This window comes from Leptolyngbya iicbica LK, assembly GCF_004212215.1.
GTDB classification, from domain to species: Bacteria; Cyanobacteriota; Cyanobacteriia; order Phormidesmidales; family Phormidesmidaceae; genus Halomicronema; species Halomicronema iicbica.
In genome coordinates, this window is record NZ_QVFV01000001.1 from 713474 (window position 1) to 768608 (window position 55135).

Annotated in this window: 57 protein-coding genes, 1 tRNA gene and 1 pseudogene (2 of these 59 cut by a window edge); 40 read left to right on the forward strand and 19 right to left on the reverse strand. The window is 54.8% G+C overall.

Annotation, left to right across the window (positions count from 1 at the left end; genetic code table 11):
• From DYY88_RS03045 to DYY88_RS03055, 3 genes are all read left to right on the forward strand, one after another.
• On the forward strand, nucleotides 1-1546 hold the 3' portion of the coding sequence (locus tag DYY88_RS03045; RefSeq protein ID WP_084606949.1) for an FAD-dependent oxidoreductase. 530 nt of this gene lie to the left of the window's left edge; only the last 1546 of its 2076 coding nucleotides appear in the window; its start codon lies off the left edge, out of view; the stop codon is at nucleotides 1544-1546.
• A 20-nt stretch (nucleotides 1547-1566) separates the two neighbouring features.
• The gene (locus DYY88_RS03050; RefSeq protein WP_052288218.1) at nucleotides 1567-2208 is read left to right on the forward strand and encodes an HAD hydrolase-like protein; all 642 of its coding nucleotides are present in this window, start codon (nucleotides 1567-1569) and stop codon (nucleotides 2206-2208) included.
• Between the two features lie 327 nt (nucleotides 2209-2535).
• On the forward strand, nucleotides 2536-3867 hold the full coding sequence (locus tag DYY88_RS03055) for a DEAD/DEAH box helicase (protein WP_044150923.1): 1332 nt from the start codon (nucleotides 2536-2538) through the stop codon (nucleotides 3865-3867).
• Nucleotides 3868-3977: 110 nt separating this feature from the next.
• Here the strand turns inward: DYY88_RS03055 and DYY88_RS03060 are convergent, their stop codons facing one another.
• The gene (locus tag DYY88_RS03060) at nucleotides 3978-4865 is read right to left on the reverse strand and encodes a DUF6159 family protein (protein ID WP_130199309.1); all 888 of its coding nucleotides are present in this window, start codon (nucleotides 4863-4865) and stop codon (nucleotides 3978-3980) included.
• Between the two features lie 294 nt (nucleotides 4866-5159).
• On the opposite strand from DYY88_RS03060, the gene DYY88_RS03065 reads away from it, so the two are divergent.
• From DYY88_RS03065 to DYY88_RS03075, 3 genes are all read left to right on the forward strand, one after another.
• On the forward strand, nucleotides 5160-5375 hold the full coding sequence (locus tag DYY88_RS03065) for a hypothetical protein (protein ID WP_039725349.1): 216 nt from the start codon (nucleotides 5160-5162) through the stop codon (nucleotides 5373-5375).
• Nucleotides 5344-6546 carry a homocysteine biosynthesis protein gene (locus DYY88_RS03070; protein ID WP_039725350.1) on the forward strand — a complete coding sequence of 401 codons (1203 nt, stop codon included), beginning with the start codon at nucleotides 5344-5346 and terminating at the stop codon, nucleotides 6544-6546. Before DYY88_RS03065 ends, DYY88_RS03070 begins: the two co-directional genes overlap by 32 nt.
• Before the next feature lie 98 nt (nucleotides 6547-6644).
• Nucleotides 6645-6908: a hypothetical protein gene (locus DYY88_RS03075; RefSeq protein ID WP_039725351.1), complete on the forward strand. Its 264-nt coding sequence runs from the start codon at nucleotides 6645-6647 to the stop codon at nucleotides 6906-6908.
• Nucleotides 6909-6927: 19 nt separating this feature from the next.
• Here the strand turns inward: DYY88_RS03075 and DYY88_RS03080 are convergent, their stop codons facing one another.
• Nucleotides 6928-7623 (reverse strand): SDR family oxidoreductase, encoded by a 696-nt coding sequence (locus DYY88_RS03080; RefSeq protein WP_039725352.1) that lies wholly within the window; start codon nucleotides 7621-7623, stop codon nucleotides 6928-6930.
• Between the two features lie 904 nt (nucleotides 7624-8527).
• On the opposite strand from DYY88_RS03080, the gene ispG reads away from it, so the two are divergent.
• Nucleotides 8528-9748, forward strand: a complete 1221-nt coding sequence (ispG, locus tag DYY88_RS03085; RefSeq protein ID WP_039725353.1) for a (E)-4-hydroxy-3-methylbut-2-enyl-diphosphate synthase — start codon at nucleotides 8528-8530, stop codon at nucleotides 9746-9748.
• A 210-nt stretch (nucleotides 9749-9958) separates the two neighbouring features.
• Complete coding sequence (ctpC, locus tag DYY88_RS03090) at nucleotides 9959-11245, forward strand: carboxyl-terminal processing protease CtpC (protein ID WP_039725354.1); 1287 nt, start codon at nucleotides 9959-9961, stop codon at nucleotides 11243-11245.
• A gap of 57 nt (nucleotides 11246-11302) precedes the next feature.
• Here the strand turns inward: ctpC and DYY88_RS03095 are convergent, their stop codons facing one another.
• Nucleotides 11303-11482 carry a hypothetical protein gene (locus DYY88_RS03095; protein WP_072041288.1) on the reverse strand — a complete coding sequence of 60 codons (180 nt, stop codon included), beginning with the start codon at nucleotides 11480-11482 and terminating at the stop codon, nucleotides 11303-11305.
• A gap of 432 nt (nucleotides 11483-11914) precedes the next feature.
• Here DYY88_RS03095 and DYY88_RS03100 point away from each other — a divergent pair, with 432 nt between their 5' ends.
• Both DYY88_RS03100 and DYY88_RS03105 read left to right on the forward strand, forming a co-directional pair.
• Nucleotides 11915-12547 (forward strand): type IV pilin-like G/H family protein, encoded by a 633-nt coding sequence (locus DYY88_RS03100; protein WP_052288219.1) that lies wholly within the window; start codon nucleotides 11915-11917, stop codon nucleotides 12545-12547.
• Nucleotides 12548-12714: 167 nt separating this feature from the next.
• Complete coding sequence (locus tag DYY88_RS03105; protein ID WP_039725355.1) at nucleotides 12715-13539, forward strand: hypothetical protein; 825 nt, start codon at nucleotides 12715-12717, stop codon at nucleotides 13537-13539.
• Between the two features lie 85 nt (nucleotides 13540-13624).
• On the opposite strand, the gene purH is transcribed toward DYY88_RS03105, so the two are convergent.
• Nucleotides 13625-15187 carry a bifunctional phosphoribosylaminoimidazolecarboxamide formyltransferase/IMP cyclohydrolase gene (purH, locus tag DYY88_RS03110; protein WP_039729289.1) on the reverse strand — a complete coding sequence of 521 codons (1563 nt, stop codon included), beginning with the start codon at nucleotides 15185-15187 and terminating at the stop codon, nucleotides 13625-13627.
• A gap of 182 nt (nucleotides 15188-15369) precedes the next feature.
• On the opposite strand from purH, the gene DYY88_RS03115 reads away from it, so the two are divergent.
• The 7 genes from DYY88_RS03115 (at nucleotide 15370) to DYY88_RS03145 (ending at nucleotide 20941) form a co-directional block, all read left to right on the forward strand.
• The gene (locus tag DYY88_RS03115) at nucleotides 15370-16005 is read left to right on the forward strand and encodes an alpha/beta hydrolase (RefSeq protein WP_039725356.1); all 636 of its coding nucleotides are present in this window, start codon (nucleotides 15370-15372) and stop codon (nucleotides 16003-16005) included.
• A 197-nt stretch (nucleotides 16006-16202) separates the two neighbouring features.
• A complete protein-coding gene (locus DYY88_RS03120) occupies nucleotides 16203-18881 on the forward strand; it encodes a CHAT domain-containing protein (protein WP_039725357.1) in 2679 nt (892 codons plus the stop codon).
• A 47-nt stretch (nucleotides 18882-18928) separates the two neighbouring features.
• Nucleotides 18929-19423 carry an ureidoglycolate lyase gene (locus DYY88_RS03125; RefSeq protein ID WP_039725358.1) on the forward strand — a complete coding sequence of 165 codons (495 nt, stop codon included), beginning with the start codon at nucleotides 18929-18931 and terminating at the stop codon, nucleotides 19421-19423.
• Nucleotides 19424-19439: 16 nt separating this feature from the next.
• A complete protein-coding gene (locus DYY88_RS03130; protein ID WP_039725359.1) occupies nucleotides 19440-19709 on the forward strand; it encodes a YciI family protein in 270 nt (89 codons plus the stop codon).
• Nucleotides 19710-19767: 58 nt separating this feature from the next.
• On the forward strand, nucleotides 19768-20106 hold the full coding sequence (locus DYY88_RS03135; protein ID WP_039725360.1) for a tRNA-binding protein: 339 nt from the start codon (nucleotides 19768-19770) through the stop codon (nucleotides 20104-20106).
• Between the two features lie 111 nt (nucleotides 20107-20217).
• Nucleotides 20218-20787, forward strand: coding sequence for a YacP-like NYN domain-containing protein (locus tag DYY88_RS03140; RefSeq protein ID WP_039725361.1), 570 nt, complete (start codon nucleotides 20218-20220; stop codon nucleotides 20785-20787).
• Between the two features lie 82 nt (nucleotides 20788-20869).
• Nucleotides 20870-20941 (forward strand) — tRNA-Asn (locus DYY88_RS03145).
• 5 nt (nucleotides 20942-20946) lie between these two features.
• Here the strand turns inward: DYY88_RS03145 and DYY88_RS03150 are convergent.
• Both DYY88_RS03150 and DYY88_RS03155 read right to left on the reverse strand, forming a co-directional pair.
• On the reverse strand, nucleotides 20947-22044 hold the full coding sequence (locus tag DYY88_RS03150) for a tocopherol cyclase family protein (RefSeq protein WP_039725362.1): 1098 nt from the start codon (nucleotides 22042-22044) through the stop codon (nucleotides 20947-20949).
• Complete coding sequence (locus tag DYY88_RS03155) at nucleotides 22037-22801, reverse strand: M48 family metallopeptidase (protein WP_039729290.1); 765 nt, start codon at nucleotides 22799-22801, stop codon at nucleotides 22037-22039. Before DYY88_RS03155 ends, DYY88_RS03150 begins: the two co-directional genes overlap by 8 nt.
• A 426-nt stretch (nucleotides 22802-23227) precedes the next feature.
• On the opposite strand from DYY88_RS03155, the gene DYY88_RS03160 reads away from it, so the two are divergent.
• Complete coding sequence (locus DYY88_RS03160) at nucleotides 23228-23620, forward strand: hypothetical protein (protein WP_039725363.1); 393 nt, start codon at nucleotides 23228-23230, stop codon at nucleotides 23618-23620.
• 540 nt (nucleotides 23621-24160) lie between these two features.
• A complete protein-coding gene (locus tag DYY88_RS23945; RefSeq protein WP_160299499.1) occupies nucleotides 24161-24319 on the forward strand; it encodes a hypothetical protein in 159 nt (52 codons plus the stop codon).
• Nucleotides 24320-24511: 192 nt separating this feature from the next.
• Here the strand turns inward: DYY88_RS23945 and DYY88_RS03165 are convergent, their stop codons facing one another.
• A complete protein-coding gene (locus tag DYY88_RS03165) occupies nucleotides 24512-24925 on the reverse strand; it encodes a hypothetical protein (RefSeq protein ID WP_039725364.1) in 414 nt (137 codons plus the stop codon).
• 185 nt (nucleotides 24926-25110) lie between these two features.
• On the opposite strand from DYY88_RS03165, the gene stpA reads away from it, so the two are divergent.
• A complete protein-coding gene (gene stpA, locus DYY88_RS03170) occupies nucleotides 25111-26394 on the forward strand; it encodes a glucosylglycerol 3-phosphatase (RefSeq protein ID WP_039725365.1) in 1284 nt (427 codons plus the stop codon).
• A gap of 139 nt (nucleotides 26395-26533) precedes the next feature.
• Here stpA and DYY88_RS03175 read toward each other — a convergent pair whose 3' ends face one another.
• A complete protein-coding gene (locus DYY88_RS03175) occupies nucleotides 26534-27271 on the reverse strand; it encodes a DUF928 domain-containing protein (RefSeq protein WP_084606951.1) in 738 nt (245 codons plus the stop codon).
• Between the two features lie 415 nt (nucleotides 27272-27686).
• Between DYY88_RS03175 and DYY88_RS03180 the strand changes: the two genes are divergently transcribed.
• Complete coding sequence (locus tag DYY88_RS03180; protein WP_052288220.1) at nucleotides 27687-29312, forward strand: CHASE2 domain-containing protein; 1626 nt, start codon at nucleotides 27687-27689, stop codon at nucleotides 29310-29312.
• 101 nt (nucleotides 29313-29413) lie between these two features.
• Here DYY88_RS03180 and DYY88_RS03185 read toward each other — a convergent pair whose 3' ends face one another.
• Nucleotides 29414-30868: a cobyrinic acid a,c-diamide synthase CobB gene (locus DYY88_RS03185; RefSeq protein WP_039725367.1), complete on the reverse strand. Its 1455-nt coding sequence runs from the start codon at nucleotides 30866-30868 to the stop codon at nucleotides 29414-29416.
• A 148-nt stretch (nucleotides 30869-31016) separates the two neighbouring features.
• Nucleotides 31017-31550 (reverse strand): hypoxanthine phosphoribosyltransferase, encoded by a 534-nt coding sequence (gene hpt, locus DYY88_RS03190; protein WP_039725368.1) that lies wholly within the window; start codon nucleotides 31548-31550, stop codon nucleotides 31017-31019.
• 219 nt (nucleotides 31551-31769) lie between these two features.
• On the opposite strand from hpt, the gene DYY88_RS03195 reads away from it, so the two are divergent.
• From DYY88_RS03195 to DYY88_RS03225, 7 genes are read left to right on the forward strand one after another with little or no spacing between them, the layout of a single operon-like run.
• Nucleotides 31770-32192, forward strand: coding sequence for a cation:proton antiporter subunit C (locus DYY88_RS03195; protein ID WP_367889255.1), 423 nt, complete (start codon nucleotides 31770-31772; stop codon nucleotides 32190-32192).
• Complete coding sequence (locus DYY88_RS03200; protein ID WP_437438573.1) at nucleotides 32189-33628, forward strand: cation:proton antiporter; 1440 nt, start codon at nucleotides 32189-32191, stop codon at nucleotides 33626-33628. Before DYY88_RS03195 ends, DYY88_RS03200 begins: the two co-directional genes overlap by 4 nt.
• A complete protein-coding gene (locus DYY88_RS03205; RefSeq protein WP_039725370.1) occupies nucleotides 33625-34026 on the forward strand; it encodes a Na+/H+ antiporter subunit E in 402 nt (133 codons plus the stop codon). Before DYY88_RS03200 ends, DYY88_RS03205 begins: the two co-directional genes overlap by 4 nt.
• Before the next feature lies 1 nt (nucleotide 34027).
• The gene (locus DYY88_RS03210) at nucleotides 34028-34279 is read left to right on the forward strand and encodes a hypothetical protein (RefSeq protein WP_039725371.1); all 252 of its coding nucleotides are present in this window, start codon (nucleotides 34028-34030) and stop codon (nucleotides 34277-34279) included.
• A complete protein-coding gene (locus DYY88_RS03215; RefSeq protein WP_039725372.1) occupies nucleotides 34276-34554 on the forward strand; it encodes a monovalent cation/H(+) antiporter subunit G in 279 nt (92 codons plus the stop codon). The genes DYY88_RS03210 and DYY88_RS03215 overlap by 4 nt, the downstream gene beginning before the upstream one ends.
• Nucleotides 34547-35185: a DUF4040 domain-containing protein gene (locus DYY88_RS03220; RefSeq protein ID WP_063776154.1), complete on the forward strand. Its 639-nt coding sequence runs from the start codon at nucleotides 34547-34549 to the stop codon at nucleotides 35183-35185. The genes DYY88_RS03215 and DYY88_RS03220 overlap by 8 nt, the downstream gene beginning before the upstream one ends.
• Nucleotides 35182-35844, forward strand: coding sequence for a Na(+)/H(+) antiporter subunit B (locus DYY88_RS03225; RefSeq protein WP_039725373.1), 663 nt, complete (start codon nucleotides 35182-35184; stop codon nucleotides 35842-35844). The genes DYY88_RS03220 and DYY88_RS03225 overlap by 4 nt, the downstream gene beginning before the upstream one ends.
• Here the strand turns inward: DYY88_RS03225 and DYY88_RS03230 are convergent.
• Complete coding sequence (locus tag DYY88_RS03230; RefSeq protein ID WP_130199310.1) at nucleotides 35819-36016, reverse strand: hypothetical protein; 198 nt, start codon at nucleotides 36014-36016, stop codon at nucleotides 35819-35821. The genes DYY88_RS03225 and DYY88_RS03230 overlap by 26 nt on opposite strands.
• Before the next feature lie 138 nt (nucleotides 36017-36154).
• On the opposite strand from DYY88_RS03230, the gene DYY88_RS03235 reads away from it, so the two are divergent.
• The 3 genes from DYY88_RS03235 to DYY88_RS03245 all read left to right on the forward strand — a co-directional run bounded on the left by DYY88_RS03235 (nucleotide 36155) and on the right by DYY88_RS03245 (nucleotide 42010).
• On the forward strand, nucleotides 36155-36841 hold the full coding sequence (locus DYY88_RS03235; RefSeq protein WP_163685906.1) for a DUF928 domain-containing protein: 687 nt from the start codon (nucleotides 36155-36157) through the stop codon (nucleotides 36839-36841).
• Nucleotides 36842-36860: 19 nt separating this feature from the next.
• Nucleotides 36861-39398 (forward strand): putative bifunctional diguanylate cyclase/phosphodiesterase, encoded by a 2538-nt coding sequence (locus tag DYY88_RS03240; protein ID WP_052288221.1) that lies wholly within the window; start codon nucleotides 36861-36863, stop codon nucleotides 39396-39398.
• Nucleotides 39399-39472: 74 nt separating this feature from the next.
• Nucleotides 39473-42010 carry a U32 family peptidase gene (locus tag DYY88_RS03245; RefSeq protein ID WP_039725375.1) on the forward strand — a complete coding sequence of 846 codons (2538 nt, stop codon included), beginning with the start codon at nucleotides 39473-39475 and terminating at the stop codon, nucleotides 42008-42010.
• A gap of 26 nt (nucleotides 42011-42036) precedes the next feature.
• Here DYY88_RS03245 and DYY88_RS03250 read toward each other — a convergent pair whose 3' ends face one another.
• Nucleotides 42037-42579, reverse strand: a complete 543-nt coding sequence (locus DYY88_RS03250; RefSeq protein WP_039725376.1) for a Uma2 family endonuclease — start codon at nucleotides 42577-42579, stop codon at nucleotides 42037-42039.
• Between the two features lie 175 nt (nucleotides 42580-42754).
• Here DYY88_RS03250 and DYY88_RS03255 point away from each other — a divergent pair, with 175 nt between their 5' ends.
• From DYY88_RS03255 to DYY88_RS03275, 5 genes and pseudogenes are all read left to right on the forward strand, one after another.
• Nucleotides 42755-43339, forward strand: a complete 585-nt coding sequence (locus DYY88_RS03255) for a Uma2 family endonuclease (protein WP_044150930.1) — start codon at nucleotides 42755-42757, stop codon at nucleotides 43337-43339.
• A 447-nt stretch (nucleotides 43340-43786) separates the two neighbouring features.
• Nucleotides 43787-44242: an NfeD family protein gene (locus tag DYY88_RS03260; RefSeq protein WP_052288222.1), complete on the forward strand. Its 456-nt coding sequence runs from the start codon at nucleotides 43787-43789 to the stop codon at nucleotides 44240-44242.
• Between the two features lie 51 nt (nucleotides 44243-44293).
• Nucleotides 44294-45163, forward strand: a complete 870-nt coding sequence (locus DYY88_RS03265) for an SPFH domain-containing protein (RefSeq protein ID WP_039725377.1) — start codon at nucleotides 44294-44296, stop codon at nucleotides 45161-45163.
• Nucleotides 45164-45463: 300 nt separating this feature from the next.
• Nucleotides 45464-45877 (forward strand): annotated as a pseudogene (locus DYY88_RS03270) (deaminase); the annotation flags it as partial.
• A 335-nt stretch (nucleotides 45878-46212) separates the two neighbouring features.
• Nucleotides 46213-46551 (forward strand): ArsR/SmtB family transcription factor, encoded by a 339-nt coding sequence (locus DYY88_RS03275; protein ID WP_039725378.1) that lies wholly within the window; start codon nucleotides 46213-46215, stop codon nucleotides 46549-46551.
• 47 nt (nucleotides 46552-46598) lie between these two features.
• Here DYY88_RS03275 and DYY88_RS03280 read toward each other — a convergent pair whose 3' ends face one another.
• Nucleotides 46599-47513 carry an alpha/beta fold hydrolase gene (locus DYY88_RS03280; protein ID WP_044151441.1) on the reverse strand — a complete coding sequence of 305 codons (915 nt, stop codon included), beginning with the start codon at nucleotides 47511-47513 and terminating at the stop codon, nucleotides 46599-46601.
• A 149-nt stretch (nucleotides 47514-47662) separates the two neighbouring features.
• On the opposite strand from DYY88_RS03280, the gene DYY88_RS03285 reads away from it, so the two are divergent.
• Together DYY88_RS03285 and DYY88_RS03290 are read left to right on the forward strand one after the other, a co-directional pair.
• The gene (locus DYY88_RS03285) at nucleotides 47663-48310 is read left to right on the forward strand and encodes a hypothetical protein (RefSeq protein WP_242517567.1); all 648 of its coding nucleotides are present in this window, start codon (nucleotides 47663-47665) and stop codon (nucleotides 48308-48310) included.
• On the forward strand, nucleotides 48307-48729 hold the full coding sequence (locus tag DYY88_RS03290) for a C6orf136 family protein (protein WP_044150932.1): 423 nt from the start codon (nucleotides 48307-48309) through the stop codon (nucleotides 48727-48729). The genes DYY88_RS03285 and DYY88_RS03290 overlap by 4 nt, the downstream gene beginning before the upstream one ends.
• Before the next feature lie 20 nt (nucleotides 48730-48749).
• On the opposite strand, the gene DYY88_RS03295 is transcribed toward DYY88_RS03290, so the two are convergent.
• The 5 genes from DYY88_RS03295 to DYY88_RS24835 all read right to left on the reverse strand — a co-directional run bounded on the left by DYY88_RS03295 (nucleotide 48750) and on the right by DYY88_RS24835 (nucleotide 51783).
• Nucleotides 48750-49094, reverse strand: a complete 345-nt coding sequence (locus DYY88_RS03295) for a hypothetical protein (RefSeq protein ID WP_039725380.1) — start codon at nucleotides 49092-49094, stop codon at nucleotides 48750-48752.
• Between the two features lie 52 nt (nucleotides 49095-49146).
• Nucleotides 49147-49740 (reverse strand): hypothetical protein, encoded by a 594-nt coding sequence (locus tag DYY88_RS03300; RefSeq protein WP_044150934.1) that lies wholly within the window; start codon nucleotides 49738-49740, stop codon nucleotides 49147-49149.
• 447 nt (nucleotides 49741-50187) lie between these two features.
• Nucleotides 50188-50754, reverse strand: a complete 567-nt coding sequence (locus tag DYY88_RS03310) for a thylakoid membrane photosystem I accumulation factor (protein WP_039729302.1) — start codon at nucleotides 50752-50754, stop codon at nucleotides 50188-50190.
• A 68-nt stretch (nucleotides 50755-50822) separates the two neighbouring features.
• Nucleotides 50823-51479 (reverse strand): PsbP-related protein, encoded by a 657-nt coding sequence (locus DYY88_RS03315; RefSeq protein WP_039725381.1) that lies wholly within the window; start codon nucleotides 51477-51479, stop codon nucleotides 50823-50825.
• Between the two features lie 172 nt (nucleotides 51480-51651).
• On the reverse strand, nucleotides 51652-51783 hold the full coding sequence (locus DYY88_RS24835; RefSeq protein WP_302849223.1) for a hypothetical protein: 132 nt from the start codon (nucleotides 51781-51783) through the stop codon (nucleotides 51652-51654).
• A 564-nt stretch (nucleotides 51784-52347) separates the two neighbouring features.
• Between DYY88_RS24835 and DYY88_RS03320 the strand changes: the two genes are divergently transcribed.
• On the forward strand, nucleotides 52348-53523 hold the full coding sequence (locus DYY88_RS03320; protein ID WP_039725382.1) for a transaldolase: 1176 nt from the start codon (nucleotides 52348-52350) through the stop codon (nucleotides 53521-53523).
• A gap of 77 nt (nucleotides 53524-53600) precedes the next feature.
• Here the strand turns inward: DYY88_RS03320 and DYY88_RS03325 are convergent, their stop codons facing one another.
• Complete coding sequence (locus tag DYY88_RS03325; RefSeq protein ID WP_039729303.1) at nucleotides 53601-54020, reverse strand: DUF4332 domain-containing protein; 420 nt, start codon at nucleotides 54018-54020, stop codon at nucleotides 53601-53603.
• A 564-nt stretch (nucleotides 54021-54584) separates the two neighbouring features.
• Between DYY88_RS03325 and DYY88_RS03330 the strand changes: the two genes are divergently transcribed.
• Nucleotides 54585-55135: the 5' portion of a lipase family protein gene (locus tag DYY88_RS03330; protein WP_039725383.1), read on the forward strand. Its footprint extends 205 nt past the window's final position; 551 of the gene's 756 nt are visible here — the first part of the coding sequence; it begins with the start codon at nucleotides 54585-54587; its stop codon lies off the right edge, out of view.

Consider the following 55135-nt stretch of genomic DNA (forward strand, 5'->3'; position numbering starts at 1 on the left):
ATTCAGCGCCGACGGCACTCAAATCGTCAGTATGGTGGGCATTCAACACCGTCCTCAACCGGGGACACCGCCCCTGAATACGGAACCCCTATCGGCGGTGATTGAAGACTTTTACACCTACGAAGATTCGGCCCGCTTTGCCAAAAGTGCGATTCAATTTGTGCCGCCCGGAAATCCTCCTGAAGGCCCAGCCGACTGGTACGTCATCGAAGCGACGGAAACCGGCGAACTGATTGCCATGGCTGATGTGCCCTATCGATTGGGGCTTGATCCCAAGTCTCACCTCAATCCCTCGTCGCCAGTGACCGAACAAGATCCCTATTGCACCCAGGGCTTTACCTACACCTTTGCAATGGAAAAGACCGAGGAACCGACGATCCCAGCCGTTCCCGAGTACTATCCTCAGTACGAGCCCTACTTTAGTTGGGAGCAAGTGCGCGATTTTGACGCCCAAGACTATTACGATTTTGTCTTTACTTATCGCCGCATTTGGGCCGCTGAACCCGAGCGCACGGAGACGATCGCGGGGGTTCCTCGTCCCCGTCCGGGCGATATCTCGATGCAAAACTGGACGTGGGGCAACGACTATCGTCCCGGCAACGCCGTAGATAACCTGATTTATTCCCATGATCAGCTAGCGGAGTTGGGACAGCTAGAACCGGGAGGCTGGCTTGGGGGGCTGCGACAAGAAACCCTGCGGCGCGGCGAAGAGAATGCCATCAGCTACTACTACTGGATGGTGATTGGCGAAGGCGACTCTCAATTGGATGACAGCCTTAAAGAACCCGTACTGAACAGTCGCTATGTGTCTGGCTATGACTCACCGATGGGCACTGCTCACGGACTGTCGAAATTCCCGTATATCCGGGAGGCGCGGCGAATTGTGGGTCGGCCCTCTTTTGGCTACGACGACGGATTTGAAATTAACGAGGTCGATTTCACTTGGATTGATTTCAATGACCCGTTTTATGAAGAAAACCTGGATCCCGCTACCTATGAACGGCTGCGGGTAGAGGTCGCTGGGCAAGGCGCGATCGATGCCCTGGTCAATGAAACCCCACCCGGCGAAATTCCCCAACGGCAGCGGGCCAGAATTTATCCCGACTCCATTGGCATTGCCCAGTATGCGATCGACTTTCATCCCTGCATGTTAGAGAGTCCTCCGGAAAAACCGGGCAATATTGAACGCCCCGGGGTGCGGCAGGCTCACGGTCAGGCGTATCCGACACAGATCCCGCTGCGGGCGTTGATTCCCCAACGAGTCGATAACTTGCTGGTGACGGGCAAAGGGTTGGCGATGAGCACGATCGCCGCCGCCGCTTACCGGGTTCATTCTTACGAGTGGTCGGTGGGAGTCGGGGCCGCGGCCACCGCTGACTTTGCCTTACGCAACAACGTCTTGCCCTACCAGCTAGTTGATGAGACTCCCATGCTCGACCCACTAATGTATGAACTGAGACGCGAGCTCGAACTCAGCGGCAACCCCACCCAGTTTCCAGGCACGTCCATTTTCAACGAAGATTGGGAAGATTGGCGGCCTTGGTAGTCACCCTTCTCCCCTAACGTTTGGATACCGCTTTGAGCAATTTTCTCTTTGATTTTGATGGCACCTTGGCGGATAGCTTATCCGCGATCGTGCTCATCACGAATCGGTTAGCCCCTGAGTTTGGCTTTCGCCCCACCCCTCTGGCAGAGGTCGAAGCGCTCAAAGGGCTGACCGCCCGCCAATTAATTCGCTATTCCGGCATTCCGCTGCTCAAAATTCCGGCGCTGTTACGGCGCGTCCGGGCTGAGTTGAGTCAACAGGGGGGCCACATTACCCCCTGCCCGGGCGTCATTGAGGTGATTCGCACCCTATATGCGCAGCACCATACGCTGGCGGTGGTCACTTCTAATTCGCCTGCCACAGTGGAAGCCTTTTTAGCAGCCCATGACTTAACGCACTGTTTTCTCAGTGTCGATGGCGGCGGCACCCTCTTTCGCAAGGGCAAGTTGATTATGCGCTGTCTGGAAAAACATCAGCTCGTCCCTCGTGAAACCGTATATGTGGGCGACGAAATTCGCGACATTGACGCCGCGCAGTTTGCTGGGGTGAGGCCAGTTTCCGTAACGTGGGGCTTTAATAGTCGTCCGCTGTTGATGAAGATGTCCCCGGACTGGCTGATTGATGATCCCGAGCTGCTGCTGGCGATCGCCGACCAGCTGTAACATCCTCAGCGGTCACAACTGAACGACAAATCATCCACCGTTTCGACCACAAGGTGCTATAGTTAGAAGCCAACTCAAATGGCTACGGACGTTAGGAGAGTCAGCCGTTTTGTCGCGGTCAGCGTCACGTTTAAGTACAAAGGTTTTGTGAAAATAAAACTTTGCCATTTGTTACATAACGTTAATTAAGCTACTATTAGATTCTCCAAGGTGCATTCTGGTCTGCACCTACAGTCTTCTCTGTTTGAGGAGGCGCATAGCAATACACCGCCTAGACTAGGCCCAACTTGACCTTTGGGGTAGGCGCTTACCGGAATTACACACTGTATGTCTTTTGAATCTCTTGGCTTGTCTGGCAAGCTACTGCGGGCGATCGCGGATGAAGGTTATGAAACGCCAACTCCGATTCAGGCGGAGGCGATTCCTGCGGTTTTGGCAGGCCATGATTTACTCGCCAGTGCGCAAACGGGCACGGGTAAAACTGCCAGTTTCACGCTGCCGATCTTGGAACGTTTGAACCAAACCAAGCCGGCTCGTAACCGTCGCATTCGGGCCCTTGTGCTCACACCCACACGCGAACTGGCGGCACAGGTAGAAGCCAGCATCAAAACCTACGGCAAATATATGCCGCTACGCATTGCCTCAATTTACGGGGGCACTCGCATGGGACCGCAAATTGCCCGCCTGCGCAAAGGCGTGGATGTGTTGGTTGCGACTCCCGGACGCTTGCTCGACCATTTAGGTCAAGGCACTGCCGATCTTGCAGCGGTGGAAACCCTGGTACTGGATGAAGCCGATCGCATGTTGGATATGGGCTTTATCCACGACATTCGCAAAATCATTGAGCATACGAGAAGCGATCGCCAAACGCTGTTGTTTTCCGCCACCTTCTCGCGCCAAATTCGTAAACTGGCCGACGATCTCTTGGATAATCCCAAGGTGATTGAGGTGGCGCGTACCAACACCGTCGCGGAGAATGTGACTCAGGTAGTGCATCCGGTAGATCGGCACCGTAAGCGCGAACTGCTGTCACACATGATCGGCTCGAAAAATTGGGGGCGAGTGCTCGTTTTCACTCGCACCAAGCATGGCGCGAATCGGTTGGCTGAGCAGCTGCAAAGCGATGGTCTGACTTCCGACACCATTCACGGCAACAAGAGCCAAAGTGCTCGCGCTCGCGCACTAGATTCGTTTAAGCGCGGCAAGGTCCGGGTCTTGGTGGCAACGGATGTGGCAGCCCGAGGGTTGGACATTGACGAACTGCCCCACGTGGTGAATTTCGATTTGCCCAACGTGGCCGAAGACTATGTGCACCGCATTGGCCGGACGGGCCGGGCCGGGAATGAGGGCGACGCCGTTTCCCTCGTCTGTGTCGATGAGCATTATCTGCTGCGCAATATCGAACGGTTGCTCAAGCGCGATATTCCCTCAACTATCGTGCCGGGGTATGAGCCGGATCCTTCCATTGAGCCGCAGCCTATTCCCGGTGCCAAGCGGCCTTCCAGTCGAAATGGCCATAGCAAAAGCTACTCCCGTAATGGCCAAAATCGTCGTTATGGCAGCCGCAATAAGGGGCGGTCATCGAGTCCCAATGCTCGTCGCAACGGCAAGTCGCTGCCTGCGCCCGTGCTGAATAAAGGGAAGCATAAGCAGGCGTAATTGCGCACTATCTGATTAGAGTTTTGCAGCAGGGGATGGTCACAGTTGTGGCCATCCCCTTTTTGCGTCGGCTGCAGCAGCGGACAGGGGTGCTGCCGTTTAGTGCAACATCAGGTCGGGAAAGCATTACGGGCCAAATCGTTGTCGATAAAGCGTCCTGCATCACCGGTCTGCGCATAGTGGTATAGCGAAGCTTGAAAGACTCCGTTGATCGCTCCAGTAATCAGGGCTAAAGCCCCAAACGCCACAACGCCAAACAAAACAGTCAACACAATGAGGGGGATAAAACCGGTGGATATGGCCACCACCAATAAACCCACAAATACTGCCAATAGGACGAACTGTACTAAGAAGCCAACGCCCCCAATCACAGCGCGCCCCGTAAAGCCTTCGCCCCAGGTTTGCTTAAAGATGTCCCAACTGCGGCTGATGGCTTGGACGGGACCGACATTTTCCACCACATAGACTGGAATCGCGAAAAAGACCACCACACTCCACACTCCTTGAATCAGTCCGCCAATCAAGGACGTAATAATAGCGACAACGATGTTCTCGGAGTCTCGTCCGGCGTCCCGAAGCATGTGGGCCACGGTGCCAATAGTGGCCGATATTAGGGCAAAACCAATAATCTGCCCCCAGCGGCTGATGGCGATCTCGAGACCATCCCCCACGTCAGCCGATTCACCCTTAAGCAGTTTGAGCGCCACCCCGACCAACGCCGTATTGGAAAAGATGATGACGGTGTAGCACACGAAATAATACAGAAACAGCATGACAATGCCAAACACCCATTGCACGCTAGATTCATCACCGTTGGTGGCAACTTGACCATCTCCTAATAACAGCGCCCCACCGACCGTGGGAATCAAGAAGATAATCCCAACGATCACCAGAGTAATGCCGGAGATTAAAGGAAAAATCATTAACTGCGGATTATGCTTGAGGGCTTGCCAGCATTGTTGAGTTAGCTGGACTCCATTAGCGATTTTGCGTGCCACAATACTCTCCGTTTGCTAGATGACTGGATGCTGCTCGCCACATACCGAGAAAGCGTAGGGTGAGCCAACTTCCCTGGTTATGGCATAGCTACTCAGACTGAGCAAATTTTTTGGGCGTTCTTGAAATCTGCGATCGCCTGCAAGTAGCTCATCCCTCTGAACTAAGAGGGAAAACGTCAGCCGCAACGACGGCACGCCAAAAGCACCTCGCCAAAACTGTCAAGTTTTCAGTTACTGCAAGGGCTGACGACTGGTTATGATGCAAAGACGCAGCCGCTCTGAATGCAGATATTTATGCTCGATCAAATTGGATTTGTCGCGAAGGTGTTGGGGGTGTCGCTCGCGCTCGCGATCGCCTTCAAAACCATTGCGCCCCGGCTACCCATTCCCGCGACCTCAGCAGTGAGTCTAGCGATCGTGCTCTTGCCCTCAGCGATTGTCGGGGCTATTCTGACCTGGCAACTGTGGAAGATGAATGATGCCGACGCCGCGCACCCTCGCCGAGATTAACGCCAAGATCCGCGCCCAAACCGTGGTAGTGGAAACGGCCGAAACCTTCAAACAGCGAGCGGCTGAGTCCAGCATTGCGGCAGCGTTCGCCGCCGTGGATGTGGTGACGACGGGCACCTTTGAACCGATGGAATCTTCCGGAGCGGTACTCAACATTGGGCACACCGATCCGCCCATCAAAATCCGCGACTGTCGGTTGGATGGGGTGCCCGCCTATGCGGGAATCGGGGCGGTGGATTTGTATTTGGGGGCGAGCCAACCGGCTGACTCTGGCCCCCCTGGCGACAACACTCCCACCAAAGACCGGGGTGGCGGCCACGTCATTGCTGATTTGGTGGCGGGCAAGGCGGTGCAATTGCAAGCGACCGGGCACGTCACAGACTGCTATCCCCGCAGCAGCTTGGATACCACCATTTCCCGCGAGACAATCAATCAGTTTTATCTGTTTAACCCGCGCAACCTCTATCAAAATTTCATCGTGGGGGTGAATGGCGGCGATCGCCCCCTCGCGACATACTTGGGGCCACTCCAACCGAATCTGGGCAATGCCGTGTACGCCAACTCCGGCGCGCTGTCGCCGCTCATGAATGATCCCAACTTGAACGTGGTGGGCATTGGCAGCCGCATTTTCCTCGGCGGCGGCGTGGGATACGTCGCTTGGGAAGGGACCCAGCATTTCCCGCTGCAAAAGCGCCTGCCCAATGACACCCCCATTGGCCCCGCCGCCACCGTGGCTTTAATCGGCGATGCGAAACAGATGCAGCCGCAGTGGGTGCGCGGCTGCTATTTCAAAGGCTATGGCCCCTCGCTAATGCTGGGCATTGGTCTGGCCATTCCCTTATTGAATGAGGCCATCGCCTGCCACTGCGCGGTGCAAGACCAAGATCTGGTGGCGCCCGTGATGGATTTTTCGATTCCCCGACGGGTGCGCCCCACCTTTGGCTTGGTGAGCTATGCCCAACTCAAGTCAGGGCGCATCACCCTGAATGGCCAAAAAGTCCGCACTGCCCCCCTTGCCAGCATTTATCTGTCGCGCCAAGTCGCCGCCGAGCTGAGGGACTGGATTGCCCAAGGTCAGTTTGAGCTGACGGCACCCGTGGCTCCCCTGGCCCGCGATCGCGCCTTCCTCGCCCAAGATACGTGGAATCCCCAGAGTGGACTCAGAGAGTGAGACGGATATCCCCCGATCAGCCGGATGAATCGCTCAGGAATCCTCGTTAGTATGTCAATAGACATTTACAAACGTTTACGAGGAGACAGTTCGGCTTGATGATTGACTTACTGCAAGCGACCCGCGACTATTGGCGCAAGCTTGACGAAGTAGAAGCGGCTTACCAACGGGGAGAACTCTCTGTGCCCGAAGTCAATGCGCGGGTGCATGAGCTGATGACGGAACTGGGCGAGGCTCGTCGCCAAACTTTCAAAGATTTGTGGGCCAGCCTACAAGTGACCGTGTCGCAACAGCGAGAAGCGATCGCGGGCACTGTCGCGGTTGGACTCTTGGCCTATCTTTGGCTGGCAACTCTAGCTTGATGCGTCTCTTCTCACCGCTTCAAAGTGCGAGGATGGCGGCTTCGATGGGCTGCTCACTGCGGAGACGATCGCGATCAACAGCTGAGAGCACCTGATTGACTGCATCGGGCGATCGCAGACAACGAATCACGAGGTCGGCCACGTCGGCGCGAGTGATACTGCCCGCCACTCGTTCATCAGTAACCACAATGCCGTTGCCGGTCGCGGGTTCAGACAGTAGACCGCCTGGTCGCACAATGGTGAAGGGCAAACCGCTGGCCATCAAATGTTCTTCGGCCTTGGCCTTGGCGAGCAGCGCCGGACGCAACGTTTCTAGCACCTGTTCGGGCAGCGCCACTGCACTCTCCCGCACGCCAATGGAAGAGACCAGAATGAACCGTTCACAGGGCAAGGCTTTGACCGCATCTATCAAGTTGCGATTGCCCAAATAGTCGGCCCGAGGCTCGTCACGGGTAAACCCCTTGCCCCCGAGGGTCGTCACCACAACAAACGACTCATCCCCAAAGCACTGCACCGCCGCTTTCATCACGTCGGGGTCGAGGGCGTCGCCAATGTAAACGTCTGCCCCCAAAGCCGCGAGTTGCGATCGGGCATCATCTGTCCGCAGCAGTGCCATAACCCGACAGCCTTGTTGCCGCAAGCCCTTCACCACTTCAAAGCCGACGCCGCGACTCGCGCCTGCGACAAAACAATTACGAAAGTTCGCGACGGTCATGGTTACCTATTTGCATCGATCAAGTCACAGTGTGTCATATCGGTCACGATAAATCGCAATGAACGAGCTTTGCCTGTCGAGATGAAGGGCCTGAATATCGGGAAGATTTCCCTGCCTAAATCAACTTCTGTGTCGCAACGCCGCTGGCCAACCGATCGCGACCCAGACAATCTTAGTGAACATCAGTTCGATAGTCTGATTTGGCCCTCTCTCCCAGAGCTCCTGTGTATACACATCTCGGCCCTCACCCCCTCAGTCCCCCTCTCCCAAAAATGGGCGAGGGGGAGGCCAGACAAAGCTTTCCGGCTCCCCTTCTCCCAGAGCGGGAGAAGGGGTTGGGGGATGAGGGTAAAGCCATGACGGCAAGGGTTTCAAGACTTATGTGTACACGGTAGCTCCCAGAGGGAGAAAGACTTCAAACCCTGGTGGACTCGTGAGGAATTTTCAGGGGCAACCGCATCACCCAGAATTTTCACTGTTTCATCGAACTCACGTTAGTGAGGCACAAGTTGCTGCCTATCTCTACGGCCAAAGACATGCAATGTTCCTCCACTAATCCATCACCCACACAACGGCATTTTCTATCCCAACCATTGAAGTCAATTAGCAAGTGGGCGATGAGGCCGCCAACCGCTATTCACAGGACTGATTTACCAGAGCGAGATGTTGTGAAAGCGGCGATCGCGCTCGAGCCGCCAAGGTTTTCAAAAGTTGATTGTGAGACACATTGCCCTGGCTAGATCAACGTCCTAGCCCCGCTGGCAGAGGCGAATTTGGGCCGAGGAAGCGATCGCACCACTGTCAGAAACCTGGTCAATACACCCGATTCTCTACGCCGAATCACCCCGTTCTGTGGCACTCTGAAAACAGACAAAACCACAAATCTTTATTCAGATTCAGGGCCATGCAAACCCTTCCTTCACCTCCCGCCTCCACGCCCGTCGATACCGCCTTCGACACGACGATTCATCGCCGCCAAACCCGTCCCGTCCCCGTCGGCAACGTCACCATTGGCGGCGGGGCACCGGTGGTTGTCCAATCGATGATCAATGAAGACACCCTCGATATCGAGGGATCGGTCAGTGGAATTCGGCGTTTGCACGAAATCGGCTGTGAAATTGTGCGGGTCACCGTCCCCAGCATGGCCCATGCCAAAGCCCTCGCCACCATTCGCGAGAAGTTAGAGACCACTTATCAGCCTGTGCCCCTCGTGGCTGACGTCCATCACAACGGCATGAAAATTGCGCTGGAAGTCGCCAAGCATGTCGACAAAGTCCGTATCAATCCCGGTCTGTATGTCTTCGAAAAGCCCCAAGCCGGACGCACCGAATACTCTCCTGCCGAGTTTCAAGAAATCGGCGAAAAAATTCGCGAAACTCTAGAGCCCTTGGTCGTTTCCCTGCGAGACCAGGGAAAGTCTATGCGCATCGGTGTCAACCACGGCTCCCTGGCCGAGCGCATGCTCTTTACCTATGGCGATACCCCTGAAGGCATGGTGGAATCTGCCCTCGAATTCATCCACATTTGCGAATCTTTAGATTTCCGCAATTTGGTGATCTCCCTCAAAGCCTCCCGAGTGCCCGTGATGCTGGCCGCTTATCGGCTCATGGTCAAGCGTATGAACGAACTGGGCATGGACTATCCATTGCATTTGGGCGTCACCGAAGCCGGTGATGGCGAATATGGTCGCATTAAATCGACTGCGGGCATTGGTACCCTGCTGGCCGAAGGCATCGGCGATACCATTCGCGTCTCCCTGACCGAAGCGCCAGAGAAAGAGATCCCGGTCTGCTACAGCATTCTCCAAGCCCTGGGTCTGCGCAAAACCATGGTGGAATATGTAGCTTGCCCCTCCTGTGGCCGCACCTTGTTCAACCTTGAGGAAGTGCTGCACGAAGTCCGCGAAGCCACCAAGCACCTGACCGGGTTGGATATTGCCGTCATGGGCTGTATCGTCAACGGTCCCGGCGAAATGGCCGATGCCGACTACGGCTATGTGGGCAAAACCCCTGGCTACATTTCGCTATATCGCGGCCGCGAAGAAATCAAAAAAGTTCCTGAAGATCAGGGGGTAGCCGAGTTAATCAACCTCATCAAGTCAGATGGCCGTTGGGTTGATCCTTAAACGTTGGCTGGGCTGATTTTTGTCAATTTATATCGATATTGACGGTTGCCCGATCGCCTGCACCTGCGATCGGATACTCTTTCTGGCACACTCACTCAGAAAGCTCTCAGGTGAGCTCGTTATCATGGCTGTAACTGGATGAGGGAACCACCCCAACACCCAGGATTGCTTGTGTTAGATTGAGCATAATTGCCAACGGAAATTAGATATATGGCGATCGCAAAGCGAGGATTGGTTTTAGGCGCAACAGCCGTAGCTGCTGCTGGAGTCATCGTTACGGGTGCTGGTCTGCACTTGTCTCAAAGCAAAGCTTTTTTTGAGGAAAGCCCCAAAGAAGTTATTGATGAAGTTTGGCAGCTAATTGACAACACCTACGTCGATGCGACGTTTAACCAAACTGACTGGGAAGCGGTGCGGACTGACTATCTCAGCCGCGACTATAGCTCGCCAGAGGCAGCCTATGATGCTGTGCGCGAGATGCTGGAACTGTTGGAAGATCCCTACACCCGCTTCATGGATCCCGACGAGTTCCGCAATATGCAGATCGACACCTCTGGTGAACTCACCGGGGTCGGCATTCAAATCACCCAGGAAGAAGAAACAGACGAGATTGTCGTCGTTGCCCCTATCGAAGATACCCCTGCATTTGAAGCCGGACTCCGTTCTAAAGATGTCATCGTCGAGATTGACGGGCAATCGACAGAAGGCATGGAGCTCAATGATGCCGTGAGCTTGATCCGTGGGCCGGTCGGGTCAGGGGTCACTCTGACGGTGCGGCGTGATGCAGAAATCATTGATTTCGATCTGACGCGAGCCCGCATTGAAATCCACCCCGTACGCTACTCCGTCAATGATGCTCCGGAAGGGCCGATTGGCTACATTCGCCTGACTCAGTTCAGCAGCAATGCCGCCAGTGAGATGAAGGAAGCCATTGACGATTTAGAATCGCAAAACGTTGTGGGCTACGTTCTCGACCTGCGCTCTAATCCTGGTGGATTGCTGTATTCCAGCATTGAGATTGCCCGCATGTGGATTGACGAAGGCGGCATTGTATCGACCGTCAATCGCCAAGGGGTCGCTGATGAAGAAATTGCAAATAACCGTGCCCTGACCGATCGCCCATTAGTGGTGTTAGTCGATGGCGGTTCTGCGAGTGCCAGCGAGATTTTATCCGGCGCTTTGCAAGATAATGGGCGAGCACAGCTCGTGGGCACTCAAACCTTTGGGAAAGGACTTGTACAGTCTGTACGCAGTTTGCCAGATGGGTCGGGTGTGGCGATTACTATTGCCAAGTATTTGACCCCTAGCGGGCGCGACATCAACCAACAGGGGATTGAACCTGACATCGTGGTTGAGCTATCGGAAGAAGAGCAGGAAGAGCTCTCAGATAATCGCGATCGCATCGGCACGCTGGAAGATCCGCAATATCGCCAAGCTCAAGAGTTGGTGCTGCAAATCGTCAGAGCCAACCAAAATACCGCGATTGAGCCGCAGTAAGCGGTTCCCAAGAGAATCTTGCGGCTGATCAGTGTGTATCCGCGCCTGCGGAACTGACTAAGCGGGCTGACACTTGCCCGCTCGAATCAGTCCTACCCGTTTGGCGATCGCTTCGCCCTCAGTAGCGTACGGCCCCCAGCTCTCAGAGTTGGGGGCCGATTTTAATTCGGCGTCAGTCAAGATTTGACACGTTCCCGCACTCGCCTTTACCACGTACCAGTTTGTGGTCTGTGACATCGCTTTCCCTCGGCAATACGGGTTTTATCCTACAACGATGAGAACTACAGTTGTGCGGCCAGGGGACGGGTCCCTGCCGGAAAAACCGACACTCTCAGGCATGAGACAAGGGACCCGTCCCCTAATCTCCAACGATCGCTGACCCAAATGTTGAGGCGACAAGCACTTCCTACGGGGGGTGCGTAACCGATTTGTTACAGGCCAGACAATTTGTCATATTTGACGGCTTGAATTGTCAGCAATTTCACCAGCATCCTGACAGGCGGGGCTGAGTAGATATAGGTGCCGTACCAGAGACTACTGAACATCGCCATTTTTTTCAAAAAAGATTGATCAGGGTGATATGAAACGAAAATGCCGGGGGTAGTCTAACGACATGGAGCTAGACACAACACATTTCGCCTAACGGCTTCTCAAGGAGAAAATCTAACCATGAAAATGAACTTTGCCTACAACCTGCTCAAGAGCCTACGCAGCAAGAAAGATGAAGGTGGTTTCACCCTGATTGAACTGCTGGTGGTTATCATCATCATCGGTATCTTGGCCGCCATCGCTCTGCCTTCCTTCCTCAACCAAGCCAACCGCGCCCGTGAAACTGAAGCCACCAACGCAGTCGGCTCGCTAAACCGAGGACAACAAGCCTATTACCTAGAGAGAGTCAACTTTGCGACTGAGTTTGCTCAGCTAGACGTCGGCGTTGCCATCAACTCAGAAAACTATGCCTACGGCACATCTGCCGACGCGCAAACTCCCGAACAAGATGTGGGTGATGGCCAATTTATCGTAGACGATGCAGATGATCCTCAAGTTGCAGCAGTAGTTGCTTCGCCCAGAGATGGTTTACGGGGCTTTGTGGGCTTTTCGTACATCGACGTCCAGCAAATCGACGACGGAGCCGGTGGCACGATTGATAAAAATGTTTCGGTAGCGGCTCTCTGCCGTGAAGTTGCTGGTGATGTAGCAGATGGCGGCGTGGCAAATGCCCCAGATGCTGTTGACGAGCCTGCTGCTGGCACCACCGCTGAAACTCTTTGTGAAGACACCGGGATGGAAGCTGTGAACTAGGCTTTCCGTCTGTCAACATCAGCTTTAGTTCATCTGATGGCTCTGCTATTGTTAGCAGAGCCATTTTGGTTTTCTAGAAAGTGGTCAGGCTGGGGTCGGCTGCTTCAAGTGCTCCCAGCTTTGCTACCTTTTGATTTGAGATAGTCACAGTCACCAAGCAGTCACGTATGAATCCTCATCGTCAAAATTGGCCCCTGCAGGTGGGCGCGGTTATTTCTCTACTCATTTTGAGTATCGCGCTCCTTGGTCTGCAAAAACAGCGATTACAGGCGATTCAAACGCCTAATCCAGAGAGTCTAGCGATTGATGCTGCCAATGAAGAACAGCAGCGAGAGCTACAGCTAACGTTGCTCCAGTCACTGCCAGATTTCGGCTTTCAGAATCTCTGGGCTGACTGGACTTTTCTAAATTTTTTGCAGTATTTTGGCAATTTTGAATATCGTCAGGAGACCAGCTATCGTCTCAGTGGCGATTACTTTGAGATCATTCTCGATCGCGACCCTTATGCTTATTTACCCTACGAATATCTTTCGAGCAGTGTTTCGCTGTTTGCGGGCGAACCCGAACGAGCGGTGGCCATGCAAGAAGCGGGGTTAGCGTTACTTGCGCCAGATTTGCCACCGAAAAGCTATTTTATTTGGCGGCATAAGGGCATTGATGAAATCTTATTTCTGGACGACTATGACGCATCAGCCAAATCTCATGCAATGGCGGCTGCCTGGGCTGCACAATCCTCTTTCCCAGGTGCCAAAGAAGACCAACATTCTCTAAAAGACACAGCTGATTTTTTGGCTAAAGGTGACTTTGATCCGCGGGCGGTGCAAATCACTGCTTGGGCGCAGCTGATTCGTACGGCTCCGGATGCTCAGACTCAAGACAAAGCCATCGAACGGTTGAGAAGCTTGTTCGACATCGAAGTCGTTTGGCAGGAGGATGGCACCTTCTTGCTCCAACAAATTGCCCCCTCTGAGGTAGAGGATGCAGAGACCTAGCCACACTCTCGCCTAAGGATTAATACCATCCCTGTGCGATCGAGAAATCCAAATGGCTCTCTTTCAGCATCAGTACAAGGCTGTATTAGTGCAAGAAGTGGCGGATGCCGGTCATCGCCATAACGAGACCGAGTTCGTTGGCCGCTTGGATGGAGTCGGCATCGCGTTTGCTGCCGCCGGGCTGCACGATCGCCCGAATCCCCGCTGCCGCTGCCGTCCGTACGGAGTCGTCAAAGGGGAAGAAGCCATCGCTGGCGAGCACCGCGCCTTGGGATCTTTCTCCGGCTTGGTCGAGGGCGATTTTGGCAGCCCCGACCCGATTCATTTGTCCGGCCCCGACGCCGAGGGTAGTGCGGTGATTGGTCACCAAAATGGCGTTGGACTTGATGTGCTTGACCAAGCGCCAGGCAAACAAGAGTTCTTCGAGGGTGTCGGCGTCGGGCTTATGTTCGGTGACGATTTCCCACTCTGAGGGGTCGTCTTCGATATTGTCGGTCTCTTGGACGAGGAAACCACCCGCGATCGCTCTGGGGGCGTGGGTCGGCCCGGTCAACAAGTCTTCGAGTAGCAACACCCGCAGGTTACTCTTTTTCGCCAAAATCGCTCTCGCGTCATCATCACACCCCGGCGCGACAATACATTCCAAAAAGGTTTGGGTCATGGCGGTGGCGGTGTCGCCATCAATGGGGCGATTGAGTGCGACAATGCCGCCAAAGGCCGATACCGAGTCGGCATCAAAGGCTTTTTGATAAGCTTCGGCGAGGGAATCGCCTTGAGCAGCGCCGCAAGGATTCGTATGTTTGAGCACTGCCGCCGCTGGCACATAGGCCGGAAACTCGGCGATGATGCGACGGGCCGCTTCGAGGTCCACCAGATTATTGTAGCTGAGGGGTTTGCCCTGTACCAAATCAGCGGCGGCCCAGCCAGATGGGATATTCCCGGTTTGATACCAGGTGGCAGGCTGGTGAGGATTTTCGCCATAGCGCAACTGCTGCCGCTGGATACCGCTCAGAGTCCACCGTTGCGGCAGTTCGGTAGCGACGTCGATGTTGGCTTCGGAGTCCGCAGCGGAGAGGTAGTGGGCGATCGCTTGGTCATAGGTGGCCGTGTGCCAAAAGGCTTGGCGGGCACAGTCTTGCCGAAAACCAGGTGTGACTTCGCCTTCATGTTCCGCCATTTGCGCCAGGTAGAGCGCATACTGTTCGGGATTGCAGAGAATCGTGACGAAAGCGTAATTTTTAGCCGCGGCGCGCACCATGGTGGGGCCACCAATGTCAATTTGCTCGATCGCTTCTGGCAAGGTGACATCGGGCTTAGCAATGGTTTGCTCAAAGGGGTAGAGGTTCACCACCACCAGGTCAAAGGCGCGAATGTCGTGGGCGGCCATCTCTTCGGCGTCGCTGGGCAGGGCAGGACGGCCAAGGATGCCGCCGTGAATGCGGGGGTGCAGGGTTTTGACGCGACCGCCGAGAATTTCGGGCGAGCCCGTGTAGTCAGAGACTTTAGTGACAGGGAGGCCAGCGTCAGCGATCGCCTTTGCCGTGCCGCCGCTGCTGACAATTTCAAAATCAAATGACTCGACCAGGGCTTTGGCCAACTCAATCAGTCCGGTTTTGTCTGACACACTTAGCAATGCTAGCCGCGACATGGCGCTCATCCCCTCTCTTTGCATCCTTAAATATACCGGGGCTAGGGGGAGTGAGGGTAGGGGGGGGAAGAGTGTGAGGGTCAGAGAGTTTGAGGGTAGGGGGGAAGAGATGGGGAGTAGGGGACTGGGGGACTGGGGGCGCGAGGGTAGAATCGAGACCGAATGTTGCGAGGAGATAGGAAATGGTGTTGAGGGCGATCGCAAGAGATGCCGATACGGCAGCGGATAAGCTGCTGATTGGGCTGCATGGCTGGGGGGCGAATGCGGAAGATTTGGCAGCGTTAGCCGATTATTTGCCGTTGCGAGGCTTCAAAATGCGGTTTCCCGATGCGCCGTTTCCGCATCCCCACGCACCAGGGGGACGGATGTGGTATGGCTTTCCGCTGGGGTATGACTTTCAGAGTGATCACGATTTTGCACAGCAGGCCGATTTGCAAGAAAGTCGGGCATTGCTGGGGCAGTGGTTAGTCCAAGTGGCAGAGGAGACGGGCATTCCACCCGAGAGGACAGCGATCGCGGGCTTTTCGCAAGGGGGCGCAATGACGCTGGATGTGGGGCTGCAACTGCCGCTCGCGGGGGCACTGATTTTGAGTGGCTACATGCATGGCTCAACGGCTCCCAATGCTGAATTGGGGCCAGTTTTGATGGTTCACGGCAGGCAAGATCCAGTAGTGCCGATCACCCGAGCCCATCAGTCGCGGGATGCCCTGAAAGCGCAAGCGGTGGATTTGACTTATCAGGAATACGACATGGGCCATGAGATTTCGCCGCTGGTGTTGCGAGAGATTCGACTATTTTGTGAGCAGTTGCCGATTTGATCAGAGCTGGGGAGTTGGGGAGCAGGGGGGGTAAGGGAGCGGAGGGGGTAAGGGAGCGGAGGGGCACATCCACTCTGCCACCTGTCCACTGGGGAGGACTCATCAATAAATCTGTGAACTAACCTGAAAAGAGGTACGAGTGCCTGTCTAATGTGGGGACTCTGAACTGATGCCGTTTACCCCAACTGCGATCTGCCGTGACTCAAGAATTTCATTTATCTATCACTGCCCTGGGTAGCGATCGCTATCTGATTCGCACTGAAGACACAGCGGCCGGGGTCCCCGTGGCGGAGTCACAGGTGGAGTGGCCGGTGGAAGACTGGCTCCAAATGGCGCAACCAGCGATGGACGACCCAGTGTTGGGGCTGCTGCAGGGGCAGGTGGATTTGAGCGGTCCCTCAGGACTGCAAGCTCTGGGTCAGGAACTGTATCAGGCCTTGTTTCAAGACGACGCGATTCGCGAGAGCTGGCTGCGGGCGCAGGGCATCGCCCAAAACCGTAACGAAATTTTGCGCTTGCGCCTGGGACTCAAAGACAGTCGCTTGCAACGCCTGCCCTGGGAACTGCTGCGTCAGGGGCAACAACCGATTACGACTCAGGGGAACCAAACCTTTGCCCGCTATGCCGCGAATCTGCTCGTGACCCAAACGGCAGAAATGCAGGCGCTGTCAGGAGTAGATGACACGATTCGCGTGTTGATGGTGCTAGCGAGCCCTCACGATCAAGATCATTTGCAACTGTTGCAAGAGGTGCGCCAGATTCAAGATTTGCTGGCGCGGCCTACAGTCCAGGCCACCGCGATTCAGATTGATATTTTGGAGCAACCCGATCGCAGTCAACTGGCCCAAAAGCTAGAGCAAGAGCACTATCAAGTACTGCACTATGCCGGCCACAGCGACTTTGGCCACAGCGGCGGCGATCTCTCGCTCGTCAATCGCCAAACGGGGTTGACGGAGCGGCTGTCAGGCGATGACTTGGCGGGTCTGCTGGTGAATAACCAGGTGGCGCTAACGATTTTCAACTCTTGTCGTAGCGGTCATACCGCAGGCGATGATGCCGAAATGGACTGGCGGCAGCAAAATTTGGTGCAGGCGTTGGTGACGCGCGGGGTGCCCAGCGTCATTGCTATGGCAGAGCGCATTCCGGATGGGGTGGCGATCGCCTTTACTCAACTCTTTTATCAAAATTTGCGCCGGGGCTTTCCCATTGATGTGAGCTTGAGCCGCACTCGCCAAGGCTTGCTCGCCAGTTTTGGCTCAGACCAGCATTACTGGGCCTTGCCCATTTTGTACATGCATCCGGAATTTGATGGGTACTTGACCCGACGCGATCGCGCAGCCGACGCCCAGCTCAATCCCGATGTGCTCTCCGCCCCAGAAACGGCTCCCTCGCCCCTTGACCTGGAAGCAGCCCCCAACGCTAACTCAGCCAACGTAACTGGCCCGGCAGCAGCAGTCGCCAGTGCCTCAGTGACCGTGCTACCGCCCGAATCGGGAACCGATACTGCGGTGCCGTTGCCCGATTTACCGGCTGACGCAGGAGTCGCCGCGACCCTGCTGAGCCAACTAGAGACGTCCAATTCTCCAGCTGCAGAAGAGGACGAACTGCTTGCCAGCTATGTGCAACAACTGTCGCAAAACTCGGCCAATACCAAGGAATCGCCGATCACCGCCGATGCCGAAGAAGTGCTGATCGATGATCAGAATCACCGGGCTGGGATGGCGATTTATGACACGTTGCCAGACGTCTCACCGCCGGATGGCACGACGGAGCGATCGCCAGCAGAGCCCACGATCTCCTCCTCTAGCCCGCCACCCTCAACCGCCTCTCGCTCATCAGCCCCGTCATCCACTCACACAAGACCGAATCGCCCCCCTGAAAAGCCCATCCTGGTCTGGTTTGCCTTGGGGCTGGTGGGCATCGTCGGGGTCTTAGGACTGAGTTTGGTGGCCCTGCGTTGGGGGGGCAATGACACCGCCAATCTTGCCCAAGGAGACTCGCCCAGCTCGGTAGTCACGGAAGACGATGTTGCCGTCACTCCGGCTGCACCCCAACCTGCTAACGACGACCCAGACACCCTGATTCGCCGAGCTGAAGAGGCTATTCGGGGCGATCGCTACGCCGATGCTCGGGAAGATTTCAACCTGGCGTTAGATCAAGCGTTGATGGGCAATGCCACCCATAGCGACGTTAGCGATCCTATTTGGACTTGGGTCAAAGACGCTACCCAGTCCGATTTACTCTTCATCAAGGGGCGTCTAGCTTGGCAAGAAGCGAAGCTCATCGCAAATGAGCAGGGCGAGTTTGATAGCCGCTTTAACCAACGCACCTACATCGCCCAGGCCCGTGAAGCTTGGGATCGCACCGATGACACCTTGATTGAGGGACGCATCGCCCGCGGCTTTGCCGCTTATGCCCAGGGCGACTGGAATGCCGCGATCGCCAACTGGGAAGCGGCCCTGACCTTGCACGATGCACAACGAGAGCGCCAGCCCAACCCCGCTGGCAACGTGCCCGCCGATCCCGTTGTGCTGCACGCCTATGCCGGGCTGATTATGGTTAACACCCGATTAGCCAACATGAATCTTGCGGCCCTAGAGGAAGATGCTGCCCTGAGCGCGGCCAGCGAGACTGACCAGGGAATTTTGAATGCGGAGGCAGAGTTGAATCGAGCGATCGCCCGCGAATACTTCTTGCGCTTACAAGAGATAGACGAGCTGAGTTGGATGGATCCGCAAAAGCTGGGTATTGTGACCGACGCCCCCGAAGACCAATTCAATTGGATTTGGAGTCTCGATTTGTTAGAAGACTGGCGCACGGCCTATCGCTTTTGGGAGCAAGAAACGAGCAGTTCAGTGCTTCCTGACCCAGAATAAACTTTCTCCTTGCCGCTACAGTGGAGTCAGTCGCGCTGGCCTGTGTTATGACTTCCTCGTCCGCCATCCTTAAATCCCTGAAAGCTGAGTCGATCACCGCAGCCGCATTTGCCCCCTTCGGGCAGGTGATTTTTCCTTCAGAAGACGGTGCTCCCTATGGCCCCGATGATGCTCAGCTGAAGCTGGATGAAGGGATTCCTCGCTTTTACATCATGCGCTTAGCGGGCAAGGGACAGCAGTTTCATGCGATTACCCGACATCGCCGCTGCACACAATGTTTGGGTTCGCTGGCAGGCGCCGAGTGGTTGATGGCGGTGGCTCCCCCCAGCGATGCTGATGAGCCGAATCCTGAAACGATTCAAGCGTTTCGCATTCCCGGTAATTGTTTTGTCAAGCTCCACGTCGGCACCTGGCACGCGGGACCGCTATTCAACGCACCCGTCGTGGATTTCTATAATTTGGAACTGAGTGATACGAACGTGGTGGATCACCAAACCTGCAACCTGCGATCGCGCTTCCACGTAGAATTTGAAATCGTGTAGAGAACAAGGACGATTGATGGCGAAATTTGTGATGTGGGGCAGCTATTGCGAAGACGCCCTCGAAAAACGTACGCCTTACCGTGCCGATCACCTGGCGGGGCTGCAATCGCAAAAGGACCGCGGCGTGTTGCTCTCCCTCGGCCCAACCATGGATAACACCAAGGTCTTTGGCATTTACGAAGCGGATGATCAAGCCACCGTGCGCCAACTCATCGAGAACGATCCCTACTGGCAAAACGGCATCTGGACAGAATACGAGCTGTACGCCTGGAATCAAGTATTTTGAACCCAGACGAGAGCCGCCGCCGCTCCCGAACCTAGCCTGAAGTTTCTCATTTTCCACCATGTCAGAAATCACCTGGGATGACTTTCAAAAAGTTGAATTAAGAGTCGGCACCATCATTGAGGCGAGCGATTTTCCCGCGGCGCGAAAACCGGCGTACATTTTGCAGGTAGATTTTGGCGACGAGCTGGGCGTCAAAAAGTCGAGTGCGCAAATTACGGCGCTGTACTCAAAGGAAGACCTGATCGGCAAACAAGTGATTGCAGTCGTGAATTTTCCGCCCAAACAGATTGGCCCCATTCAATCAGAATGTTTAGTCACGGGCTTTTACAACTCGGAGGGCCAAGTGGTGCTGGCAGTGCCCGATCAAAACCTGCAAAATGGGGCAAGACTGGCATAGCAATTAAGCCTGGATGCGCCGCGAGTCACAGCGGCAACAGATAATTGCCGAAAAATAAGTTAGCGTGGAATTACGAAAATATTAAGAATTGCATTTTTATGCCTTAGAGCCATGAAACCTTCAGTTCCTCAGCCACTGCTGTTAGTGGATGGCTACAACATCATCGGTGCTTGGCCTCGGCTTTCACGCCTGCGCGATCGCGAAACCTTAGCGATCGCCCGTGATCAATTGGTTGAAGAACTCACAAATTACAGCGCCTACCAAGGCTTCAGAACTCGGATTGTCTTTGACGCCTACGAACAACGGCAACCGAGCTGGCAGGAGCCAGTGACCCAAGACGTCCTCATTCACTACACCGATTACGGCCAAACCGCCGATAGCTGCATTGAAAAGTGGTGCGCAAAATTGCAAAAAGATGTGCAGTATTTCAATTTGCGTTTGATTGTGGCTACCTCTGACCAGGCCCATCGTCACACCGTCACGGGCTATGGTGCTGAGTGGATGTCGGCTCAGCGCCTGGCCCAAGACTTACGGGCCACCGTGCAGCAGGGACGCAAGAATCATCGCGGCAGGGCTGGTAAGACGTCTCAGCGGTTTAATACCGCTCTTAAACCCGCTGTGCACGATCGCCTACGGGCTCTCCGCAATCAGTTAGAGCAACGTCCCAATATCGGTTCCTGACGAGGGGTTTCAAAAAATTCCCGCAAATTTTCCGGAAGCGGTTGCCAAAGGTGACGAAATCTCGCTAATATAGCATTCGCGTTCCTCAGTAGCTCAGCGGTAGAGCGGTCGACTGTTAATCGATTGGTCGCTGGTTCGAATCCAGCCTGGGGAGTTTAACTAAATAGCGCCTTGGACAAAGTGCCAAGGTTGTTGCCAGCCTTTGCCTCCGACTTCGAGGGCCGCCAGGTGAGTTTCAGCCTTGAGAATCAGTGACTGGTCTGAAATCGAGAGGGGCGATCGCTGCCACACTTCCACGGTGAGTTGGCCGCGAGTCGTATCCCAGCACTCAAAACGCAATCCTTCCAAGGTGGGGACTCTTACCTGGGCAGGGGCGCTCTGAGATCGTCCTTGCAACACAATGCGATAGCGATGATCGGCGATCGTCATCTGCCAATGGCCCCAGGGCGCAACTTGCCAGGTGACCGCCGCTCGCAACGAAGTCATCGAGATACATTGGCCCGCCCAATGCAATCCCACTAACCCCACGGTTTCCTCGCGACCTAGCACCTGCCGTTTGCCACCCACAGCGGTAATGGTCAGATCGGGTAGAGCGGCAAACGCATTCGCCTGGACCCAAAACCAGCGCTGCGGAAAGGCTCCGCCCCAGTTTTTTTCCATGTAGGTGGGGGCTTGCTCAAATTCATAACGACGGCCCTGCCATTCCGCCCAGCCCGTAGCGAGTCCGTGAGCCATCAGCACTTGCCAACCCGGCTCAAAAATGGGCAAATAGGACAGCCATCCTGCCGTGGCCTGCGCAGTTTGGTTGGCGGCTCCCCAGCCGTACACAGGGTCAATGTCGTAATGCCAGCGAGCGATCGCCCCTGTTGCCGCATCTACCAAGCAGCCCTGATGTTGCGTCGCCGTCAGTTGATAGCCTTGTTGGGCAATGTCCCAAAACTCAGCGGATGGTAGATAGCCGCCCCGCTGACCGTCCGCCGTTCGTTGCCAATGCCCGACGCCTAAACGATGGGGCCAGGCCCAAAATCCGCGCAACTCGGGCAGCCAGGTCAGGTGATACTGCTCCTCTGGGCCGAGAATTTGCGCCGCGCCACCACTTAAGGTCGACTGTCCCGCTGGGTCGTCAATGGAGTACATGAACGCAAACGTTTCACCCAATGTCGGCAACGTGAGGCGGACGTACCACCCTTCAAAGAATCGCCTGGCCGACCCATCCCAGTGATAACCGCTGTGAGGCGTCCAAAAAAAATCAGGCATCGACCCAGCTAGGGACATAGTGCCAACCTTTCTTGAGGTCAGTCTTGGCTTGGTCTAACTCGGGATAATATTGCCGCACCAATTGCCAGAACGCTTTGGAATGATTCATATGCACGGTGTGGCACAGCTCATGAATTAGCACGTAGTCCACCAGGGTCGACGGCAAAAATAGCAGCTTGTAGTTGAGACTGATGGACTGTTTAGAAGAGCAACTGCCCCAGCGAGTGCTCTGACCACGGACGGCCATGCGACTATAGGCGAGATCACAACGCTGGCTCAACTGCTGCAACCAGGGGGCGAGCTCAACGCGGGCTTTACGCTGCAGCCAATTGCGCAGCAACTCGCGGCAGGCGATCGCATCTTCGATCGGGCCGCGCAGGGTAAGTTCTTGAGGATTACTCTGCGTCAACGCCACCGTCGAATCGCGCGTTGACTTGTACACGACCTGCCAGACTTCATTCAGCGATCGCAGTTCCAACTCCGTTGGCGTTTCTACACTATGGGCGGCGGGCAAGGTCGCTCGTTGCTTTTCAATCCGCTTGAGGGTTTTGGTAATCCACCCGCGCCGTCGCTCTAAAATGCTGGGAATCTCAGTTTCGTTAAAACCGGGCGGCACCACCACCTCTAGCGTGCCCTGGAAAGAAATTTTGAGAGAAACATGACGCGCCCGCTGACTTTCGCGCACTTGATATTCCGGCAATGGAGACTGATGGTCACTCAAGGCAAATAACGTAAGTTGCTGAACAGTTTCTGTCATGGGAGGAGAAGCGATCGCGATCGCATGAGACTCAATTTTATCGTTTTCTGGGAGGCTGTAATCGCCCACATTACAATTCAAATGTACCACTCGGCGTCACCCACCCAGTTAGGATGAGCGGATCACGACGCTAGCCCTTACCCGGCAACACTCAACTCATTGCGTTGAGCAATAACACCACAAGCACTTTGCCTCGTCCTAGCCACTTTGCCCATTGATCCTGTTAAGCGTTAATTTACAAACATGACAGTTTGGCGACATCGGCGTGGGGTAGCTGACGACTACGTTGCGTCATCGCGTTGAGCGTTCGCTCCGGCTGAGAGTGTCAACGGTTGCCCCCAACACTCGCTCTTCTGACCATCGACTGCTTGCTTGGTAAGCGACCAACTTTTTTGACTGCGTTCTATCGATCTTGGTGCCGCACCCATGTTTACGGAACTGTTCCCATTTTCATTCTCGGTTGATCCATTAGCCGTCTCAGGGGCAACCCTATGGGCATTATCGCTGTATCTGGCTTTTTCACCAGTCAGCGATTGGGTGACACTGCAACTCACTCGCTGGTTCAACTTTGCTGAGCGATCGCTCTATCTCTCAGAAGAAGAATTTGAGAAAACGCGCGCCGGACGTGAATCACAAAACGCCTTCTGGGCATCAATGTTCAGTGTTTTGCCCTTCATCGCCCTGGGCACGGTCATCCACTATGGCGTCATTTGGGGATTAGGCGGCAGTTGGTCAGTCAGCCTGGGCCTACTCTGCGCTGTTGGCAGTGGCGTTTATGAGTTGGGACGTCGCGACAGCCAAGCTTCCGACCCTGACTGAACACATTGTTAGCAACCCCTAAAAAAATAAATTTATATCTCAACATTCGGTCAGCAAAACGTATCGGGCAGTACCCAAAATCGCCCTTGGCAACCGGACTTTGTTCGCCACAATAGATCTTGCTCAGAAAATTTTCTGGTGCGCTCTAGACTCATTCAAGTCAACAAAAGAAACACCAATATTTGGCCCAACTTCTTGTCATGGACTGATGACTTTTATGTTTGAATGTTTGACTCTGATAGATCACAAGTCACATCGTCAAGCCCTCTCTACACAGTCTATTAGTCGTTTTCAACGAATGCTCAGAGAGTATGTGCAGAAGCTTGTTCGGGGGTCGCACTCCCAAACATTTTTCACAGCTGTTTGAATTGGCGTCAAGAGATACATTGCGCAACAATTAGGACAAGAGAAATAAGGCAAAAAAAACGTAAAAATTTCTATCTTTCCGGTTATTTCGTGCGTGAGTCTGTGGAAGGCTAAGGATGAGGCTCTAAAGCTTCATTTGAGATTTAAACAGTTGTTAACTTAAACTTTTGAATTATGCAGGCATTTAAAACACCTTCCCGCGATTTTGACACTTGGGCTTCTGCCGTTCGGCAACAAATGTTGGATTCTCTAGCTAAGCGTCGTAACACTCTACAAACTGACGATGATCAGGCGATCGCGGCCAAACAGATCCTTGAGTCTGATAACGAATGATCAGGAACGCGGCCAAAGCCTGACAGGGATGATCTCTAACCAAGGCTGAGGATGAAACGCCGGGCAATCTGGCTGTTGCGACCATCATTGAAAGCGCCACTTTACTGTTGAGGCAATATCGAAGCAACGGAGTAAAGTGACGCTCTCAGTTTTGAAGGGCTCTCGTCAGGGAGGAAATGGCGCAAGCATTGGCTAACGATTGAGCTCTCGACATGCAGCTCGCCAAGCGGCAGGCACATTGCGAGCGATTTGAGTAATTTTGCGAGTAGCCTGTTGCAGCACTTGCCGCGATCGCTCCAAACTCTGACTTACAGCGCCTGCAGACTCATCCTCAGGGCCGTCAGTCATAACTTGAATATGTCGCGGGGATGAGTGTGACCAGCGAGTGTCGAGCCCTGGGACAGTGTCCTGAGTAAAGTCAGGCAGCGTAGTCGCAGATCCCCAAAAATCATCAAACCATTCAGCGTTAGGAAACGAGTCATCAGCGTTGAAATAGCGCACATGACGCCGACCATTCAGATCAATTTCTTCCCAACCTTGCACCTCCGGCTCACGACCATTGGGCTGAATAACTGTGATTTGATAACGACGAGCTTGATAGCGCATCTTCCGCTCCTCCGCTAATCTTCTCAGTCCCTTTGAGTGTAGACAGCCTGGTGAGCGGCATGGGTTCGGTTTAATGATCGCTACGAGTAGTGATTGCAGTATGGGGCAGCGGCATCAATCCCCCGGCAGAGCCCTCAGCGACAGCATCCTGATAGGCTGAGGCAGAAGCCAACCTGACATCCACCATGACCTCTGCCACTGATCTGCCGTTGCACGCTCAAACGTATTCTCTCGATCACGATCGCTTCATAGCGCTGCTCAGCCAAACCGAAAATCTACTGATCATTCAAGATTTGGATGGCGTATGTATGGGCCTGGTCAAAGACCCCCTCGACCGCCAAATTTCGACCGAGTATGTAACAGCAACCCAGGCATTTGATGGCCATTTTTTTGTGTTGACCAACGGCGAACATATTGGTGAGCGGGGCGTCAACGGCATCATTGAACGAGCCTTTGGCGATGCCACCACCGTCAAACAAGCAGAGCGTTACTTACCTGGCTTGGCCGCTGGGGGCGTACAGTGGCAAACCCGTCAGGGCCACCTATCGCATCCTGGTGTTAGCAAAGCCGAGTTAGCTTTTTTAAAGCAGGTCCCCGATCGCATTCGTGCCTGTTTACGGCAATTTGTTCAGACTCACCCGCTGCCGCTAGATGCTGAAACCATCGAGCATTGTATTCAGTCTTCGGCGCTGGAAAATGTGGCATCGCCAACCGCCAACCTCAACACCTTCCATAGCGCTTTGGACGGCGATCACAAAACTTACTTAGCCCTTCAAAAAGCCATGCAGTCACTGATGGATGACTTGTTGGCCGAAGCCGCCGCCCAGGGACTAGAGGATGCGTTCTTTGTCCATTACGCCCCAAACCATGGTCGCGATCAGCACGGACAAGAGGTCATTTGGCTCAGCCAGGGAGCAGAATCAGGGACGACTGATTTTCAGTTCATGTTGCGGGGCGCGATCAAAGAAGCGGGCGTGTTGGCGCTGCTCAATCGCTATTATGCGCAGCGCACCGGACACTATCCTCTTGGGGAAGATTTCAGCGTGCGGGTGGCCCCTCATGATCATCAGGCGCTGATTCAACTCGTGCAAGATAAGTTTGACCCGGCGCTGATGCCGCTGATGGTCGGCGTCGGCGATACCGTCACCAGCAAAGTGATGGTAGAGGCGGGGCAGTCGGTAGCCAAGCGGGGCGGCAGCGATCGCAACTTTTTGCAACTGGTGCAAGATATTGGGCGATCGCTGGGGGTCGGCAATGTTGTGACCTATGTGGATAGCAGTGGCGGCGAACTGAAGAATCGCCGCCCGCTCACGGTTGAGCAACGTAATGGTCAACCAGTCGTAACTGCTGGACCGGGAGATCCCGCCGACCAAAGTGATCCCCTCACGCTAAATGTTGTTTTTCCAGGGGGCTACCAGGAATACTGTGCCGCCTTCCAAACGGCAGCGACGAACCGCCGCCAAGCTTAAGCCGTCGATGACCGGGCAGGCATTGTAGTTGGGCAGTCAGTTGACGCAATGCTGCTGGAACAGGCTCGTTCAGCGATGAAAAAGGCCGCTGGCTGAGGCTGACAATGGCCTGTCTGAAAAAATGAACTTTGAGCAGTGGCTACGGCACCATCGACGCTGCGTCGGGTAAGGCAGAGAGACTCAGCAAATCGGCCGGAATCAAGTCATCCAGCTCCACTGCATCGAGTAGCGCATTCCAATCGTCAGAATTTTCGGCATCTTGCTTCAGGCGGGCCGAGGCCGCGATCGCGTCGTACCAGAGCCCCGCTTCGGCATAGAGAGCCGGTAACTCAGCCTCGCTAGCACTCGCTGCGATTTCCAGGGGCTCGACTCGCGCCATTTGGCCTTCGGCGACCACATCAGCGCTGGGGTCAGCCGGATTACAAATGACTGAGATGTACCAAACATACGCTTCACCTACGGCGAGCGGCTGCTGAATCCCGTTATCAGGTAAGCTCACGCTCGCAATGCCAGCACTACCGTCAATCTTGAAGCGCCCTTCGTAAAGTAATTCATTGGTGCTTTCGTTGAGCAGCACAAATTTCAGATGCTCGGCGGTCGTTTCTGGCAGGTAAAAATAAACGGTGGGAAAAGCGCTCTCCGTCAGCCCATAGTTGCTCTCTGGTATGAGCGCCACCAGCCTCTCGTCAGGGGCGATGCAAGTAGCACTGCGAGTTGAACCGGATTCGCGGTTGCCGGGGGCGCTGATGTCAGGCAATCGTAATTGGATATTGCTTTGGGCGATCGCAGGCCCCACTAGCGACAGCACACTCCCGCCTAATAACAAACCAGCGGATACAGACAGAGTCCAACTTGATAATGGCAAACGACTTTTCATAAACCTGAATCCACCTAACTTACGGATGTGACGACTGACTAACAAAATTCAAAATTAATGACAATGACAACGCAGCTTTTAGTCGTAACGCCTGACCAGAGCAGTGTCACCTACTCGTTTTTCACCGTCGGTAGGGTAACCTACTATGCCAAGGCGCAAGGGCTGCGTGGGGAAGCTGATGTTTCGCTTCGACAACAGTGTATTTAACAGGGTAGCGAAGTTCACTCTGAACCTAGTACCTCAGTTATAAGCGCAGTCACCGGGAACTACACCCGAAGATGTCGGGATTACAGATCACTGTTACAGTTCTTGAGTGAATTTTATAATCACGGCATCCCCACGTGCGGCAGCGATCTCCCCCGTTAGAATTAGATGACGTTGCTGACTGACTTTTGCTCCCGCTTACTTGATCAATATGGCTTTTCCGCCCCCTCCTAAAAGTTCCCCGCAATCGTCCCGATGGCAACGTCTGCTGGCCCAGGCGGGCAAAGTTGGTCAGCCGTCAGTGCTCGCGACGCTGGCAGCCAGCGCATTAGTGCTCGGGGTGCGTGCCGTCGGTGCCTTACAAGGGCTAGAGCTAGGGCTGTACGACCAGATGATGCGGCTGCGACCCACGCCCTTGCCTGACGATCGCATCCTCGTCGTGGGTATCGACGAAACCGATATTCAATCGCGCCAAGAATGGCCCATTCAAGACGACACGATCGCGGAACTCTTATCTGTCTTGATTGAGGCCGAGCCCCGCGCTGTCGGCCTTGATATGTTTCGAGATTTGCCCATCGGCGAGGGGCGAGACACGCTGCTCGAGCAAATTCAAAACAACAGCACCATTTTTCCGGTTTGCAAAATTAGTAGTCCCGATAATCCAGGGGTACCGCCCCCCCCCGGCACTCCAGAAGCCCAAGTTAGCTTTTCTGATTTAGTCGTTGATCCGGGAGGGATCTTGCGGCGGAGTCTGTTGATTGCGGCGCCACCGACTGATGCCGATACGGTCGGCACCCACATTTGCAATGATCCCAACGCTCAACTGTTTTCGTTAGGGTTACAACTGGCGCGACAATACCTCACCACCGAAGGCATAGAACTTGAGGTGACCGCTGAACAAGAGCTTCGTTTCGGCAACGTCGTTTTGTCGAGACTGCAATCGAACCTGGGCGGATATCACAACATTGATGCCCAAGGGTATCAAATCATGTTGAACTATCGGGCAGCGAGAATGGCGGTGCCCCAGGTAAGTTTGACAGATGTGTTGTCGGGGGATGTCGGTGCTGCTCAGATCCGCGATCGCATCGTGCTGATCGGGGCCACCACCCCAGAAGCAAAAGACGAGTTTTATACCCCCTTTAGTGGCGGCTTACGCGACAGTCAAAAAATGGCGGGCGTGATCGTTCATGCCCAATCCGTCAGTCAAATTTTGAGCGCCGTGTTGGATGATCGGCCCCTGCTGTGGAGTTTGCCAACCTGGGGCGAGGCCCTGTGGGTCGTCATTTGGGGCCTTGGCGGGGCGCTGTTTGCCACTTATATTCGCCGTCCTGTGACTTACGGAGCCGTCGCGATCGCTCTACTGGGGGGACTCTATGGCCTGTGCTTTGTTGTCTTCCTACAGGGGGGATGGCTACCGATTGTGCCCGCCGCTTTAGCCCTGGGTTTTGCCTCAGGCGGCGTAGTCTTGCTCGATCGCTTCAACAAGAGCGATTACGGCCAAGCCGTTTACAAACAAATGAAGGTGCTCCTGCGCTTAGACATTGAGATTGACCACAGCAAAGTGGGCGAACAGGTCGCCGAAATCACCGATACGGAATACTTCAACACCCTGCAAGCCCAAGCCCGAGAGTTGCGCGCCCGCCGCCAAGGCAAGCAGTCGACAACTCCCACCGATACCAGAACGAGCACAACGCCAGCGGCAACATCAGCGTCTGACGAGCCATCGGAGCCCATCACCACCGATGATTATTTGCAAAATTTGAAGCAGAAAGCGGAGCGCTTCAAATCGACCAGCGACCTCAAGTCCAAATCAGACAAACCGGACGCAGAGAGCTGATCGGCTTATCCAGTCCTCAACTCTCTGCGTACAGGTCGTGGCGGAACCGCTGGGGGCGGAGTTTGGAGATTCCAGACCAGTGAGTCAAAACCATGGGGACACTATCGCGGCGGCGACGGTGAACTGGGTTGATTGCGGTAGCGATCGCAGGTAGCGACAAATTTTTCTGCTAGAGCGGGTTGCCCCCCCCAGTGCACGTGGACATACGCTGCATGCAGCGTCGCTCGTCCCCAGCCATCGGTGCCCGTTGAGCTAGCTGGCTCATGCAGTAGGGGATAGCTACTGAGGGCAGACAAAGGAGCCGTGGGAGTCGGGGCGATCGCAGAGCGGTGAAATTCGTGCCCCCAATAGCGTTGGCCGACAGTGGCGACGGCACTATTTTGCAGCGCCGTGACCTGGCGGTAGCCTAGAGTAAGTTGACCAGTCATCGTTGTCGTCGCGGGAATCGTCCCCACCATCGGCCACGATCGCCCGTCCAAATCCACCAGCGACTTACACAGATACATCAGGCCGCCACATTCGGCATAGGTGGGCAAACCTGCGGCCAGAGCTTGAGCGATCGCTCGTCGCATCGCGGTATTTTGAGCCAGCGCTTCCGCAAACATTTCGGGAAAACCGCCGCCGAGCAGCAGGCCACTTAAATCTGTCGGCAGAGCCGCATCCACCTGGGGACTGAACGGCACCAACTCAGCCCCCAGGCGATTCAAGTAGGCCAAATTATCTTCGTAATAGAAGTTGAAAGCGAGATCGCGTGCAATCCCGATCTTCAGTGGTCTGATGGTACGAGCAGAGTGGGCAAGCGGTGGGATCGCGGCCCTAGATACCTCAGCACTGGGGAACGCATCGGTAGCTTTGGCAGAAACCGGGACATTGTTTCCAGAAGCTTGCAATACCCGCTCTAAGGCAGGCCAGTCAAAACATCGCTGGCCCAAGGCCGCCAAATGTTGGAACCGCTGCGGTAAGTCGGATAACTCGTCTGTGGGCACGAGCCCCAGATGGCGATCGGGCAGGGCCACCGCATCATCGCGCCGCAATACTCCCAATACGGGAATCTGTAGCGGCGCGATCGCGGCTTGCAACATGGCGAGATGGCGATCGCTGCCTACCCGGTTGAGCACCACGCCCACCAGCTGCACTTCAGGATCGAGCGTTTGATAACCGTGGACAATCGCCGCCAGCGATCGCGACAGGCGGGCACAATCCACCACTAGCAACACGGGGCAGCCCAGCAACCGAGCAATGTGGGCCGTGCTGGCCCAGTCCGTCCCCCCGGCCCCGTCAAACAGTCCCATCACCCCTTCGACAATGGCGTAGGTCGCCGTCCCTGCATGCCTCTGAAAGCATTGCTGAACATAGCTTTCAGAAGTCATCACCGGATCTAAGTTATAAGCTGGACGTCCGGTGATGGCCCGGTGAAACATCGGATCAATATAATCAGGCCCAACCTTGAACGCCTGCACCGTGACGCTACGCTGCCGCAGGGCCGAGAGCAGCGCCATGGTTACCGTCGTTTTGCCCGCACTGCTGCGATCGCCCGCAATAATCAATCCACCCATGCGTTTCTCTCACGACTCTCAACAGATGCCTGACGCGGCTCAACCAACACCTGTTGGATCAACGAATTGCACCTGTTCAACAGCTTGCGCCCGCTGGACAAATCACATTCACCCCAGGGCGCAGCACGATTCATCATGGCAAGCCAGACTATTCCACCGATTCAATGGCGTAGATATCAGGCAAGTCGCGGTAGCGCTCATCCCAATCGAGGCCGTAGCCGATCACAAACTTGTCTTCAATGGTGATGCCGCAGTAATCAATATCGACGGGCACCACCCGCCGCTCAGGCTTACTCAACAGGCTACAGAGCTTGATGGAAGCGGGCTGTTGTGCCTTCAGTAGGTTCAGGGCCACGGTGGTCGATCGCCCCGAATCCACAATGTCTTCCACCAGCAAGACGTGCTGATTGGTGACGGCACCCGGAGGTAACTCGACCAGCACCCGCACCTCGCCAGAACTCTCAGTACCCGCACCATAGCTGGATAGCCGCAACAGCTCAACCCGGTCGACGGGGGTCTTGAGAGCGCGAATCAGATCGGCGACAAAAATAAACGCCCCTTTGAGTACGGTGACCACAACCAGCGATCGCCCCACATAATCTCGGTCAATTTCAGCCGCCAAGGCTTGCACCGTTTGGGCAATTTTCTCCTTTGAGATATAAACCACCCACTGATCGTTCATTGCCGCATCCTCTCCAACTGGCTTCTGTATTTTGCCAGAGTGTTTACTCGCCCAACGCCACGACCGCAACAAACCAGCGATAAGCTCACCTTTTCAGCCTTATCAACAAAATTTCACACCTTCAAGACTTACATCTAAGCGACATTGAAGATAGACTTTAGTTAATGGGAATTAATTTTTGATAGCATTTAATCTATGGACGCTCTTGGGGTAATTCCGGTGTCGACACATCCTGAACTAGCTGAATTGGCTGCGCTGGTGCCCGTGCTCGGCTTAGCAGATGCCTCGACCTTAGCTCCGAAGTCGGTGTTGGAAGCCTGCATTTTTGCGACGGTTTTGATCGGCTTCATCGGCATTATTTGGAAGCGTAACTTAATGATGAAAACCCTGGCAATGGATGTCATGAGCACCGGGGTCATTGCCTTTTATGTGTTGGTGGCCGCTCGCCCGGGCCTCTTTTCGCCCATTTTGACCGAGGGGCGCGAAGTGGCGTATGCCGACCCAGTGCCGCAGGCGGTGATTTTGACGGCGATCGTCATTGGCTTTTCGGTTCAGGCGTTGATGTTAGTAGGCGTGATGAAGCTGTCGCGCGATAACCCCACCCTGGATACCCAGGAGATCGAGCGGAGCCACACGCCATGACGATGAACACGTTCACCATCTTTTGGATTGCGCTCCCGCTGTTTCTCGGGTTCAGCAGCTATCTGTTTCCGCGCTCGGGGCGCATCCTCACTTTGGGCGTCGCCTTGACTTCGCTGGTTTACAGTCTGATGTGCTTGTTTCAGGAGGCGCCCACCACCTTGCAACTGGTGGACAACTTTGGCGTCTCGTTGATGATTGACGACCTCAGCGGCTTCTTCATTCTGACGAATGCGCTGGTGACGGCGGCAGTGGTGTTTTACTGCTGGCAGCTCAACAAATCCAAATTCTTTTACACGCAGACCGTGATTCTGCACGGCAGCGTCAATGCAGTGTTTATCTGTGCCGACCTCATTAGTCTGTATGTGGCGCTGGAAGTGATTGGCATTGCGGCATTTTTGCTGATTGCCTACACCCGCAGCGATCGCTCCATTTGGGTGGCCCTGCGCTATTTGTTTGTCAGCAATACGGCCATGCTGTTTTTCCTGCTGGGGGCAGCGTTGGTGTATCAGCAGAGTCAATCGTTTGCCTTCACGGCCCTGGCGAATGCGCCGATGGATGCGATCGCGCTGATTTTTGTCGGCTTACTGACCAAGGGCGGCATTTTTGTGTCGGGGTTGTGGCTGCCGCTCACTCACTCGGAATCGGAAACCCCCGTGTCGGCCATGCTGTCTGGGGTGGTGGTGAAGTCGGGCATTTATCCGCTAGCCCGCTTTGCCCTGATGTTCGAAGACATTGACCCGATTGTCCGCTTCTTTGGGGTGGGTACGGCATTGCTGGGCGTAGGCTACGCCGTGTTTGAAAAAGACACCAAACGTATGTTGGCCTTTCACACCGTGTCGCAGTTGGGGTTTGTGTTGGCCGCGCCAGAGGTGGGCGGGTTCTATGCGCTGACCCATGGTTTGGTCAAGTCAGCCCTGTTCTTAATTGCGGGTAACTTGCCCAGTCGCAATCTCAAAGAATTGCGCCACCAACCCATTCCCCGCGCCGTCTGGGTGGCGTTGGCGATCGCCAGTTTCTCCATCTCCGGCTTCCCCCTGTTGTCAGGCTTTGGGGCCAAAGTGTTGACGATGAAAAATCTCTTGCCCTGGCAGGTCATCGGCATGAACGTGGCCGCCTTGGGAACAGCGATTTCCTTTGCCAAATTCATCTTTTTGCCCCATAGCAGTGAGGTACAAAGTTCGGTGAAGTCTGGCTTCTGGGGTGCCATGACACTGCTGTTGGGCGGCTTAGTCTTTGCCAATGTGGTGTACTACGAAGCCTACACCCTGGGCAATATCGTCAAACCGCTGGTCACGATTTTCCTGGGGTGGCTGGCCTACTGGTTCATCTTTCGCCGGGTGGCGATCAAGCTGCCGCGCGTGGTCGAGCAATTTGACCATTTGATTGGCGTCATGAGCCTGATGTTGATGTTCTTGTTTGGGATGGTGCTGGCATGATCGGATACCTTGACCTGCTGCTGCGGCTGACCATCTGGTTTTTGCTGACGGCGGATCTCAGCCCCGCCAACATTATCATCGGGGTTTGTATCGCCTTGATTTTGCCCCGCAACCGTACCGTCACGGCGGTGCTCAAAGATTGGCTCCATGCGATTTGGGAAATCATCGTCGCCATTCCCACGGCCTATATCGAAGCGGTGGAAATCATCTTGCGCCCCCACACAGCCGAAGACACCGTGATGGAGCGGGTGAAGCCAAACCGCACCCCGGGCCTGATTTTTTTGGACATCTTTTTGATTACCTTTACGCCCAAAACCATCGTGCTGAAATATCACGAAGACGGTCGCTATGAGGTGCATCGCGTGCGCCGCCGAAAACTCAAGCAAGGAGGGGAGTAGCATGAACGGCATTTTGATTGCCATGATTTTGGCGTTGCTCATCCCCATTTACGAAGCGTGGCAGGACGAAGATATTTGGCAAAAAATGTTGGCCTTTGCCAGTATCGCCACCAAAACCTCCATCATGATTTTGGTCGTGTCAGTGCTGCGAGATGACTGGATGATCGGCCTCGTCGGCGTGTTGATTTTGAGTGTGGGCAATGCCGCCCTCATGCTGTTGGCCCACATTATTCGGAGGTTGAACGAAGCATGATCGACTTTTTCAGTTACGGCCTTATGGTCTTGGGGGTCATCTTTTGGTTTTGGGGCACGTTGCCCCTCTTGGGACATCGCTCCGTGCTGTTCAAACTCCACAGTCTTTCGGTGGCCGATACCTTGGGCTCTATGAGCATCGTTGCGGGCCTCTTGCTCAAAATTCCAGGTGAATGGCCGCTACTGGTTTTAGCGATCATCTGCCTGGCGATTTGGAATACGGTGCTGGGCTACGTGCTGGCTTACTGTTCGAGTACGGGAGGGGAAGATGCTTGAGAATTTAGATGTGGTGGCGATCGCGGCGCTCTTGCCCATCACCGCCTGCATGTTGGTCACCCAAGTCAATCCCTATCACGCGCTGATTATCCGCGGCATTGTGGGCGCAGTGGCAGCGCTGGTGTATGCCCTGTTTGGCGCGGCCGATGTGGCGTTGACCGAGGCTTTGGTCGGCACCATGCTGTCGATTACGCTGTATGCGATCGCCGTGCGGTCTTCCATGAGTTTGCGCCTGGGCACCTTGGCCCCTGCCCTGCCCAATCCTGACGCAGTGTCCGCCCCCCTAACTCAGCAGCTCTTTCCCGCTCTTCGCCAGGCCTTGAAAAAACATCACCTGCGTTTAGAGGTCTTACCCTACACCAGTGCTCAGGCCTTGCAGCTAGCGCTGGAAAATAAAGAGATTCACGCTGTGTGTCTACCCGCCGCTCAGCTCGACCCAGGGGAGACTACCGACGATTTAACCGCCCCCTACGTGTTGAATATTCGCCTGCCCCGACTGTATGAAATTTTGGGTGCTGCCCTGCCGCCTGAAATTGCGGCGGTGAACTTTTCACGGGCGCTACGGTTGATGCCAGCGGAGCCGCCCTCCCCTGACAGCCAATTACAAAATGCCTTGGAGGGTCAGCCATGAAGTGGATTTATATTGCCGCCGCGATCGCCCTCTATTTGAAAATGCTGGTGTTTCCCAGCCCCGCCGTCGACACCGCCGAGCTCTCCATCGTCGAGTTGGTGGTCGAAGATAGCGGCGTTGTTAACGCGGTGTCGGGCATTATCTTTCGCAATCGGTTGTACGACACGATCTTTGAGGTGGTCGTGTTCAGCATCGCTATTATGGGCGTGCGGTTTTTGCTGGCCGATGAGCAGCCTTCCTGCACGGTTTACCAATTCACCGATGATCCCTCAATCGTTCTGGCCCGTTTGGGGGCGACGATCGCGGCGCTGGTCAGTATCGAACTCGCTATTCGCGGTCACCTGAGTCCTGGCGGCGGTTTTGCCGCAGGGGTCGCTGGGGGCACTGCGATCGGTCTGGTCGCCATCACCTCATCGTCGAGCCTGATGGAATCGATCTACCAGCGCTGGCAGGCCGCCACCCTCGAAAAAGTATCGGTATTAATCTTTATTGTGATCGCGGCCCTGTCGCTCATCGGCATTGAACTGCCTCAAGGCGAACTTGGCTCCCTCCTCAGCGGCGGCTGGATTCCCCTGCTGAATATCTTGGTCGCCATCAAAGTAGCCCTCGGCGCCTGGGCGGCGATTCTAGTCTTCATTCGTTATCGCGGTTTGCTGTAGCCGCCAGACCAGCCTCGTTGGCAATAACGACCGAGGAAAATCGGCGGTGTTGGCGGCGATCTGAGGTCCCGGGCGAGCCATCGCTGGTTGGCTTAGGCGAGACCGTGACCGCGCGATCGCTGACTGGTCCCGTTGGCCCTTGTGGTTGGCCAAAGGGATTGGTAGATCTCATTCTGTCATCGCTGAAATGAACCGATATTGAACGAAATCGCGGTGGTTTTTCCTCAAAATAAAAAATGATGTTGTAGAGCTATGGAGAGAGCGGTTCGTCCGATTACACTGCAAATACTTGACTCAGGGACTGTTGATGATGATTTCAACTTCTACCAAACGAATTAGTCTAGCCTTACCCATCAGTGGCTTAATGCTGGCTACAGCGATGGTCTGGCCTGCCGTCGCCCAAGACCAAAACGAGTTTCCGGGACGGCGAATCGGTGGGGGAACCCGTGGCGGCTGCGTGATTAACGCGGCTGGCGTCATCGCGATCAATCCTGAAAACAATTTGGGGGTCACCCAGCGTGAGGCACCGACCTTATATTTCGCGGTGCCCGCCACGGCGGAGCCTTATCAAGTGACGTTTTACTTAGAAACTGAAGACGCCGAGCCCCTCTATGAGACAACCGTAGCAGCGGGGGACAAAGCGGAACTGATCGGGGTACAGCTTCCCGCAGACACCCTCACGGCGGGGGAATATTATCCCTGGTCCTTTGCGGCGAATTGTGATGAAACCAACCCAGCAACCGCGATCGTGGTGAACGGCTGGTTGCAACAAACGGCGCTGGACTCAGAGGCGATCGCCGAAGCTGAGTCACCCTTGGCCCAGGTGCAAGCCTATCAAGCGGCAGGGCTGTGGAGTGACGCGATCGCCCTGACAGCAGAACTGCTGGCAGCTAACCCTGACTGTGAAGAATATCAGGCGCAGTGGTCGGCACTGTTAGAAGCGTTAGGCCTGGAGCAGGCAATTGATGCCCCAATGTCAGTGCGTCTACCGATGTAACCGAGTGAGGATGTGAAGCTTGCCTCGACTGGCAACTTTTTTACAACAGGTGCGATCGCGGGTGAGTCGTCGGGGACAAGCGCCGCAATCGCCTCGCGTTGTGCCGCAAATCTTTTGGGCCGCATTACGCTCGGTGCTGATTTCTAGCACGGTGGTAGTCGGCGTGTGCGGGGTCGCCCAGCGCGCCGGCTGGCTAGAACCGCTGGAACTCGCGATGTACGACCAATGGGTGCGATCGCGATCGGCCCTGCCCCCGGATGAGCGGCTGCTCATCATCGGGATCGAAGAAGCCGACATTCGCCGCTATGGTTGGCCGCTCAGCGATGAAGTATTGGCTGATGCGCTCAACCGGCTGCAGACGGTCAATCCCAGCGTCATCGGACTCGATATCTATCGCGACTTGCCAGTGACACCAGGCGAAGCAGCCCTGGTTGAGGCATTAGCGGCGACTAATGTCATTGCCATTACTAACCAGGCGTTTGCGATTCCGCCCCCGCCGACGGTGCCCCCAGAGCGAGTCGGATTTAATGACTTTACCCTCGACACCGATGGCGTGCTACGGCGCAACTTATTGCAGGTGGGTGATGGCGCCGACCCTTACTTTTCGTTTGCACAACAGGTCAGCCGCTTACATTTAGCCCAGCAGGGCAAGACGTTCGACTACACATCTCAGGCCCTAATTTGGGATGAGGTGGTTTTAGAGCGCTTGCAACGCACGGATGGCGGCTATCAAACCGCCGATGTGCGGGGTTACCAAATTTTGTTGGACTATCGGGGTGCTGAGGCGATCGCCCCCACCCTGACCCTGCATGAACTGCTGACTACCCCCCCGGCTGCGCTCCCCGACCTTACGGACCGGGTGGTGTTGATTGGCAGTGTCGCCCCTAGTCTCAAAGACTTTTTGCCCACCCCTTACAGCGCCGTGCAGCAAGAGTCCTTTCAAATGTCGGGGGTGATGGTGCATGCCCAGATGGTCAGCCAGGTACTGGATGTAGTCGCCGGTACGCGCCCCCAGTTTCGTTACTGGCCACAATGGCTAGAGGTGCTGTGGCTCTGGGCTTGGGCGATCGCGGGTAGCCTGTTGGCGTGGCGATTACGGCGACCGATTGTGTTAACCATCGTCGCGCTGGGCGGCATCAGTGTGATTGTGCTCACCAGTGCCACTTTGTTCACAATCCACGTGTGGATTCCGGTGGTGGGGCCGGTGCTGGCATTTGTCGGGGCGTTGGGCTTGGCCATGACCCACCGGGTGTTTTACACCACCTCGCACGACGCTTTGACGGGTGCCCTAAACCAAAGTTCTCTGACGGCTTACCTGCGGCGATCTCTGAAACAGCGTCAACGGCAGCACCAACCACAACCGCTGGGCCTCTTATACGTGCATCTCGATCAGTTGGGCCTGGTCAATAGCAGCCTGGGCCAAACAACGGGCAATTACATGTGGCTGGAACTCATGTCACGACTGCGATCGCGGCTGCCCAAGACGGCCCGCATTGCCCGCATTGATGAAGACGATTGTGCGATCGCCCTTCCCGCTTTCGATAAAGCCGCCCTGGAAACCCTGGCGAACCAACTGCGGGACGATGTCGCCCAGCCGATCGTCATTCCCCCGCAACAGTCAGTGGTGACCGACACCAATATCGGCATTGCTATTACCCAGCCCGACTACGTTCACACCGCCGAAAACCTCATGCGCGATGCCCATACCGCCATGTTTCGCGCTCGTTCGCTCGGCCAAACCCAATATCAAGTGTTTGCCACTGGCATGTTAGAAGCCAATGTGCAGCGCTTTGCCCTAGAGGGGGAACTGCGTCAGGGGCTGGCGAACCAACAGTTTGAACTGTATTACCAGCCCATCGTCTCTCTAAAAAGCGATCGCATCGCCGGGTTCGAGGCCCTCATTCGCTGGCAACATCCTCAACGAGGCTTCATCTCGCCGGGCATGTTTGTTCCCCTCGCCGAAGAAACGGGCTTGATCATTCCTCTCGGCAAGTGGATTTGTGAAACCGCCTGCCAACAAGCCTACGTTTGGAAACAACAATTTCCCGACTGGCCCCTGCTCATCAGCATTAACCTCTCTGGTCGGCAGTTTGAGCAGCCCGATCTGGTGGAACAATTAGCCGCCATCATGCACGATCGCCAACTGTATGGCCTCACCTTTAAGCTCGAAGTGACCGAAAGCATGGTGATGGGCGATGTGGAAGCCGCCATTGACCTGATGTTTAAGCTGCGATCGCTCGGCTGCAAGTTGAGCCTCGATGACTTTGGCACGGGCTATTCCTCCCTCAGCTATCTGCGCCGGTTTCCCATCGATACCCTCAAGGTCGATCAATCCTTTGTGCGCAATATGCATAGTGCTGAAGACTTTGCCATTGTCCGCACCATCGTGGATCTGGCCCATACCCTCGGCATGGACGTGATTGCCGAGGGAGTCGAAACCCTTGAAGATGTGGCAGCCTTGCGATCGCTCGGCGCCGAATATGGCCAGGGCTACTACTGGGCCAAGCCACTCGCCGCCGCCGCCGCCACCGAGTTTTTGGCGCAAAGTTTTCAGTAACGCTGCGGTACCTCGTAATTTGGCATCATAGGCTGGAGGTCTATTCGGGCGCTCAGTCGCTCCTGGTCAATTCGATGCCATCTTTTCAGACACCCGCTTCCACCCAGCCAGCATCCGCGATCGCCTTGCCCGAACTGCTCGCCCCAGCAGGCAATTGGGACTGTGCCAAAGCGGCGGTAGAAAATGGGGCCGATGCCATTTATTTCGGTCTTGATCGCTTCAATGCGCGGATGCGGGCCAACAACTTTACCGAAGCGGACTTGCCCGAACTCATGGCCTTTCTGCATCGCCGGGGCGTGAAGGGCTACATCACGTTAAACACCCTCATCTTTACGGCAGAACTGCCCGAAATCGAGCAGTATTTGCGGACGGTGATCGCGGCTGGGGTGGATGCGGCGATCGTTCAGGATATTGGTCTCTGTCGGTTGATTCGCGCGCTGTCGCCCGACTTTCCGATTCACGCCTCGACCCAGATGACGGTCACCAGTGCCGCCGGAGTCGCCTTTGCCCAGGGGCTGGGCTGCCAGCTTGTCGTCCTTGCCCGCGAAACGTCGATCAAAGAAATCAATCGCATTCAGCAGCAGTTGAGCGATCGCGCCATCGCCATGCCGCTTGAAGTCTTTGTCCACGGGGCGTTGTGTGTTGCGTACTCGGGTCAGTGCCTCACCAGTGAGGCGTTGGGCGGGCGATCGGCCAATCGCGGCGAATGTGCCCAAGCCTGCCGCATGACCTACGACCTGATCGCCGATGGCCAGCCAGTGGACGTGGGCGATCGCCAATATCTGCTCAGTCCCCAAGATTTGTCGGGCCTCCCCGTGCTTACCGACCTGATCGCGGCAGGCGTCTCTTGTCTCAAGATCGAAGGTCGGCTGAAAGCGCCCGAATATGTGGCTAACGTCACCCAGGTCTATCGCCGGGCACTGGATCAGGTCGCGGCGCAGTTAGCGATCGCAACGGCCACGCCTCAACGCTATGTCCCCACCGACGACGAGCGCTATCGTCTGGAAATGGCTTTTTCTCGCGGGCTCTACACCGGCTGGTTTGAGGGCATCGATAATCAAGCCCTCGTTCATGCCCGCTTTGGCAAAAAGCGCGGTGTCTTGCTCGGCCAGGTCAAAAGCATCAAGCCCGACGGCATCACGCTCGAACTCCAAGCGCCGGTCAAGCCGGGTGACGGCGTGGTGTTTGACAATGGCCATCCTGCTGCGAAGGAAGAAGGCGGGCGCGTGTATGGGGTGCAGCGCCAGGGCCGCACTACATTGCTGACCTTTGGCCGCCGCGATGTGAATCTGAATCGCCTCAACGTGGGGGATTACGTGTGGAAAACCAGCGATCCCGAGTTGGATAAAACGGTGCGCCAAAGCTACGCCGGGGAGACGCCTCAATTCCAGCAGCCCATCACGGTCGAAATTTATGGCGCGGTGGATGAACCGCTGACGGCGATCGCCCGCGATCCCCAAGGTCACATCGCCCAGGCTGAGTCCGCCATGCCACTGGTCAGTGCCCATAGCCAACCCCTCACCACTGACAAACTCACCCAGCAATTCAGTCGCTTGGGCAATACCCCGTTCCGCCTAGACGCCCTCACCAATCATGTTGAAGGCGACGTGATGCTGCCCGTCAGTGAACTCAATCGGCTGCGGCGATCGCTGGTAGAGTCTCTGGAAACTCAGCGATCTCGTCCCCGGATCTGGCAACTCGCCGAGCCGGCCCAGTTACCGACCCTGTTGCCCGAGCCGGAGCAACCCCCGACCCGTCAGCCGGAACTGATTGCCTTGGTGCGCAACCAAGCCCAACTGGCCGCCGCGATCGCCACCGAAGTTTCCACCTTTTACTGCGAACTCGAAAATCCTGCCGCCTACAAAGACCTGGTGGAATGGTTCCGCCATAACCGTCGCACCGAGGCGCAAACGATCTGGGTCGCCCCGCCCCGCATCACTAAACCGCTGGAAAACTACATTTTGGAACAGGTCGCGCGATCGCAGGCCGACGGCTATCTCATTCGCAATTACGATCACCTTGCCTGGTTCCGCGATCTTCCCTGCATCGGCGACTTCTCGCTCAATGTGGCGAATCCCCTCACCGCCGCCTATTTCAAAGCGCAGTACGGGCTGGAACGGCTGACCGCTTCCTACGACCTGAATATTGACCAGCTCGAATCGCTACTCCAGGGCAGTCCTGCCCACTGGTACGAAATCACCCTGCACCAGCACATGCCGATGTTTCATATGGAGCACTGCGTCTTCTGCGCGTTCCTCTCTGACGGCAAGGACTTTCGCGACTGTGGTCGCCCCTGCGAAACGCAGACCGTGACGTTGCGCGATCGCACCGGCACCGAACACGTTTTGCAAGCCGACGCGGGCTGCCGCAATACCCTTTACAACGGCGTCGCCCAAACCGGAGCCGAATACGCTCAACGCCTGATCACAGCCGGGGCGCGACAGTTTCGCATCGAGTTCCTCAACGAGTCGCCCCAGCAAGTCTCGCAAACCCTACGCCATTATCAACAGCTACTCTCCGGCGAGTTATCCGGTGCCAAACTCTGGAAAAAACTGCAACTGCAAAGCAAACTCGGCGTTACCCGTGGCCCGATGGACAAAGACCAGCGTTAGCGATCGCACTCGCCCAGTAACCGTTTCTACAGCAAGGCTCGAACGTCAATAATAAGGTCTGGAAATGCTAGCGGCGCGATGGTGCCGTCGTTCAAGCGTTGCTCTTGCTGATAATCATCCCCCTGGGGATCGCGATACACAATCAGTACGCCATCCCGCAGATTAGCCACCCAATAGTCGGCAATCCCAGCAGCCGCATAGGCGTGCCGCTTCTCATCGGTATCTTTTTCCAGCGACGAGTTGGCGAATTCAATAATTAAAAACACATCAGCAGGCGTGGGATGTCCTTGGCGATACGCTTGTCGCCGCACCAAGGCAATGTCAGGCTCAGGCTCGCTTCCGGTCTCCGTGATGGTGATCGGTTTGGCGTCCCTCACTTGGTAACGCCCCTGCGATCGCGTGATCAAAAACTCCGCCACCCCCGTTGAGAGATCCGCATGATCTGGGCCTTCGGGAGCCATTTCCAGAACCAATCCATTCAGTAACTCAACGCGGCGATCGTCTAACAAGCCCGCCTCAATCATGCGGTGATAGTCAGCGATCGTCCAACGCAGCAGAGTCGCAGCCACAAATAGTCTTTCCTACTGAGCCATTGCCTCTATCTTAGCGGTCACGAAGTTCATACCATGCCAACAACGGATAGCGTCCCGCTCGTAGCTGCTAAACATCAGCAACGACTCTGAGGCATTAGGATCAAACCGTCAGGCTAAGATTTAGACACAGGCGCAATTTCGCAATATCAAGATGACTGCACAGTTGCTCTCCCCTCATATCCGCGAAGCCCACGTTTTTCCCAAGATTAACTGGCAGCAGTTCGAAGCCATTGATCAGGCCTTTGACTCCGTGCCGGGTGTCAAGTTTCGATATCTCGATGGCGCGTTAGAAATCATGCCCATTAGCGAAGAGCACGAAGACTTTAAAACTATTCTGCGAATGTTACTGGAGGCTTATCTGCGATCGCAGGGCATCCGTTTCTATGGTCGCGGCGGCCCCTCATTAGGGGATGCAACATTGGGTACTCGCAGTGAACCAGACGAAGCTTATAACATTGGTGAGCGAAAGCCATATCCTGATCTGGTGATCGAGGTTGTCGTGACGAGTGGCGGCATCGACAAATTAGAAGGTTATCGTCGGTTGGCCATAGCTGAAGTATGGTTTTGGGAAGATGGCGTGCTCCAACTTTATCACTTGAAATCTGACCAAAGTGCTTATGAGCAGGTGGAGAACAGTGTTCTACTCCCTCAATTACCGCTGGATGTTTTCTGTCGCTATGTCACGTATCACGACCAATTTGATGCTGTTGACGAGTTCCTCAAGAGTCTTCCATGATGTCTGCCAAGCTTTCGGACTATGCCTTTCAGACATTTCAACTCGTCACAAAAGACCAGTGGTGGCAGCCTAATGAATATGGATTTTTCCATCGGAGTTTGGGTTCGGCTTAGCTGCCGATGCACCAGAGAAAATTGCTCTGGCTGACCATTAAAACAAATTAGGAAGAAGTCTTTGAGTGCTTGAAAGAATCCACTTTCAATGGGCTGGATTCCATGGCCCGGAAACTTTGTATGCCCAGTGGAATGAAATGCTTAACCCTAACTGACGTTAACCAAGTGATTCACTATTGCAGTCATTGGAGTTACTCAACAGTGGGAAGTGGCTGAAGGCAAGTTCAAAGCTTCGTGTGGATTTTTACCGTTAGACGAAATCCTGCGGCAAGATTGAAAGTACAGGGGAACTAGCGTGGTCTATCGGAGTTGTGACTGTAGCGGGTGATCTGCCATGAATTTTCCAGATTTATTAACCCTGCCCGTCGGGCCAACGCCTTGGATCGTCGGGGGCTGCTGCCTGTTGGCCTTCAGCCTGGTGTTGCCCAATCCCCCCATCGTGGCCTTGGGGTTAGCGAGTTTGGTCACTGCGATCGCGGCGGTGCGGTTACCGACCTTGCCCAGCCAGCTCCTCATTTGCAGTATCTTAGCCGCAGTTTTCACCCTGGTCATGCGCGGTTTGTTGCCCCAAGAATCCAAGGAGCTAGCCGCCGCCCCGACTGCGCGAGTGTGTGACGCGATCGCCCCCGGTGAACTGGGGCGCGTGCATTACGAAGGGGCTATCTGGCATGCCCGCTGCCAAATCAGCGATGTCGCGATCGCCCCCCAAACCCAAGTGCGCGTCATTGAACGTCAGGGCAACACCCTCATTGTGCTGCCCATGCCGCCCGCCCGTTCCACAACCGATTAAAAGGATTACACTGACGATGATTCTGTTCCTTTCCCAAAGCGCAGGTGCTTAATGGCCCCCTCAATTTTTGCGATTTTGGCGCTGATCGTCATCGGCTACACTGTGGGCTCAGTGCGGATTGTCAACCAAGGCAATCAGGCATTGGTCGAACGGTTAGGTCGCTATCACCGCAAGCTGCGGCCCGGCCTCAACTTCATCGTGCCGTTTTTAGACACCATTGTTTGGGAAGAGAGCATTCGCGAACGACTGCTGGACGTCGATCCGCAATCGGCCATCACCCCTGACAACGTCGCCCTCAACGTTGATGCCGTCGTTTATTGGAAGATCCTAGATCTAGAGCGCACCTATTACGAAATTGAAAATATTCAGGATGCCATTCGCGAATTAGTGGTGACGACACTGCGATCGGAAATCGGCAAAATGCCCTTTGAAAAGACCTTTTCATCCCGAGACGAGCTGAACCGAGCCCTGCTCGATCACTTGGATGAAGCGACCGAACCTTGGGGCGTTAAAATTACTCGCGTCGAGGTGCAGAGTATCGTGCCACCAGCCTCGGTGTTGGAATCAATGCAGCAACAGCAAGCCGCCGAGCTCAAGCGCCGCGCCACTGTGCTCGAAGCCGAAGGCGAACAGCAAGCATCAATCAAGCGGGCACAAGGCACTGTGCAATCGATTGAGCTGTTGTCAGAAGCGCTTAAAGAACGGCCCGATGCTCAAGAAATCCTCAATTTCCTCATTGCCCAGCAATATGTCGAGGCCAACCAAAAACTGGGTGAAAGCAACAACTCCAAAGTGCTCTTTATGGATCCCAAGTTCCTCTCCGAGGGCTTGATTGATTTAATGAATACCCCGGTCACCCCCGAAAATATTCCCAATGGCGAGCCCCGGCCCCAGCGACCCAAAAATCCGCCGCGCAAGTAACCGAACCCCTGGCTAAATTACCTCAGGGGACGGACTCCTTTTGGCTCAATCAGAGCAACTCGGGCTGAGTTTAAGGGGTCCGTCCCCTCAACAGGCTTGCAGACAACTGCCCTAGGTCACCGCGACCAAATAGCGGAATTATCATTAGAGCGCAGGCACGGAAACGGACGACCGATGTCAAGACCCTCTGTCGATCGCCCCTCGCCAACGACCAACGCCCCATCCAGTCGTGTCCAAATGATTGCCCACTTGCGACGCGCCAATGCCGCGGCCGAGTAAGCTTTACAGGCCGGGCATCATCCCTTCGGGGCAATCTTAGTCGCCCCTGACCAAACTACGGTTTTGCTCACCCAGGGCAACCTCGACACCGTCAACCACGCCGAATCGACCCTGGCTCGAACCGCCTATCAGCAGTTCGAGCCCGCCTATTTATGGCATTGCACGCTGTACACCACTGTGGAACCCTGTGCCATGTGTGCCGGGACGCAATATTGGGCCAATATCGGCCAGCTTGTCTATGGTGTAGCTGAAACCCAACTCTTGGCGCTCACGGGCAACCATGCCGCCAACCCCACGTTAAATTTGCCCTGCCGCGATATGTTTGCCCGAGGGCAAAAGCCCTTACAAGTTTGGGGGCCGATCCCTGAAGTTGCCGCTGAGATCATTCATCTGCATCAAAACTTTTGGCAACAGCCGCCGCCACCTCATGCCTGATATGACGCCCATCAGATAGATTGACTGGACTCAGAATGTGAGGCAGCAGGCAAGCAGCATTACAGCTGTCTACACGCCATCCGCAAAATCAACACACTCAAACAAAGTCATTTTTCTTGATGAAATCAGAAAGCTAACGGGCGCTACTTCACATGCCATCCGCTTTTGGCATATAAGTCCAGAAAAACTTATGGGGCAAACAATTTAACCAAATAGCGCTAATTTGTCTAGACATCTCTACCCTAAGGGGTATTTTTGCCCGTGGTTAATGTCTTTCTCATGTTTACCAATTAGTATTGATATTAAATTCATCAACTTTACTCGCTCTTTACACTATGGTTGCTTTGGTAGAAATTCCGGCAGCAAAGGCGTTTCATGCGCTCTCTGACCCGTTACGGCTGCGCATCATTGAGAGCCTGCGGGATTGTGAATACTGCGTTGCTGATTTGTGTGAGCATCTCGATGTCAGTCAATCGAAGTTGTCCTTCCATCTGCGAGTGTTGAAGGAGGCGGCGATTGTGCGATCGCGATCTCAAGGTCGCTGGACTTATTACAGCCTCAACCTGCCGCAAATCGTCGCGTTAGAGCAGCATTTGGCCGATTTTCGTTACTTTACTGCCAGCTTGCCGACCGCTCCCGAAGCCACCCTCAGCAGCCGACACAGCGAGTCTTGAGCCTGCCCCGAGATCGCTCGGGGCGAGCGCCGAGCTCCATTAGCAACTCAGCTGGCCGTGAGAAATTGTTGAATGGTCTGAGCGGTCGTCGCGGCCTGTTCTAAGTGGGGAACGTGGCCGCACTGGTCAATCCATGACAGGGTCGCCTGGGGCAGCAGTTCGGTAAATCGAGTGGCGTCTCGGATGCCCAAGATTTTGTCTTGTCGTCCCCACACAATGAGCGTCTCAGACGTAATGTCGGCAATGCGATCGCTCAAAAAGTTGTAGCCCCCACTCTTCGTAAAGGCGATGAGCGCCTCGGACCAATGGGGACAGGCTAGATGCAGCGCGGCACACAACTCAGCATCAGCCGTCACCCAAGATTTATCGGCATACGCTTGCTGACTAATGCGTCGTCGCACCCCCGGATTTTTGAGAAAGGCGGTGGCCCAGCGGTCTAACGGCGGAAACATCAAGCGCCCCATGGCCGGACCAGCCGCTAGACCCGCACTATCTAACAAAACTAGTTGGCTCACCGCGTCAGGATAGGTCAGCGCAAAGTCGATGGCGGCAGCTCCCCCCATCGAGGCGCCCACCAACACCATCGGCTGTTGGATTAACTGCTGCCAAAAAGCATGGAGATGCTGCTTAATGGCCGCGGGAGAAAAAGTCGTCGTGACGGTGCGATCGGTAAAGCCAAACCCCAACAGATCCACTGCCCAAGTTTGGCGAAATGTGGCCACATGGGGCAACAAGCGCCGAAACTCAAAGAGAGAACTGTCAAAACCATGCAGCAGCAGGACAGGCGGCTGCCCCGTACCTTGACAAACGTAGGTAGTCGGCACGGGGAGATAGCTGAGTTCTGTGGCAACCTCGACCTGTTGCATCTGCTGGGCGATCGCGATCGAGGTCGGCTCCGTTAATTGGGCCGCATCAGCGGGCAAAAAATTCGGCAATTCTGTTTGAGAAGGAGAGGCAGTCATAATCGGCAGCAAACAACAGCAGGAGCGCGATCGCCCCACACAACCATGTGAGTAGTCTAACGCTGAGCTTGGGACGGTAAACAATGAATCTCAATCTGCTAGAGGATAACGCCCAGCGGCTCGATCCCAACTTGATGGGCTAACCCGCCATGAAACCTGGCCCGGCATATCGTGTCGCCCTCGCCGCTGCGTCAGAGCAGCACCACCGCCCCGGCTCCTGTTATGGTGAAAAGATGGAAAATCAGGACATCACGACCCACTTACAGCAGCGGTTTGGCAGTGCCGTGCAGCATACGCCACCCGATGCTTGGCAAGTCGAAACGCCCGACTATCGCTTACTCGTGCTGCTATCCACCGACCAGAGTTGGCTGCGGCTGTTGATGCCGATTGTGCCCGGGGAGGTAGCTCAGCCTTATTTGAGCCAAATCTTAGAAGCCAATTTCGACTTAACGCAGGAAGTGCGCTACGCCCTGCATCAAAATGTGTTGTGGGGCGTTTTTCAATACGAACTCGCCAGCCTCACAGCGGTACGCTTTGAGGCGGCCATCAGTCGGCTGTTGGGCATGAAACAAGAGGGCATTGATCCCTTTTTTAACGCTTTAGTTGAACAACAAATCCGGCAAATCATCGTGGCTGCCAAGCAACAAGGCCAATCGTTGACCGCCACAATGCAAACCCTCGATCGCCTCTATAGCGAGGGCATTATGGGCAATCTGGATGACAGCAGCACTGACAAAGCACAGGTGTTGGCGTCATGGCAGCGGCAGCTCGAACGGCTTTGGGAGGAGGACTTATGAATATCGATGCGGTGTGCGATCGCATTCGCCAGGACTATGCGACCTTTCCAGCAGACCAGAGCTACGACCTGTACGCAGAAGACGTGTACTTTCGCGACCCGATGAATGAGTTCACCGGGGTTGAGCAATATCGCGAGATGATTGGCTTCATCGACCGCTGGTTTCAGCAGCCCCAACTTGTGTTGCATCGCCTCGACCAAACTGGCCCCCAAACCTTCGAAACCCACTGGACCTTGAGCTGGACGACGCCCTTGCCCTGGCGACCCCAAATCGCGATTCCCGGCTGGACGGAATATCGCCTCAATGACGACGGTCAAATCGTCTCCCACATTGACTCCTGGCACTGCTCTCGCTGGGCCGTCCTGGGGCAAGTGTTTGGCCTCAGCCAGTCACCTAGCCCTGACCAACCTGTTTCCTGAACGGTTGGTGATCGACCGCTTCATATCTGCAATCGCCCTGTGGACAAAAGCCGATAGCCAAACGTCATCGCGAACATCGACACAAAAAATTGCCACAAACTGGTGGGATTGAGAATCGCACGGCTGCTGATAAAAATGCAGACAATGCCGCCCGCGACAAATACCCAGCCAAGTTGCTTCATGAAGCCTAATGGCATAAACACCAATAGGCAGATACCTGCACACAATAAAAAGATCGAGGCATCGGCAGCGATGCCGCGCCACCAGTAAGGACTCACATTGGTAGTGAAAAAGATATTTTTGCCTAGAAAATAGATGCCCAAGAGCATCAGGGCTAAGCCAAAGAGTTGAACCAATAACCGCATGTCAAATGGATCTCTGTAACTACAACGGTAATCAACGAGTGTGCAACGTAATTTAAGGCTGGGAAGATGGTTCGGAGCTGCGAAACTGCTTTGCAATCAGCAACGGAATCCCGATACCGATAACTAGGTTAACTAGCAGCCATAGCAACGACAGCGAATTGCCAAAACCAGCAATATAGAAGCCACGGCGGGTTGAAGAAAGCAGGGCATCCCAAAGTAAATGGGCGCTAATGCCCACAGAAAGACCGATCGCACCATCACGCAATAGGTTGAGTAGGCTCCTTTGGAAAGAGGTGATGGGAGACTGTTGGCTCAACCCAAGCCAAAGCCCCAGTAAGCCCATAGGAATGAGCACAGAATGAAAGAGCCAGCTACGATGCACCAGGAAAGGCAACCGCGTCGCTTGGTAAAGAGGAATATCCCAGTCGGGGAAAGCCATATAGAAATAGGTATGGCTGAAGATTGGGACCCCTAACTTTCGGAAAAAGAACAAGCCACTGGCTCCCCAAATCAACATGATCAGGAAAGCGATCGGGTTAAAGCTGCGAGCCGCCGAGCGGGTATAGCGTTCGAGCAACCCCCAAAAGACCATGCCGACGGCAAGACCGATAGCAAAGTGCAGTAATTTATCAAGCAAAGGACTCATGGAGTCAACAAAAGGTTTTCAGACCTCTTGATCAATACAGGATCGACTTTAGGATTCCCGAAAATTGCCAACAGTGAGGGCAGTCAACTCCATCTCGTGGAAACCGCCACATTCCACAAGTATGAGAACCCCGCGACTGTTGAGTCTTAATTCACTTTGCCTAAGGAATGTTTAAACCAGCTTGTTTTAAGGGGATAGATAGCCATTCACGGTCTTGGGCAGCCAGGGGAGGAACGGAGTCTTCACCGTAATTAATCACCCAGTCATAGCCCGACTGAATCATAAATCTCGTCTAACAAACCTTTGAGGTCCACAACAGGTTCCGTGTCTTCCATACTCAAGGGGAGCGGGAAGACGAGTATAAGACTTACAGGTTACAGGCGTAGAGGCTGGCGCGGGGACGCTGAATGCTTGGGCAGCCAATGATTGCCAGTCGGGCAGAGAACGTTACGACTCTTCTACAAGTTCGCTGTTCACTTCATTAATCGGGCGACGGCGGAGTTCTACAGATTCGGTGCGCGGCAGCAGATCAAAGACTTCGCGCATCACGTCATCGACTTGCTCGTAGCTGACAATCCCGGTTTCATTGAGGCGCACATTCCCCTCAGCATCAAAGACTAAGGTCTGTGGCACGACCCCAGTGAAGTAATAACCCGGGTCGGTTTCGTCATAATCGGCCTGAGGCGAAATGGAATCCGCCGCAACGGGAATAAAATTAGCGGCGCGTCCGTAGGGCGCTTGTAATTGCGAGACCACCGAAGCATAGCGCTTGCAGTCGGTGCTGTCGTCAACATAAAACACGAGCAGGGCAGGCTTTTCGTATTTCATCGATTGCGCTAGCGACACCTTGGGCGGCACTAGAGAACCGTTCCCGGCATAGAGGGCAAAGATGTTGCCGTCGTAGTTATCGTCTTCCAGGCCCGCCCAGGCATTAGCGGTGCAGAGCAACCAACAACCGGCGATCGCTACCCCCAACATTACCCATCGTCGCCATTGAAAAAGTTGCCGTACCATCATGCGTCAGTCTTCAATCGATAATTGCGCCTTTACTATTAGGCCATATTTAGGGCGGTGCCGGGCGACTAAGAGCCAATTTCTTCAAAAGTTTCGGTTATCGTTTGTAGCTCTGAGCGATAGGTCTCATATTGTTCGGGGCTGGCCCACGCCACAATTTGGTAGTAGCGCTGCTCAGTAACCACCGTGGTGTGTAAGTACACGACTCCGGTGCCATCAGCCAAACTGCCGCGAATTTCATACTGTGAGGCAAAGTTATCGTCGATAAACGCGACCTCAGTGGGATTTTCGCTGGTCGAGGTGGCCAGTTGGTCTTTGATTAGGGCACGATAGCGGGCCGCATTTTCGGGCAGGCCAAATCGCATCAGCACTGGAGAATCTTCGGCCACCACAATCACAAACAGTTGATTGGTGGCATCGGCGGCCTGCAGCTCAGCCGAATCATGAAGGCTGGTATCTTCGGCCCAACTAGCGGGCAACGTAATTTGAATCCCGGTCTCACTATCCACTAAGGCTGCACCGGGTGAGTCAGTACCGGAATTGTTGTCGGTCGTGGTTTCGACGTCGGTTGGCGAATTATCGGTTGGTGAATTATCGGTGGCCGTTGGCACTGTCCCCTCTTCGGGGTTGCTGCGCAAATTTCTCAAGATGCGATCGCAGCTCACAGCCAACAAAATCAGCATCACCAGCGGCAACAAAATTTGAACAGTCCAGGGGCGTTTCATACGAGGCGAGGCGGCAAGCTCAACTGGCACCCAAAGCATAACACCGCCTTTCGGGAATGGGCCGCGTCTCGCCTCAGGCGGTCACCGGGCAACGGTTCCCTAGAGTCGGGTGCGGCCCATCATCTCGATCAAGCTCCCAGGGTCACCAGTCATTGGCCTCGATTTATGGAGCTCAAGTAGTCGGAATGTTGTAGATGAGTTGCGAGATCGCCCCATGCTTAGAGGTGCTGTGATATTCGCCGTAGTCTGCAAGATCATCCAGGCCAATGGAAGTCAAAATAATTTCGGCAGCGAGCCAAATCATGGATTGTAAAAGAAGTCGTTTCCATCGTACTGACATGGTCTTCACCTCAAGCTGGTGGGGTGCGGTTGATCATGGTTCCTACTTTCAAACTGCCCGGGCCAGAGCCCCGCTATCTTCCCGAAATTACGGATCTTTGGGAGTTTCGTTGTGAAGTGTTGAGTATTCTTGCGGAATATCGCTAAACGTTGACGGTAAAAGCTAATAACATTCTGAAGACTGTGAAGCGCGATCGCGATCGCTACAGATCCTTTATGAGTACCTTAGGGCGTGGTCAGGCCAGACAAGTTCGGCTAGCCACTAGCCACCCGTCTCAAGGTCAACAGAGAAGTGGTAAATGCCCTGTTATAGAAGCGTTTGAGCCATCGCCAAGCAGATTTGCTCATGCTTCGGAGGGGCTTTCATATGCCATTTAGCCAGTGTTGTAGGCGACGGTAAGGGCCGTGAAATCGGTAATAAGTTGTAGGCTCAGCCCCAATTTTTCTGACTGTCTATTGACGGTCGCTGGGCAAGCCCCTCGATAGAATAATGACCCAGACGTCTTCTCACTCATCAAAGGAAAACGACATGGCCCAGAGCTTACTTGAGCAACTCCGCGAGCTGACCATTGTGGTCGCTGACACCGGGGATATTCAGGCGATCGAGCAATTTACTCCCCGTGATGCGACCACCAATCCTTCACTGATCACGGCAGCCGCCCAGATGCCCCAATACCACGAAATTGTGGATGAGACCCTGCTGACCGCAAAGCAAGAGGCCGGGGCCGATGCCGCCGATAAAGAAGTTGCAAACCTCGCGTTTAAGCGTTTGGCCGTTGCGTTTGGCCTGAAAATTCTAGCCATCATTCCCGGACGGGTTTCGACGGAAGTGGACGCCCGCCTCTCTTACGACACTGAGGCCACGATCGCCACCGCGCGCGACTTGATTGCCCAGTACGAAGCCGCTGGAATGAGTCGCGATCGCGTGCTGATCAAAATTGCCTCAACCTGGGAAGGCATCAAAGCCGCCGAAATTCTCGAAAAAGAGGGCATCCACTGCAACTTGACGCTGCTGTTTGGTTTGCATCAGGCGATCGCCTGTGCCGAAGCGGGCGTCACCCTCATCTCGCCCTTCGTCGGTCGCATTCTCGACTGGTACAAAAAAGAAACCGGCAAAGAGTACAACCCCACCGAAGATCCCGGCGTGCAGTCAGTCACAGAAATCTACAACTACTACAAAAAGTTCGGCTACCAGACCGAAGTCATGGGCGCTAGCTTCCGCAACATTGGTGAAATCTGTGAACTTGCTGGGTGCGATTTGCTGACGATTTCGCCCAAGCTGCTAGCCCAACTCAAAGAGCAGGAAGAAGTCCTAGAGCGGAAGCTTGATCCGGCCAAGGCGGCAGACATGGACATTGAAAAGATCACCATGGACAAAGCCACCTTTGACAACATGCACCAGGATGACCGGATGGCATCAGAAAAGCTGGATGAAGGCATTAAAGGCTTTAGCAAAGCGTTGGAATCGCTGGAGCAGTTGCTTGCCGATCGCTTGGTACAACTCAGCAAAGGGGAATCCCTGGCGAATCACGCGACTCAGGATCTCTTTGCTGCCTATGACCTGGATGGCGATGGCCTGATCACCCGCGAAGAATGGATGGGCACCGATGCCGTATTTGACGCCCTTGACCTCGATCATGATGGCAAGGTGACCAAGGAAGAGCTGAGCTGTGGTCTGGGCGGTGCCTGCACCCTCGCCGTTTAACACCCCGCATTTGACGCCTCAATGCCGCCCCTTTGAATCAATCGAAGGGGCGTTTTTTTAGGTGTTTCAAACCAACCCTAAAGGCCCTTAACGAGTTTTGCTTCACGTACCCACTGCACCACCTGATCCGGCGTGGGGCAAAGATCGGAGCGGCGCAGAGTCATCGTATGCAGTTTGCGAATTTGCGTGTGCAATCGTCCCGGTGCTTGCTGTGCCAGTTGCGCGACCGAAGCGACGCCGCTGTGCAGTAACAGGCCACAATAATCGCTGCCTACGCTCGGCAAACTGGCCAACTCGGCGAGGGCGGCCCATTTTTGCAAGTAGCGGGGAGCGAGCTTGAGTTGGGCCGCGATCGCTTGCAACTGTTGGGGCGATCGCGCCACTTTCAACAAGTCGTCTGTCGTTGTGAGTCCCGCTGTATGCAACAGTTGCCAGTGCTCCTGACTCAGCCCTGGCAACTGTCGTAGCGCATAAGAGTGACGATTAATTGCAGCCATGGGCGAGGTGATGAAACGGGCAGAAAACCAGTCCATGCATTCTAAGCGATGTCCACCATTCACGCTTGGGTGAGCTCATAGGGGCAGCAATCATTCCTCGGCCTCAAAATGCTGTGATATAGCGCTGCGTAGATAGTTCTGTATGCTGCGAAACAAGGGGCTTAAGCCTCTTGCCTGTTGGTACCTTACTGCGGACTGCCATATCAGCATTCATCCCTCTTGAGGGTGTCATCTACAACGCTTTCTTAACAGCCAAGGAGGATGAGCGATGTCTACTATTATGATGCTGACAGCCTCAGGACAAGCCGTTGCTAACAACCGAGTGCCAATGGTCGCAGCGCCTGAGGACAATCGCTAATTGTTTGGCCTAGATGCAGTGTATAACTGCGATCGCAGTTAGGGCGGCTAGTCTGCCCTGTCCTGTCATCCGTCTATCTGTGGTTGCGGTCACACCACCCTGCGGTAAACTCCCTCAACCCTATTTTCCTGATTGATCCAGCCTTTGCAGACATTGAGAACTTCGCCCGTCGAACCTGACTTGCTTGTTTCTTAGAGGTGTGCCCGATGTTAAAGTATGACGTTGCTCTACTCTGTGCTCGACTCAGTAAAGAAATCTATGAAGAGCTGGACGGGATTGTGGTTGACAGCATTCCCGATGGTGAAGTGACGACGCTCAAAAGCAACGCTGCAGAGTCACCAGCTGACTTGGACAGTACGTTGGCGCAGATACAAACAGATACTCAAGCTGCAGTCATTTACGTACCGACCGACCAATCCGTTTATATCGTTTTTCGGGGGAGTGAAAAGAACCTCACGGACTGGAGTAACAACTTCCAATTACGGCAGCAATATTATCCTTACGGTGATCCCGCCGAGACTGAAGTGCGCTTTCATCTCGGGTTTATGGCGGCCTATCTCGCCGTGCGGACTGAACTCCTCAAGGTGCTCCAGGCTTTTCCCCAATCGCCGCTAACCTTTACTGGTCATAGTCTAGGGGGAGCCCTGGCAACCATTGCGGCGCTGGACATTCAGTACAATATCGGCCAAAAAACTGGGCAACCGATTGAACTTTATACCTACGGTTCGCCTCGGGTAGGCAATGAGGCCATGGTGGC

Bases quoted from the DNA above. Each gene is read 5' to 3' on its own strand.
- DYY88_RS03055 (WP_044150923.1), top strand. From the start codon at position 2,536: ATGTCTTTTGAATCTCTTGGCTTGTCTGGCAAGCTACTGCGGGCGATC.
- DYY88_RS03065 (WP_039725349.1), top strand. From the start codon at position 5,160: ATGCTCGATCAAATTGGATTTGTCGCGAAGGTGTTGGGGGTGTCGCTC.
- DYY88_RS03070 (WP_039725350.1), top strand. From the start codon at position 5,344: ATGCCGACGCCGCGCACCCTCGCCGAGATTAACGCCAAGATCCGCGCC.
- DYY88_RS03075 (WP_039725351.1), top strand. From the start codon at position 6,645: ATGATTGACTTACTGCAAGCGACCCGCGACTATTGGCGCAAGCTTGAC.
- DYY88_RS03080 (WP_039725352.1), bottom strand. From the start codon at position 7,623: ATGACCGTCGCGAACTTTCGTAATTGTTTTGTCGCAGGCGCGAGTCGC.
- ispG (WP_039725353.1), top strand. From the start codon at position 8,528: ATGCAAACCCTTCCTTCACCTCCCGCCTCCACGCCCGTCGATACCGCC.
- ctpC (WP_039725354.1), top strand. From the start codon at position 9,959: ATGGCGATCGCAAAGCGAGGATTGGTTTTAGGCGCAACAGCCGTAGCT.
- DYY88_RS03095 (WP_072041288.1), bottom strand. From the start codon at position 11,482: ATGTCACAGACCACAAACTGGTACGTGGTAAAGGCGAGTGCGGGAACG.
- DYY88_RS03100 (WP_052288219.1), top strand. From the start codon at position 11,915: ATGAAAATGAACTTTGCCTACAACCTGCTCAAGAGCCTACGCAGCAAG.
- DYY88_RS03105 (WP_039725355.1), top strand. From the start codon at position 12,715: ATGAATCCTCATCGTCAAAATTGGCCCCTGCAGGTGGGCGCGGTTATT.
- purH (WP_039729289.1), bottom strand. From the start codon at position 15,187: ATGTCGCGGCTAGCATTGCTAAGTGTGTCAGACAAAACCGGACTGATT.
- DYY88_RS03115 (WP_039725356.1), top strand. From the start codon at position 15,370: ATGGTGTTGAGGGCGATCGCAAGAGATGCCGATACGGCAGCGGATAAG.
- DYY88_RS03125 (WP_039725358.1), top strand. From the start codon at position 18,929: ATGACTTCCTCGTCCGCCATCCTTAAATCCCTGAAAGCTGAGTCGATC.
- DYY88_RS03130 (WP_039725359.1), top strand. From the start codon at position 19,440: ATGGCGAAATTTGTGATGTGGGGCAGCTATTGCGAAGACGCCCTCGAA.
- DYY88_RS03135 (WP_039725360.1), top strand. From the start codon at position 19,768: ATGTCAGAAATCACCTGGGATGACTTTCAAAAAGTTGAATTAAGAGTC.
- DYY88_RS03140 (WP_039725361.1), top strand. From the start codon at position 20,218: ATGAAACCTTCAGTTCCTCAGCCACTGCTGTTAGTGGATGGCTACAAC.
- DYY88_RS03150 (WP_039725362.1), bottom strand. From the start codon at position 22,044: ATGCCTGATTTTTTTTGGACGCCTCACAGCGGTTATCACTGGGATGGG.
- DYY88_RS03155 (WP_039729290.1), bottom strand. From the start codon at position 22,801: ATGACAGAAACTGTTCAGCAACTTACGTTATTTGCCTTGAGTGACCAT.
- DYY88_RS03160 (WP_039725363.1), top strand. From the start codon at position 23,228: ATGTTTACGGAACTGTTCCCATTTTCATTCTCGGTTGATCCATTAGCC.
- DYY88_RS23945 (WP_160299499.1), top strand. From the start codon at position 24,161: ATGCAGGCATTTAAAACACCTTCCCGCGATTTTGACACTTGGGCTTCT.
- DYY88_RS03165 (WP_039725364.1), bottom strand. From the start codon at position 24,925: ATGCGCTATCAAGCTCGTCGTTATCAAATCACAGTTATTCAGCCCAAT.
- stpA (WP_039725365.1), top strand. From the start codon at position 25,111: ATGACCTCTGCCACTGATCTGCCGTTGCACGCTCAAACGTATTCTCTC.
- DYY88_RS03175 (WP_084606951.1), bottom strand. From the start codon at position 27,271: ATGAAAAGTCGTTTGCCATTATCAAGTTGGACTCTGTCTGTATCCGCT.
- DYY88_RS03180 (WP_052288220.1), top strand. From the start codon at position 27,687: ATGGCTTTTCCGCCCCCTCCTAAAAGTTCCCCGCAATCGTCCCGATGG.
- DYY88_RS03185 (WP_039725367.1), bottom strand. From the start codon at position 30,868: ATGGGTGGATTGATTATTGCGGGCGATCGCAGCAGTGCGGGCAAAACG.
- hpt (WP_039725368.1), bottom strand. From the start codon at position 31,550: ATGAACGATCAGTGGGTGGTTTATATCTCAAAGGAGAAAATTGCCCAA.
- DYY88_RS03200 (WP_437438573.1), top strand. From the start codon at position 32,189: ATGACGATGAACACGTTCACCATCTTTTGGATTGCGCTCCCGCTGTTT.
- DYY88_RS03205 (WP_039725370.1), top strand. From the start codon at position 33,625: ATGATCGGATACCTTGACCTGCTGCTGCGGCTGACCATCTGGTTTTTG.
- DYY88_RS03210 (WP_039725371.1), top strand. From the start codon at position 34,028: ATGAACGGCATTTTGATTGCCATGATTTTGGCGTTGCTCATCCCCATT.
- DYY88_RS03215 (WP_039725372.1), top strand. From the start codon at position 34,276: ATGATCGACTTTTTCAGTTACGGCCTTATGGTCTTGGGGGTCATCTTT.
- DYY88_RS03220 (WP_063776154.1), top strand. From the start codon at position 34,547: ATGCTTGAGAATTTAGATGTGGTGGCGATCGCGGCGCTCTTGCCCATC.
- DYY88_RS03225 (WP_039725373.1), top strand. From the start codon at position 35,182: ATGAAGTGGATTTATATTGCCGCCGCGATCGCCCTCTATTTGAAAATG.
- DYY88_RS03230 (WP_130199310.1), bottom strand. From the start codon at position 36,016: ATGAGATCTACCAATCCCTTTGGCCAACCACAAGGGCCAACGGGACCA.
- DYY88_RS03235 (WP_163685906.1), top strand. From the start codon at position 36,155: ATGATTTCAACTTCTACCAAACGAATTAGTCTAGCCTTACCCATCAGT.
- DYY88_RS03245 (WP_039725375.1), top strand. From the start codon at position 39,473: ATGCCATCTTTTCAGACACCCGCTTCCACCCAGCCAGCATCCGCGATC.
- DYY88_RS03255 (WP_044150930.1), top strand. From the start codon at position 42,755: ATGACTGCACAGTTGCTCTCCCCTCATATCCGCGAAGCCCACGTTTTT.
- DYY88_RS03260 (WP_052288222.1), top strand. From the start codon at position 43,787: ATGAATTTTCCAGATTTATTAACCCTGCCCGTCGGGCCAACGCCTTGG.
- DYY88_RS03265 (WP_039725377.1), top strand. From the start codon at position 44,294: ATGGCCCCCTCAATTTTTGCGATTTTGGCGCTGATCGTCATCGGCTAC.
- DYY88_RS03275 (WP_039725378.1), top strand. From the start codon at position 46,213: ATGGTTGCTTTGGTAGAAATTCCGGCAGCAAAGGCGTTTCATGCGCTC.
- DYY88_RS03280 (WP_044151441.1), bottom strand. From the start codon at position 47,513: ATGACTGCCTCTCCTTCTCAAACAGAATTGCCGAATTTTTTGCCCGCT.
- DYY88_RS03285 (WP_242517567.1), top strand. From the start codon at position 47,663: ATGAAACCTGGCCCGGCATATCGTGTCGCCCTCGCCGCTGCGTCAGAG.
- DYY88_RS03290 (WP_044150932.1), top strand. From the start codon at position 48,307: ATGAATATCGATGCGGTGTGCGATCGCATTCGCCAGGACTATGCGACC.
- DYY88_RS03295 (WP_039725380.1), bottom strand. From the start codon at position 49,094: ATGCGGTTATTGGTTCAACTCTTTGGCTTAGCCCTGATGCTCTTGGGC.
- DYY88_RS03300 (WP_044150934.1), bottom strand. From the start codon at position 49,740: ATGAGTCCTTTGCTTGATAAATTACTGCACTTTGCTATCGGTCTTGCC.
- DYY88_RS03310 (WP_039729302.1), bottom strand. From the start codon at position 50,754: ATGGTACGGCAACTTTTTCAATGGCGACGATGGGTAATGTTGGGGGTA.
- DYY88_RS03315 (WP_039725381.1), bottom strand. From the start codon at position 51,479: ATGAAACGCCCCTGGACTGTTCAAATTTTGTTGCCGCTGGTGATGCTG.
- DYY88_RS24835 (WP_302849223.1), bottom strand. From the start codon at position 51,783: ATGATTTGGCTCGCTGCCGAAATTATTTTGACTTCCATTGGCCTGGAT.
- DYY88_RS03320 (WP_039725382.1), top strand. From the start codon at position 52,348: ATGGCCCAGAGCTTACTTGAGCAACTCCGCGAGCTGACCATTGTGGTC.
- DYY88_RS03325 (WP_039729303.1), bottom strand. From the start codon at position 54,020: ATGGCTGCAATTAATCGTCACTCTTATGCGCTACGACAGTTGCCAGGG.